Here is a 55,169-nt window from a genome sequence, read left to right as displayed (position 1 = left end):
GCTGTGGAAACGGGATTGCCCGCTCCCACAGGGGATTTGTGTCGGGATTCAAGGTGTATCTGGCTGATTCGCCGGATGCGCCTTGATGAATGCTGGATGTGTCGCCGCCAGCGCCGCCACACGACGGATGCGCGGATAAGCTTCAAGTGCAATATTGAAGCGCTCGGCCGCATACAGTTGCGGGATCAGGTAGACGTCGGCCAGACCTGCCTCAGGACCGAAGCAGTAACCCTCGTCACCGATCAACTGCTCCACGGTCGCCAGCCCCTGGCTGATCCAGTGCCCGATCCACTCCATCACCTGCGGTTCATCGTGGCCCAACTGGCGCAGCCTGTTGAGCACGCTGACATTGTGCAGCGGATGCACATCGCAACCGATCACCGCCGCCACACCACGCTCACGGGCGCGGGCCGCGAGGTCTTTCGACAGCAGCGGCGCCTGTGGATAACGCTCTTCCAGGTACTCGATGATCGCCGGTGACTGGATCAGCAGTTCACCTTCCTCGGTGCGTAAGGCCGGCACGCGGCCCTGCGGGTTGATCGCCAGATACGCCGGCTGGCGGTGCTCGCCACCCGGCGGCGCGATCAGGTTGACCGGCAGCGCCTGGTAATCCAGGCCTTTGAGCGCCAATGCAATGCGCACCCGATAGGACGAGGTCGAACGGTAATAGGTGTAGAGCTGCATGACCCGTTCCCCTTAGCGTGCCGGCAACACTTTGCCACGGCATTCGCCGAAACCGATGGACGCAAAACCTTCACGGCTGCAACGGCCACGCAGGATGATTTCATCGCCGTCTTCAAGGAATTTGCGCACTTCGCCCGATGCCAGTTCGATCGGCTTTTTACCGCCCTCGGTGATTTCCAGCAGGCTGCCGAACTGACCGTTTTCCGGCCCGGACAGGGTGCCCGATCCGAACAGGTCGCCGGCCTGCAACTGGCAGCCGTTGACGCTGTGGTGCGCGACCATTTGCGCCACGGTCCAGTACATGTGTTTGGTGTTGCTGAGGGTCAGGCGATGGGCTGGCAGGTTCTGCTCGCGCATGGCTTCGGTCAGCAGCAGCACCTCCAGTTCGATGTCGAAGCCGCCAGCCGCCTGATCACGCTTGTCGAACAGGTACGGCAGCGGCTGTGGATCGCCTTCCGGGCGCGCGGGCTGGGCACGTCGGAACGGCTCCAGCGCTTCGGCGGTGACGACCCACGGCGAGATGCTGGTGATGAAGCTCTTCGACAGGAACGGCCCCAGCGGCTGGTATTCCCAGGCCTGGATATCCCGTGCCGACCAGTCGTTGAGCAAGCAGAAACCAGCAATGTGATCGGCGGCGTCACCAATGGCGATGGCGTCGCCCATCTCGTTGCCCTGGCCGATCCAGATGCCCAGTTCCAGTTCGTAGTCCAGGCGTGCGCACGGACCGAAAGTCGGTTCGCTCTGACCGGCCGGCAAGGTCTGGCCTTTCGGGCGACGGACGTCAGTGCCGGAGGGGCGAATGGTCGAGGCGCGGCCGTGGTATCCGATCGGTACGTACTTGTAGTTCGGCAGCAACGGGTTGTCCGGGCGGAACAGTTTGCCGACGTTCTGCGCGTGTTCGATACCGACGTAGAAGTCGGTGTAGTCGTTGATTTTCGCCGGCAGGTGCATCACGCAATCCGCCGCCAGCGGCAGGAGTTTTGCGCCCTGGGCTTCGATCTTGCCACGCAGGCTGCTGCCTTCTTCGAGCAACTCGATCAAACGCTGACGCAAGGCCACGCGGGCTTCACGACCGAGTTCGAAGAACGCATTCAACTGACCGCCAAGCGTGGCTTCGACGGCGGCTTTTGCTGCGCCATCGAACAGGCCGGCAGCGAGTGCGGCCTCCAGATCGACAATATGCTCACCGATGGCCACGCCACTGCGCGGCGCCGAACCGTTCACGCTGAACACGCCCAGCGGCAGGTTTTGCAGCGGGAAATCCGTATGACCGTTGGCGGAAGCAACCCAACTGCGGGGGAAGGAAGTCTGCGTCATGGGTTATCTCCGTGTCGGGTCGAAAGTGGCGGGCAGTGTGGCCCAGCAGGCATCGTAGTTGGTTTGCAGTTGCGGGCAATCGAGGGCGAACCGGCTCGGGCGCAGCACCTGGCTGGTCTCGAACATAAAGGCCATGGTGTTGTCGATTTTCACCGGTTTGAGGTCAGCATTGATGGCTTTGGTACAGGTTTCGCCATCCGGGCCGTGGGCGCTCATGCAGCTGTGCAAGGACGCACCGCCAGGCACGAAGCCTTCAGCCTTGGCGTCGTACTCGCCTTTGATCAGGCCCATGAATTCGTTCATCAGATTGCGGTGGAACCACGGTGGACGGAAGGTGTTTTCGGCCACCATCCAGCGTGGTGGAAAGATCACGAAGTCGAGATTGGCCAGGCCGTGGACGCTGGTCGGCGAGGTCAACACGGTGAAAATCGACGGGTCCGGATGATCGAAGCTGACGGTGCCGATGGTGTTGAACCGCCGCAGGTCATATTTGTACGGCACGTTATTGCCGTGCCAGGCGACCACGTTCAGCGGCGAATGATCGAGCTCGCAGCCCCACAGCTGACCGAGGAATTTCTGCACCAGCGTGGTGGGCTGCTTGAGGTTTTCGTAATGGGCCACCGGGGTCAGGAAGTCCCGCGGGTTGGCCAGGCCATTGCTGCCGATCGGCCCCAGATCCGGCAGGCGAAGCGGCGCACCATGGTTCTCGGCGATGTAGCCGCGGGCTTGCGGGTCAAGCAATTCGATGCGGAATTTCAAGCCGCGCGGCAGCACGGCGATTTCCAGCGGCTCCAGTTCCAGCACGCCCAGTTCAGTGGCGATGCGCAGACGGCCCTGCTCCGGCACCAGCAGCCATTCGCCGTCGGCGTTGAAGAACACACGCTCCATGGAGCGGTTGGCGCGGTAGCTGTAGATGCTGATCCCGGCCGGGTTTTCGGCGCCGGAGTTGGCGGCCATGCTCACCAGCCCGTCAATGAAGTCGGTCGGTTCAGCGGGAATATCCAGTGGGTTCCAGCGCAGTCGATTGGGGGTCACTTCACCCAGTGGACCACCGGCCAGTTGCCGCTCGAGTTTGACGAATGCCGGGTGATTGGCCGATGGCTGGATGCGGTACATCCATGTACGCCGGGCCTCGCTGCGGACCATGGTGAACGCGGTGCCGGAGAACAGCTCGGTATAGAGGCCGTACGGGGCTTTTTGCGGAGCATTCTGGCCGACCGGCAGCGCACCGGGCAGTGCCTCACTGCTGAATTCGTTGCCGAAGCCTGACTGGTAAACCAGCGCTGGCGCCGTTGAATCGAGGTTCATGGAGCCTCCTGAACAGGGAGTGGGCAGTGGCCTGTCACTCCGTTGCAGAGGTCTGGGCACGCCGGGGTTATTTTTATCGTAATTCAATTACGCATAACGTAATTTGATTGGTATTGACCGTCAAGCTATAAAGACGCCCATTCGTCCCGGGATCACACCGCCTCCATGGAAAAGCCAGACAGCAACGGTAAACAGAAAGTCCGCTCGGCCGAGGTGGGTACCGACATCCTCAAGGCCCTGGCCGAGTTATCGCCCTCGACTTCACTCTCGCGCCTGGCCGAACACGTGCACATGCCGGCGAGCAAGGTTCACCGCTATTTGCAGGCACTGATCGCCAGCGGTTTTGCCGAACAGAACACTGCCACCAACCATTACGGCCTGGGCCGCGAAGCCTTGCGCGTCGGGTTGGCCGCACTCAACAGTATGGACGTGCTGAAAGTCGCCACCCTGCCCTTGGCCGAGTTGCGCGACGACTTGAACGAGACCTGCTTCCTGGCGGTGTGGGGCAACCAGGGTGCAACCGTGGTGCACATCGAACCGGCGGTACGTGCGGTGACGGTTGTGACGCAATTGGGCTCGGTGCTGCCGTTGCTCAGTTCATCGACGGGCCTGGTGTTTGGCGCCTACCTGCCCAAGCGCGAAACCGTGGACTTGCGCGAGCAGGAATTGCAGGGGCAATCAGCCCACGCGCTGGCGGATGACCAAACCTATGCGGCCATGTGCGAGCAGATCCGCACACGTGGCCTGCATCATGTGCATGGCTTGTTGATGCCCGGCGTGGACGCCTTGTCGGCGCCGGTGTTCAACGCGATGGGGAAAGTGGTGGCCGTGCTGACGGTGGTGGGCCCGACGTCGCTGTTTCATGCCGACGAGAACGGCCCGGCGGCGCAGCGATTACTCGCAGCGTCGCGGGCCGTCAGTTGGCGCATGGGATACGAGAGTCCCGTCCAATCAGATCAGGAAATCCGGAACGATTTCGATCACTAAATCGCGGATATCCGTCGCCGTGAGCTGTGGATGAAGATGACGCTCTTCGGCACTGTAGGCGACCGAATAAACGCCCATCCCCTCGCCGGAATAGAACGGAATCTCATCGTCCTGCAAATGAGCGTATAGATCTTCAACCAGGCTTCTTGATTGAATGATTTTTTGCACCCCGAGTTCAACGATAAAACTGGTCACGTACACGCTATCAATATCCACTTCGGGTATTTGATATTTCAATGCCGCGTGCACCGTCTCAACGTCCAATGGCTTGATCGACCGTTTTGAAAGATTGATCGAGGGAGCACTGGTCAGCGCATTGACTATGTCGATGACGATGCGCTCAAAGCCTGGCATATCCAGAGCCTTGACCCTGTCTTTGGCTTCAAAGGAAAACCGCCGACTGAAAATTTCATTTAGGGCCTGTACATAATTAGGCACCTGTTCACTTTCGACCCAACCCAGTGTTTCTTCGAATAGTGTTTTGGAAGAGATGACATTTTTGCTGATCAGATCATCCAATGTATTCAAATAGGTATTGAACGAGTTAACCCCGAGCTTTTGCAGCCGCTCATCCAACAACACCTCTACCGCGAAACCTGCGCGAATTTTCTTCAACGCCATCATCTTGTGGGGAGAAAAGAAACTGTCACTCATAAATACTTCCGGTGTCGTTATCAGGCACATGCATCCTGCATGGCCAGCTGTTTCACATCAGCACGCGTCGAAACCTGACGGTACTGAGGAAAACAAAATCAATAAATGATGTTCATACCAACTGACGCTGGCATAACCTCTTTCATCCGTTTACGGAGTCACCCAGAAAAACCCGGGCGATGTCCACGCCCATTCTGTTGACCTCATCAAAGTCCAGGCCCTTGAAACGATAGGCCGGGTCGAATGTGTAAGGCTCGGTAAACAGCCCCAGCGTCTCCCCTTCAAAGTGGGGAATCTCGCGGTCCTGCAGCTGTAGAAAGAACGCCCACACCAGTGTTTGGGAATAAGTGACCTGCGGATCTTCAAACTTATGAATGCCGTTCACATGCACTTTATCGACATCGATACCACGCCCACTGAGCCTTGCATGCAACATGGCACGCACTCGCTCAATATTCAGGTCTTCCATGATTTATCTTCCTTGCTTGCCAACTAATTAATATCAGGTTTGTTATTGCCGGAAAGCATACTAATCAAATCCGCACATCACGCACGCAGTAGAATGTTTCGCCATCTTGCTAGTTATACTCCGACAAACTAACCCACAACCACTTCACCCTGACGATATAAGCCCCAACTTCTTCGCGATGGCCACCGCTTGGGTACGACGTTCGACGCCCAACTTGCTATGAATTCGTCGCGCGTGGGTTTTTACTGTATGCAGCGAGATAAACAACTGCTCGGCGATCTGCTGATTCGAATTACCCTGAGCAATCAGGCTGAGCACTTCCAGTTCGCGCGCGCTCAATGGATTGTCGTCCAGGGTCGAAGGCGTCATAGGTTCGTCTTCGCCCAATCGACTGAGCAATGTCGGCTGGCGCAGGCGCAGTTCGCACAAGGCTTGTTGCAAATGGCAGCGTTTCACCAGCTCCAGCCCGGCCTGCAAGGCCGACTTGGCCAGTGCAGTCTCGCCCATCAGATCGGCCACTTCGCAGATCGCCAATTGCAGCTCCGCTTCAAGCGCCAGCCTCCCGTGACGTTGCGCTTGATCGAGCAACGCCTTGAGCCGCTCCAGCGGCTGCTTCGCCTGATGCAGATACGTCTCGGCCAGCACCAACAGGTATTCGATCCGCGCGATCAGTTCCACTGTGGCCGGAGGCGCGTGACGGGCCTGAGGCCCACGGTAGTGCCGCAATACGCGGGTCAACGCTTCACAAGCCAATGGCGCGCGACCTTGCTGCAACCAGAAGTGACTGCTGATTTGCAGCAACACACTGCGATAAACCGTGTCGGGAATCTGCCGCTGCTGCATCAGGCGTTCGGCATCGCGCAGCCGGTCAAAGGCCTGTGCGTAATCGCGCTGATTGGCTGCCACCTGTGCCAGCCCGAGAAAACCATACAGCGCGCGTTTGTCCTGACTGTGCAGGCAGTCTTGCAGACCGGACTGGAAGAGCTCGGAAGCCAGGCCGTCCTGCCCCTGGCAGAGCGCCAGTCGTCCGCGTCGCAAGGCAATTCGTCCCAGCAGCGGTGTCGGACGATCAGCCTGCCGGTCCAACAATTCATGGATATCCGCCAGCAGGCTTTCGGCACGTTGTGGAGCGCCGCGTTGCTCCAGCCACTGGGCGTGATCGAGTTCGAGCAAGCCTTCAAAGAGCAGCGAACCTTGCGACCGCGCCAGACACAGCGCCTCACGGTTGAAGGCCTGCGCTGCATCGAGGTCGGCGCAGAGCAGTGCTTGCTGAGTCAGCCCGGACAGGCATAACAATCGCGCGGCCCAGGCATCAGCGCCCAGCTCGGCCAGCGCTTCGATAAAGTGCGTGCGCGCCGCTTCCATCCGCCCCTGCAAATGCAGCAACCAGCCTTGCTGCGCCTGCCAGCGCGCCAGCAGTTGCCGTTGCAGGGCAGCCGTGGGCTGGGGGGTGAACCGGACCAGTTGCTCAATACACGCGGCCGCCTGATCGAAACGTCCGGCAAACAACAACGCTGCGGTGATCAAACCCACCAATTGCGGCGTTCCGAAGGTCAACTCTTCGCCCTGGCGCTCATGCAGATCGAGCAGCAAACGCACATTCTCTCGGCGGAACAAGTGCTCAAAGCTGAAGTGCTGCAACAGACTGACCGCGACCTCGAACTCTTCGGCCAGCAACGCCTGCTCGAACGCGCCCTGCCAGTCCTGCTCGGCGGTGAACCACTGACAGGCACGCCGATGCCAGGAACGCCCCGCCGACCCCTGCTCGTCACGCATGGCCCGGGCGAGTGGCACGAACACTCGCAGCCAGTCGGGCGAATCCTCCCAGGGTTCGATAAAACACCCCATGTCTTGCAAGGCGTGCAGCCACTGCGCGCCCTCACCGGCGCCAAACAGATGCTCGCACAGACCGGCATTGAATCGCGGCAGGTGCGCCAGTACTTGCCAGGCTTCAAGCAGTTCCGGCGGCAGGGTGTTGAACAGTTCATGTTGCAAGTAGTCGAGCAGCGTCGCCGATCGCCCCTGCTTGTCCTGCCCGGCCATCCACTGACAACCATCGAGCAAGGCAATGCGCGTGCCGGCGCACCAGCCACCGCTGCGCTGGATGATCTTCCTGGCCGTAATCGCTGCCTGCTCTGGCGCGACATGGACGAGCAACTGTTCGATGTCCGACTCGTTGAACGCCAGCGCGCGCGCCTCGCACTCGTACAACTCATCATCGAGCAACAACCGTGGCCAGTTGCATGACGGACGCCGACGCGAGCCCAACCACCAGTTCAACAGCGGATTTCTGACTGCCAGCAAACGGTCCAGCAAGCGGTCGAGTTCAGGATTGGGCACGCGACAATAATCATCGAGAAACACCCAGGTCGGCGTCTGCAACCGGGCCAGCGACTCCAGCAAAACGAGCTCATCCGCCGCTGCGAATCCCAGTGCCTGAGTCAGGCGCTGCTGAAAATCGACGACACTCAAACACGTCCCCGACAACGGCAACCAATACACCCGACAGTGCTCCGGTGCACGCAGCAGGCACTCGGTAAGCAGTGCACTCTTGCCGCTGCCGGCCGGTGCGCAGAGCAGTTTGACCCGCGCCGACGAGGCCAGCAGCGGTTCGGTCAACCGCTCGCGAGAGAGGTGGTGAGAAGACAAACGAGGCAGGGGTCCAGGACGGTCCAGACTCAGGGTCATGGCAGTCATAGTAGAAGCGCCTTTTTATAATTGTGGCGCCACCCTAGACCTCTCCCGAACGCTTGTTGAAGAAGTATTCAGCAGACTGATTTACACCCATAAAAAAGGTGACCGCGAGGTCACCTTTTTGTGCAAGAGCCTGTAGGAAGACTACTTCACACCTGTACTCCGCAAGGCTGCAGGCGTGTAGTCCCCAGCTTTTGCCGCGATGTTGAATTCGAAGCTGCGCTTCTCTTCATTCTTCATCCCCAGTGCGATGTAACGGCCGGCGATGAGGTCATACAGCGCCTCGACAGTGTAGGCCGGAACCTGATGATCGTAGTAGAACTGGGCATGCCCTTCCGCCACGCGCCAGAGCTGGCCGCGACCGTCGTAGTGATCAGCCAGGGCGACTTGCCAGGTGTCTTCGTCAATGTACATGTGACGCTTGGCGTAGACATGCCGCTCGTTAGGCTTGACCGTGGCGACGACCTCCCACACCCGGTGCAACTCATAACGGGTCAGGTCCTGATTGATGTGCCCGGCCTTGATCACATCGGTGTACTTGAGGTCAGGCGAATCGAGCTTGTAGCTGTTGTACGGGATGTACATTTCTTTCTTGCCGATCAGCTTCCAGTCATAGCGATCCGGCGCTCCGGAAAACATGTCGAAGTTGTCGGTGGTGCGTAACCCGTCCGATGAGGTGCCGACGCCGTCATACGCCACTTGCGGTGCACGCCGCACGCGACGCTGGCCGGCGTTGTAGATCCAGGCCTTGCGCGGTTCCTGGACCTGATCGAGGGTCTCGTGAACCAGCAACACATTGCCCGCCAGCCGCGCCGGTGCGGTCACCTCCTGTTTGAAATAGTTGAGCACGTTCTCCTCGCTGCCCGGTTTGTAATCCCCCAGCAGGGACGGTACGGCCACCTCGTCCTTGAAGCGGATGACGGTGAAATCACCATTCGATTGCGGCGTTGCCTGGGTAATGGTGCGGCGCAGATTACCGCCGTGATAACGGGTGATGTGGTTCCAGATCACCTCGACACCGTTCTTGGGAATCGGGAACGCGTAGTAGCGATTGCCAGTGAAATTGGCCAGACCGTTACCGTCGTTGATCGGGGTAACATTCAGCGCGCTGCGCTTGGCCGACTCACAGATTTCCGGTGGCAGGGCCGCCGTGCGGTGAGTCGGATACACCGGGATTCTGTAGGTCTCGGGATAGCGTTTGAACATCGCTATTTGCCCATCGGAAAGCTTGTCCTTGTACTTGTCGACCGTCGCCGCCGTGATCACGAACAGTGGCTTTTCATTGGCGAATGGATCGGCCAGGAATCCCTTGCTGTCCACCGCCCCGGCGTTTTTCGGAATTCCGCCGGTCCACGCCGGAATCGAGCCGTCGGCATTGCCGGCCTTCTCCGCGCCCAACGGCGTAAGGCTGGTACCCAGTTTGTTGGCCTCCTCCGGCGTTACCGCCGCCATCACGTTGGCGGCCAGCAGACCGAGGGCCAGGGCACCGCATTGCAGAATCATCTTGCGCATGGAAATCATCCTTCTCAGCCAGATCAGAAGTTCACGCCAAAGCTCAACGCCACGAAGTCGCGGTCCTCGAGGGTGTTGTAGTCCCCCCCGAAGAAGTCGGTGTAATTGAGGCTTGCGGTGTAGGTATTGCGGTAGTCCGCGTCGACGCCGAGGCTGATGGCCTTGGCACCTTCGTTGAACAGCCCGTTGGGGCCATACCCGCTGACGTCGTGGGACCACGACAGGTTGGGTTTGATGTTGATGCCGGCGATGAGGTTGTTGTAATCGAGGATGGCCCGGGCTCGATAACCCCAGGAGGTCGAGGTCACGAAGCCATCGGTGTCGCCGCCGAAACCATACTGCCCGTATACCGAGTCACGTCCATAGCGCAGCTTGCTGCGGGCCTCCAGGCCACCGACGTGAACCACCGCCGCCTCGCCTACCAGGGTCAGGCGATCAGCGCCCATCACCTGATCGACGAAGTGCGTCAGGGTGCTCTGGACCTGGGTTATTTCCTTGCGCCGATAGCCCTTGTTGTCGGCGCCTGGACGGGACGCAATGGGCGATGCCGCGCCACCGGCAATCGGGTTGAGCATGGCCAGTGTCAGGTCGTTGGTGTTGACCTGCACCGGCGCGTTGGGCCGATAACTGATCTCGCCGGTCCATGCGGTACCGGTGGACAAGGTGGTAGAGAAACTCGCGCCGTACAGGCGAATGTCTTCCGGGTAATCGAGGTAATACTGACCGCGCCCGAGCATCACACTTTGCGCGAGACCCGAGCCACTGCCGGGCGCGATCCGGTTGGCCGTGGCCACGATCCCCGGAATGCTCGCCAGCGTGCTGGCACCCGCGGTGACGGTGCCCACCGTCGGCGTGCGGCTGTGGTAGTTCATGAAGTACAGACCGTACTCGGTGTCGTCGCCGAGCCAGCGCAACGCCGTCCCCCATTGTCCGGAATCGCGGGCATCACGGTCACCGCCACGGGGCACGATCACGCCCTCCTTGCTGACTTCAAACCCTTGGCCAAACGCTGCGGCAATCGGCTGCAACGGGGCGATGGCCGGGCTGGCGACGGTGTAGTTCTTGTTGCAACCGTCCGCCGCCACGTCGACGCCGAAGAAGGTCCCGCAGTTGTCGAGAACGGTCTGGTCCCATTCCAGTTGGTAGAAGCCTTCCACGGTCAACTTGTCCGTCAGGCCCTGGGAAGCAAACAACATGTTCACCGGAATCAAGCCTTCCTTGATCTCGGCACCCGGGCGCCGGAACGCGGAAACATCCACCGGGTTGATGCTGTTGATCGAGTTACCGATGAATGTACTTTCGCCCCAACTGACCACCTGCTTTCCCGCACGCACCGTGCCCGGCAGATCGGCGATGGAGTAGTTGTGATAGACGAAGGCATCGAGGATCTGCCCGCCGGAAGACTTGGCGCCCTCCTTGCGGCCATGATCGCTGATGGGCTTGAACTCGCGGTCTTCGTCCTTCAGTTCGAAGTCGTACCAATACTTGCCACGGACAAACACACCGGTGTCGCCGTACTTGAGCTCAAGGTCATGGATGCCTTTAAAGATCTTCGAGAATGTCTCGCCTTTCTTGAAATTCAGCCGCCCGTCATCGCCGGTCGAGGACTGGCCCGAACCGCCGTTGACCAAGCCCACCAGCGAGTTGTCGGCATCACGCATGCCCCAGCTCGCGCCCACCGACAGCGACGAGTCGAACGTCCCCTCGATCTCGCCGACGTTGAATGAAATGGCCTGTGCCTGGGCACAGCAACCCAAGGCCACCGCAGCGGCCAGCGCCTGCGGCGTGAAGATGGCGCGCATTGTTGTTTTTGTCATGCGTCTTCCCCGGTGAGTGACAGAAGGCCTCACCCTACTGCCGCCCACCGGGGACGATAAGCGCACCAAGGAGGTATTCGTGGTGTACCTCTAAAGGATGAGTGGCCGCCGGGAACGGGGGTTTACACGGGGGTATGGATGGGCTGGATGGGAGGCCATCAGCTGTGCGCATGTTGTGGCGAAATGGACGTCAAAGAGGTCATCAGGACTGTTACGAATGTCGCAATACAGCATGTCTCGAATCGCTATTTTTCCTTTACTGGCCAACACTTATTCTAGCCTGGCTTTCACGGGAACCCGCCCGGAAGCACGAAGCAGCGGCACGTGATTTACCGTGCCGACTGGCGACAGATTTCAGATGAGATTGAGGCTCTCGACTCATCGCCCCGTGCACACCGACGTTGATTTGTAGCTCCTGGATCCAACGTCTTCTTTGGCCGCTGCGTTTGCAGCGGCCTTTTTTTATGGGTCGAATTTTGCCGCTATTTGGGCCGCTCTCACGGGAACAATTACCACGCAACAATCCGCGCTTGAGACAGCAACGTCCCTGGCAATCAGAACTGCTTTGCGATCCGCAACAATTGCTGTGCTCACAGCCCCTGCAACCGCCATCGGAATAGCGTCAGGCGCAGACATTCTCGCCGGAGTTGCGGCGCTGCGTTACCACGCGCTGCGAGATAACAAGCACCAAGTCCTCGAGATCACACATCTGATTCCAGGCGGATGAGTTTCATCGAGACTGGCATGCGCTTTATCTCAAAGGCATCGGCGCCTGGTTCGATGAGGTCACCCGGGACGACTTTCTACAGCAATACAATGCCAGCGCCATTCCGGCCCGCAGCGAGTTGTTAACGCTATTCAAGTCTTACGGATATGACATTTCAGGTGCTTCGACCGAGCAAGGTTTTAAGCTGCTGGTCCGGGCATTTCAGATGCATTTTCGCCCGGAGCGTTACGACGGGGTCATGGATGCGCAAACGGCCGCAACCCTGGCGGCGCTGGTGTCCAAGTACTTTCCTCGATAGGCCACGAATACAGTCGGCAAGGTCATTCAATATGACCTTGCCTGCCGCATTACAACGAATACTTCTGCAAATTCCCCATCATTTCCTTCAGCGCTTCAATGTTGTCCTTCGGATGCGCTGCGCCTTCGAAATCACAAATCTGCTGCCAGTGCGCCGCCACATCTTCCGGCGAGAAACCCACCCGAGGGTCGAACCCGGCGCCCAGGCTGCGCTCCCAGCGCACCTTGCCCATCCAGCCGCCGCCGACTTCGAACAGGCCAGAAGTTTCCTGGCAGTTTTCGCTGGCCAGGTACACCACCAGCGGGCTGACCAGTTCCGGCTTGAGTTGCTCGAACACTTGCGGCGGGATCAGGCCTTCGGTCATGCGCGTGCCGCCGGTGGGGGCGATGGCGTTGACCAGGATGTTGTTCTTGCGGCCTTCGATGGCCAGGGTGCGGGTCAGGCCGTAGAGCCCGAGCTTGGCCATGCCGTAGTTGGATTGACCGAAGTTGCCGTAGATGCCCGAGGTGGACGCAGTGAAGATCACCCGGCCGTAGTTTTGCTCGCGCATGTGCGGCCAGGCGGCGCGGGTGACTTTGTAGGCGCCTTCGACGTGGACGCGGTAAACCAGGTCCCAGTCGGCGTCTTCCATTTTGTGGAAGGTCTTGTCGCGCAGGATGCCGGCGTTGTTGACCACCACATCGACACGACCGAAGACGTCGAGTGCATGTTGAACGAGCTTGTCGCCATCGGTGACCGAGTCGTGGTTGGCCACGGCAGTGCCACCGGCGTCGCGGATTTGCGCGACCACACGGTCTGCGGCCGACGCATTGGCGCCCTCACCCTGAGTCGAACCACCAAGGTCGTTGACCAGCACCTTGGCGCCCTGCTGGGCGAACAACAGCGCATGCGCCCGACCCAGGCCGCCCCCCGCACCGGTGATGATCACGACTTTATCTTCGAAGCGCACAAACTCATTCATGGTGGGGACTCCAACAGGCCAGGGACATTGCCTTGGAGTTTCAGGCACGGCGCTGCGGGTCACAATGAACAGGGGGGAGGCTGAATGGTGCGCGATAAGGCTGGGGGATGATTGATGATGCAGAAGGCGAGCACAGCACTTGTCGCGAGGGGGGGGTACCCCCTCGCCCCATAGTGTTCAGCGTTCAGCGGAACTCAGGAACACGCCACCTTGAGCGGCGGCAGCATCTGCTGATCGCGAAACGCCAGGTAGTGCTTGAGTACCTGGCACGGTGCCTCGATCTGTGGGTAGTGACCGATGCCGCTCAACAGCACCGCATCCGGGTTGGGGATCAGCTCCCGATAACGCGCGACCATGTGCGCGCCGGAGATCGGATCGACCTCGCCATCGATCACGCGCAAAGGCACCTCACCGCGCTGCATGGCGGCGACCCAACGATCGCGTTGTACTCGCCGTTCAGGGATGTAGCCGATCAACTTGTGCATGACCCGTGGCCCGTTATTGCTTTCGATCAGGCTCCAGAAATCATCCATTTCGCTCTCGGTGGGAAGCGTCTGAGGGCCAAAGATCTGATGAAAACTCTTCACCAACCCATCGCGACTGAACGCGCGGCCAATCATCCAGCCCAATGGGCTGAGCAGTAGTTTTTGCATCAATACGGGACGATGGGTTTCAGGAAACAGCCCGCCATTGAGGAACACGCAACTGGCAATTTGAATCTGCGAATCGTAATGCCGGGCCAGCAGTTCCTGGGCCACGCTGTCGCCGTAATCATGCGCCAGCAGGTGCACAGGCTGCTCGACTCCCAGTTGAGCCAGCAGCGCCTGTTGCAGATCAGCCTGCTCCAGCAAGCTGTATTCGTGATTCACCGGTTTGGCCGAGTCACCGAAGCCCAGCATATCGCAGGCAATCACCCGATAGCGCTGAGCCAGCGGCTGCCACAGGTAATGCCAATCCCAACTGGCACTCGGGAAGCCATGGATGAGCAGCAGCGGCTCACCCTGCCCCGCCGTCCAGTAACGAATGGTCTGGCCACGGAAGTCGAATGTCTGGCTGCGCTTGCGCCAGATACACAGAGGAATCTCAGCGAGTGCCATTAGAGTTTATAACCCGTGTCTTGTTTATCGAGTTTGCGCAGTAGCGCTGGCCAGGCCAACGCACCGCCCATGCCTTCAGCACTTTTGGTGACTCCGGCGATCATTGCCTTGGCACCCGCCAGAATCTGCGGTTCGATGGCGATCAGTTCCGCGCCACCGCCCTGCGCCATGACCTGGATGTCACAGGCGCGCTGGAAGGTAAACATCATCAGGAACGTGTCGGCGATGGTGCCGCCGCAGGTCAGCAAACCGTGGTTGTGCAGCATCAGGAAATTGTTTTCCCCGAGATCGGCTTGCAGTCGCGCCTTCTCTTCGTGATTCAGCGCAACGCCTTCGTAGGCGTGATACGCCAGGCTGGAAAGGACGAACAACGACTGTTGGCTGATCGGCAAAATGCCTTGTTTCTGCGCCGAGACCGCAACACCCGAGGCGGTGTGGGTGTGCAGCACGCAGACGACATCATGGCGAACCTCGTGAACCGCGCTGTGGATGGTGTAACCGGCCGGATTGATCTCGTAGGGGCTGTCCATCAGCTTGTTGCCGGCCTGATCGACCTTGACCAGGCTCGAGGCAGTCATTTCGTGAAACATCATCCCGAACGGGTTGATCAGGAAGTCTTCGGTACCAGGCACCTTGGCCGAGATGTGGGTGAAAATCAGATCGTCCCAGCCGTGCAGGGCAACCAGGCGATAACAGGCCGCCAGGTCGACCCGGGTCTGCCACTCGGCGGCACTGACCTGGTCTTTGACGCTGTCGAGGGATTGAACGGGGGCTACGCTCACGACAAGGAACCTCTGGTTTTTATTATGGAGTGTTTCCAATGACTATCGAGTCTAGACACCCTCCAGGGTTCGCGTAGTTGCATTGGCAGCCAGCTTGATGGCCGAGCGAGTCAGTCGTTCAGTGAAGCGCGATACACGTCAAAGTACCGCCGCCAGAGAGGGCGAGCCGGGCACTGCCTGCAGCCCCGGCAGCACCCTGAGAATTGACGTTTACAAACGTTGAGCGGCGCTCGATCAGCCCCGCAGAGCGCCAGCCAGCTCTGCCAGCCAGGGCTCGGCATCCGTTTCCGGAGTGACGCTTTCACTGGCGTCCAGGCGCAGCATCGGCAGCACTTCGCGAATACCCAGCTCACCGAACAACTCACGCATTAATTCGCCGCCGCCGCAGAACGTATCGCCGTAGCTCGCATCGCCCAAACCAATCACCGCGCCCGGCAAACCACGCCAGGCTGCGGGCAATTGATCGCGGATCGCGAAGTACAGTGGTTGCAGGTTATCCGGCAATTCACCCATGCCGGTGGTCGAGGTCACCGCCAGGAAGGCTTGCGGGCCAAAGGCCTGAACATCGGCCAGACTTGCACGCGGGTTGTGCCAGGTTTCGAAACCGGCGGCTTGCAAAAGGCTGGCGGCGTGACGGGCAACCTCTTCGGCCGTGCCGTACACCGAGCCGGAAATGATGGCGACTTTCATCAATCTGATCCTGAAGCTGAGTCAAAGACCGGGATCTTAACAGCACAGTCTTTATTGTTCTTTTAGAATCCCCCCGACAACCAACATGGAGGGGTCCACCATGATCAACTCGAAACTGCTGCAATTGGCGATCAACGCCTCCAACGACGGCGTCGTGATTGCCGAAAAAGAAGGCGAGCAGGACAATATTCTGATTTACGTCAACCCGGCATTCGAGCGCCTCACCGGTTACTCCAGCGAAGAAATCCTTTACCAGGATTGTCGCTTCCTGCAATCCGGAGACCGGGATCAGCCAGCTTTGTCGAAGATTCGTGATGCATTGAAGAGCGAAGGATCCTGTCGGGAAATCCTGCGCAACTACCGCAAGGACGGCACACCGTTCTGGAATGAGCTGTCCATTTCGACGGTGCAAAATCCGAGTGACGGGCTGGTTTATTTTATCGGTGTACAGAAAGACGTGACGCTGCAAGTCAAGGCACAGCAGCGGATTGCGCAGCTTGAAGCGCAATTGGCCGAAGTCCAGGCTGAGCTTGCGGCGCTAAAAGCGACGAACGGTTAAAACAAATCCGCGAATCAATTGTCATTAACTACAATCACCGAACACTTTGTAACTATTTCTTTCGAGCCTGCCATGCATCGCGACGCGCTCCTCACTCAGGATGAGCTGGATTTCATCCAGACCATGCAACACAACCCGCAGCTCAATGTGCGTGATGCGACGTCGAGCCTGCTCGTAAACGGCGGTTCGCAAATCCGTGACTTACTCACGCGCCTGGCAGCGCATGAGCAAGTCACCATCCAGGCCAACTTCGAAAATCAGCAAATGACTTTCCCCCTGCACTTGGTGGAAGACGAGTTTCATGCGCTGCATCTGCGCCTGGGTGTTCCCAGTATTTATGAAGACGGTCCATTGGTGCGGCCATGGCGACTGGTGCTCGAAGAGCCGGTAGCACTGGAAAATGCCCAAGGCCAACCCGGCACGATGTGGGTGCATGAAGTCTCGTTCAAAGGGGTTTTGCTCGAGGTTCGCAACAAGACCAAGGCACCGAAGCATTTCGCTTTGTGGTTCAGCCCTTCAGGCTATGAGCGAATCGCGCTGCGCGGCACCTTCGAGAAGGAAACCGAGCAAGGCTTCTACGCCTATCAATTGAGCCAGAGCGACACGGATGAAACCGAACGCCTGCGCCAGTACATCCTGCAGCAACATCGATTGACCCACCCTAGCCTGCATCTCTGAATTCAAGTATCCAGATTGCCCGCCAGGAACTGTTTCAGACGCTGGCGCATCACCACGCCCTCGCTTCCCAGACAACCAATCGACGATCCGGCAAGGCTTTCCTGCGCCAGGTCGGACGCATCACCGGCCAGCAGCAACGGACAATCTAGGCTCATCGCCAGGCGATTCAGGCGCCGTGGAAGTTCGGGGGCCGGTACGTGATTGGAAAAAAGCACCAATGCCTGGGGCTTGATCCTTTCGCACACCAGGGTCAACTCATCAAATGGCTGCCCGATGGCTAACACGCGCACGCCGGCTTGTTCGCTGCTCAGGAACAAGGCTGCAATCAATAATTCAAGTTCCCGGCATTGGCCCGACAGGGCGCTGACGATGACTCGCCCTGGGTGCTTGTCACGGATCAACAGCAACCGTTGCGTGACCCGTGATCGCAGGAAACTATCCAGGAACAACCACTCGCTGACCCGGCCGAACGAATCCTGGCGTTGCAGCAACTGCTTCCAGAGCGGGAGCAGGATGTCCTGAAACACCACCGGCTGGCTGTAGCTGGAAAAGATCTGTCCGTATATCTGCTCCAGCAGCACATCGTCAAAAGCACTGACGGCGGCCTGAAGCTGCTGATGCCATTGCGCATAGTCAGCTTGCACGAGGTCGTTGGGGATCAGGTGCGACAACGCCTGAAGCGGCGCTGCCTTGGCCAGTATCTTGCCGATCTTGCTGACCGCGACACCGCGTTCGATCCAGCCGAGGATGCTGCGGACACGCTCGATATCGGCCATCGAGTACAGGCGGTGCCCACTTTCGGTGCGCGTTGGCACGATCAGACCATAGCGTCGCTCCCACGCACGCAGCGTGACCGGATTGACGCCGGTCAGGCGAGATACTTCGCGAATGGGAAAGAGCTCTTCCTGCTCAAGAGATACAGCCTGCGGTACGCCTGAAGCACCATCAGTAAGTACGGGCATCTGGGCCTCAACGTCCATGCGTGGTTCGAGCCGCATTTTAACTCCCCTGCCCCGTGATCATTCAAGCCATGCGTGATCGAAAAACACCAAATATGAAAACGGGTAGAATGCGGAATAATCCTTGCTTGTCAGGACACGCAGTCCACCACCCCGGCACTGCGTTCAGCGAAGTTCCTACCCGGATCGATGCAAAAGCCTTACGGAGATACACAATGTCTACCTCACCCGTCACGCTGATGGTTGCACGTCGCGTTGCCGATGGGCGTTATCAGGATCTGATCGCCTGGTTACGCGAAGGCGAACAACTGGCCACCGACTTCCCCGGTTATCTCGGCTCCGGCGTGCTCGCTCCGCCGCCCGACGATAATGAATTCCAGATTATTTTCCGCTTCGCCGATGAGCAGACTCTGCACGCCTGGGAACACTCCGCCTCGCGTACGGCGTGGCTGGCGCGCGGTAGCGACTTGTTCGCCCATCCGATGGAACATCGGGTCAGTGGCATCGAAGGCTGGTTTGGCGCCGCAGGCCAACGCCCACCACGCTGGAAACAGGCGGTGGCGATCTGGCTGGCGTTCTTTCCGGTGTCGCTGCTGTTCAACTTTGTTCTTGGACCGTTGCTGAGTGAAATGAGCCTGCTGCCTCGCATATTTGTCAGCACGCTGTGCCTGACCCCCTTGATGGTCTACTTCTTCATTCCATTGTCGACCCGGTTGTTGGCGGGCTGGCTCAATAGCAAGCCTGTGCGCCGGTTGTCCGCCGAGCCAAGCCCTCAAAGCCGCTGATCTCCCGGTGTAGGAGCGAGCCAGCTCGCGATGAACCTGAGAACGCTGCGGGGTATCAGGCTCTCAGCGTTATCGTTCACGACCATCGCGAGCTGGCTCGCTCCTACCGGGGGCATAGGTGAACGCTGCAATGCGCTGGTATAGTTTTGCTCTTACCGCGACGCGAGCCGTTCATGACCTCTTCCGCAGCCCCAATCCTCATCACCGGCGCCGGCCAGCGTGTCGGCCTGCATTGCGCGCAGCGATTGCTCGAAGATGGCCATCGCGTGATTTTCAGCTACCGCAGCGAACGCCCCGGCGTGCAAACCCTGCGCGATCTGGGGGCGACGGCGCTGTTTGCCGATTTCGCCAGCGAGGGCGGAATACTTGCCTTCATCCGCGAGCTGAAAACCCATACCGAGAGCCTGCGGGCGATCGTGCATAACGCCTCCGAATGGCTGGCCGAAACCCCGGGGACCGAAGCCGAAGCCTTCACCCGCATGTTCAGCGTGCACATGCTGGCGCCCTACCTGATCAATCTGCATTGCGCCGACTTGCTCCAACGCTCGAGCCCCGCCGACATCGTGCACATCAGCGATGACGTGACCCGCAAGGGCAGCAGCAGGCACATTGGCTACTGCGCCAGCAAAGCCGGGCTCGACAGCCTGACGCTGTCCTTCGCCGCGAAATACGCGCCAGGCATCAAGGTCAACGGGATCGCCCCGGCCCTGCTAATGTTCAACCCTGATGATGATGCGGCCTACCGCGCCAAGGCGTTGGCCAAATCCGCACTGGGCATCGAACCCGGCAGCGAAGTGATCTACCAGAGCCTGCGCTATTTGCTCGACAACCCTTATGTCACCGGCACGACCCTGACCGTCAACGGCGGAAGGCACCTCAAATAAGTGTCCCGCGAGGATTTTCCATGACGTTATCCCTGCCTCAGAACGCTCTGTCTCAGAGCTACCGCGAGATCCTGATCGGTCTCGGTGAAGACCCCGACCGCGAAGGCCTGCTCGACACCCCGGTGCGCGCGGCCAAGGCCATGCGCTACCTCTGCCATGGTTACGACCAGAGTGTCGAAGAAATCGTCAACGGTGCGTTGTTCGCTTCCGACAACGATGAAATGGTCATCGTCGACAACATCGAGCTGTACTCGCTTTGCGAACATCACCTGCTGCCCTTCATTGGCAAGGCGCATGTGGCTTATATTCCCACGGGCAAGGTGCTGGGCCTGTCGAAGATCGCACGGTTGGTGGACATGTTCGCCCGACGCCTGCAGATCCAGGAAAACCTCACCCGGCAAATCGCCGACGCGGTGCAGCAAGTAACCGGCGCGGCGGGCGTGGCGGTGGTCATCGAAGCCCGGCACATGTGCATGATGATGCGCGGCGTCGAGAAACAGAATTCGACCATGAACACCTCGGTGATGCTCGGCGCCTTTCGCGAGTCGAGCAACACCCGCCAGGAGTTCCTGCAATTGATTGGACGGAGCAAGTAGTAATGCCACAACTTCAACCAGGCATGGCACGCATCCGGGTCAAGGACCTGTGCCTGCGCACCTTCATCGGCATCAACGAGGATGAAATCCTCAACAAACAGGATGTGTTGATCAACCTGACCATCCTCTACGCGGCCCAGGAAGCGGTGCGTGACAATGACATCGATCACGCGCTGAACTACCGGACCATTACCAAGGCCATCATCGCCCACGTCGAAGGCAATCGCTTCGCCCTGCTTGAACGCCTGACCCAGGAGATTCTCGATCTGGTCATGGCCAACGAGTCGGTGCTGTATGCCGAGGTCGAAGTGGACAAGCCCCACGCCCTGCGATTCGCCGAGTCGGTGTCGATCACCCTGGCGGCGAGCCGGACTACTGTGTAGCAGCGGCTAGCTACAAGCTTCAAGCGGCAAGCTGTAAACTTCGCCGCATCGCAAATCCAACTTGCAGCTCGACGCTTGCCGCTTGCAGCTGTCTCAGAGAGACCCCATGAACGATCAACAACGCCTGGAACTCGAAGCCGCCGCCTTTCGCCGGCTGGTGGCCCACCTGGACAGCCGCAAGGATGTGCAGAACATCGACCTGATGAACCTCTCGGGTTTTTGCCGTAACTGCCTGTCCAAGTGGTACAAGGCGGCTGCCGACGAACGCCAGATCGAGGTCAGCCTCGACGAAGCCCGCGAAGTGGTTTACGGCATGCCGTACGCCGACTGGAAAGCCCAATTTCAGCAAGAAGCCAGCGCCGAACAACAAGCGGCGTTCGCCAAAGGAAAACCCAATGAGTGATTTGAACACCCTGCGCACCAGCCTCAACAGCGGCGAACACGCCTTCGCCGATACCCTGGCCTTCATCGCCGCCGCTTACGCCTACCAGCCACAGGCGTTCAACAACGGTGGCGTGGAAAACGCCGCCGGACAGAACGAAGGTTCGTGCAAGACGCTGGGCCTGGCACTGCTGGAAGGTTTGAGCGATGAAGAAGCCCTGCTGGCGTTCGGCGAACACTACCGTTCCGTGTTGGCCACACCTGAAGACAGCGATCACGGCAATATCCGTGCGTTGATGGCCCATGGTCTGGCCGGGGTGAAGTTTGATCAGCAGCCCCTGACCCGCCGCTGATTTAAATTGTAGGAGTAGCCGGTCGACGCTCGACTGCTCGCGATGGACGACAGGGCACCGCGGGGTGTCAGGTTGCCAGTGTTATCGTTGACCACCATCGCGAGCGGGCTCGCTCCTACAAGTCAGCGTTCAAGGCGCGTAAAGCACATCCCGACTTTTCAGATTGACCCGGCCACTTTATTTCGTTTGCCCGCCAGTGCTGCTCACGGCTTAGATAAAAGGAAGTCTTCCTTCTTCCGAGCCGGTCATCCATGAGCAGCGAAAGCATCAGTCAGTCGATCAACATCGTTCACCCTGTCACGCTCAGCCACGGTAAAAACGCCGAGGTCTGGGACACCGATGGCAAACGCTACATCGACTTCGTCGGCGGCATCGGCGTACTCAATCTCGGCCATTGCCATCCGCGCATCGTCGAAGCCATTCGCGAACAGGCCACCCGCCTGACCCACTACGCGTTCAACGCGGCGCAACATGAACCCTACATCGCCTTGATGGATGGTCTCAGCGCGTTTATCCCGGTGGACTACCCCGTCAGTGGCATGCTCACCAACAGCGGCGCCGAGGCGGCGGAAAACGCCCTGAAGATCGTGCGCGGCGCCACCGGCCGCAGCGCCGTGATCGCCTTCGATGGAGGCTTCCACGGTCGTACGCTGGCCACCCTCAACCTCAACGGCAAAGTCTCGCCCTACAAACAGAAAGTCGGTGTGTTGCCAGGGCCGGTGTACCACCTGCCCTTCCCGAGCAAGGACAACGGCGTCACCTGCGCCGAGGCCCTGAAGGCGATGGAGCGGCTGTTCAGCGTCGAGATCGATGTCGAAGACGTGGCGTGTTTCATTGTCGAACCCGTGCAGGGCGAAGGCGGTTTTCTGGCGATGGACGTTGAGTTTGCCCAGGCATTGCGGCGTTTCTGCGACGAGAAAGGCATTGTGCTGATCGCCGATGAAATCCAGTCCGGTTTCGGCCGTACCGGCCAACGATTTGCCTTCTCGCGACTGGGCATCGAACCCGATTTGATCCTGCTGGGCAAAAGCATCGCGGGTGGCGTGCCGCTGGGTGCGGTGGTCGGGCGTAAATCGCTGCTCGACAACTTGCCCAAGGGCGGGCTGGGTGGCACCTACTCCGGCAATCCCATCGCCTGTGCCGCCGCGCTGGCGACGCTGGATGAAATGACCGATGCCAACCTGAAAGCCTGGGGCTCACAACAGGAAGAAGCGATCGTCAGCCGCTATGAAGCGTGGTGTGCGAGCAAGCTATCGCCGTATCTAGGTCGACTGACCGGCGTCGGCGCCATGCGTGGCATCGAAATGATCAAACCTGATGGCACACCGGCAGCCGCGCAACTGACGCAACTGCTGGCCTTGGCGCGGGACGCCGGGTTGTTGCTGATGCCCAGCGGCAAATCACGCCATATCATTCGGCTGCTGGCACCGTTGACCACCGAGGCCGCGGTGCTGGAGGAAGGGTTGGATATTCTCGAAGCGTGCCTGAAGAAACTGGTCTGAACACATTCCCCCCGTAGGAAGGAGCCTGCTCGCGATGGACGACAGGGCACCGCGAGGTGTCAGGTTGCCAGCATCATGGTTGACCACCCTCGCGAGCGCGCTCGCTCCTACAGTAATGAGATTGTTTCGACGCAATAAAAAAACCGGCCGAAGCCGGTTTTTTTCCGATCGCAGAATCAAGCGTTCTGCAGATTATCCAGGTAGCGCTCGGCATCGAGTGCCGCCATGCAACCGGCGCCGGCCGAGGTGATGGCCTGACGGTATACGTGGTCAGCCACGTCACCGGCCGCGAAGATACCTTCGATGTTGGTCGCCGTGGCATTGCCATCACGGCCGCCCTGCACAACCAGGTAGCCATCTTTCAACGTCAGCTGACCTTCGAACAGCGAAGTGTTCGGGGTGTGGCCGATGGCGATGAACACGCCGTCGACTTTCACTTCGTCAAAGCTGCCGTCGTTGTTCTTCAGACGCGCGCCAGTCACGCCCATGTTGTCTCCCAGGACTTCGTCCAGGGTGGCGTTCAGTTTCAGGATGATCTTGCCTTCGGCCACGCGGGCGTTGAGCTTGTCGATCAGGATTTTCTCGGCGCGGAAGGTTTCGCGACGGTGAATCAAGGTCACGGTGCTGGCGATGTTGGCCAGGTACAGCGCCTCTTCCACCGCCGTGTTACCGCCGCCCACTACAGCCACTGGCTTGTTGCGGTAGAAGAAACCGTCGCAGGTCGCGCAGGCCGAAACGCCTTTGCCCATGAACGTTTCTTCCGACGGCAGGCCCAGGTAGCGTGCGCTGGCACCGGTGGCGATGATCAGCGCATCGCAGGTGTAGGTCGCGCTGTCGCCGGTCAGGGTGTAAGGCTTGGCAGCGAAGTCCACGGCATTGATGTGATCGAAAACGATCTCGGTTTCAAAGCGCTCGGCGTGCTCTTTCATGCGTTCCATCAGCGCCGGGCCGGTCAGGCCGTGGACATCGCCCGGCCAGTTGTCGACTTCGGTGGTGGTGGTCAGTTGACCGCCAGCCTGCATGCCGGTGATCAGCAGTGGCTTGAGGTTGGCACGGGCGGCATAGACCGCGGCACTGTAACCGGCAGGGCCGGAACCGAGAATAATCACTCGCGAATGACGGACTTCAGACATGACCTGCTCCTGTTGACCGGCCCGGAACACCTGGCGCGGATCGCCGGTTTGCCGGCGGGAATAAAAAAGGACCATTGAAAGCACTTGGGGAAGGCTTGAACTCGACAGTCCTGTAAAAAGAATGGGTGCAGCGTATCGAGGGGGCGAAGATTAAGGAAATACGGTTTAACAATCCAGCTCATAGGTGGTCTCTATCCCGGAAGCGTGATTATCAGGACGCCTTTGTTACAGTTAATGTCGATGCCGCTACCGCGCTTTCACCCGTCAGGCAAAGCCGGTAAGGTCGGCGCGTTTTCCCTCTGCTCGGAGCACGTTATGCCCGCCCCTGTTCTGTCCGGCCCGCAATACCTGCGCGAAGGCCTGAAACTGGTTCTCAGCCCCAGCCTGCGCCTTTTTGTATTGCTTCCACTTGTCATCAATCTGGTGCTGTTCGTCGGACTGATCTATCTGGCTGGTCACCAGTTCAGCCTATGGGTCGACACACTGATGCCTTCCCTGCCCGACTGGCTGAGCTTCCTCAGTTATGTCCTGTGGCCACTGTTCGTCGTGCTGGTGGTGTTGATGGTGTTCTTCACCTTCACCATGCTCGCCAACGTCATCGCCGCGCCGTTCAATGGCTTCCTGGCGGAAAAAGTCGAAGTGGTGGTGCGCGGCACCGACGACTTCCCGACCTTCAGCTGGGGCGAACTGATCGCCATGATCCCCCGCACCCTGGGCCGGGAAATGCGCAAGCTCGGTTACTTCCTGCCCCGGGCAATCGGCCTGTTCATTCTTTCGTTCATCCCGGTGGTGAACATCATCGCCGCGCCGTTGTGGCTGCTGTTCGGGGTCTGGATGATGGCGATCCAGTACATCGACTACCCGGCGGACAACCACAAGCTGGGCTGGAACGAGATGCTCGCCTGGCTGCGGCAGAAACGCTGGCAGAGCATGAGTTTCGGCGGCATTGTTTATCTGGCGCTGCTGATTCCGGTGGTCAACATCCTGATGATGCCGGCCGCGGTGGCCGGGGCTACCTTGTTCTGGGTGCGTGAGCGCGGGCTTGACGCACTGGAAAAAAGCGCCTCCTGACTGGAAGCCAACCCCAACTTAATTCTTACCTGTTACTTCTGACAGTATTGCGCTGCCTTTAATGCGCCTAATCTTCGGGGGCACTCCTATCGAGAAACTGCATCTCGTTCGGGTCGTGTGCCCCCCTTTATTAGGATCGGAAGAATGAATACGGATATTCAACACAACACTTTCTCTGAAACCAACCAACGCTTCCCATGGATCGACATGAGTCCGACGGTGCTGCATGCCGCGCCTCAAGTCGGCCTCGTGTATTCCATCAACTCGAGCACACGAATTCTCATCAACGATGAGTGTCTTCGTACTTTGGCGACCCGCCTGGCTTATGGTTTGACCGGTGCAGCCCAGCTGCAAACACCACCGCAAATTCTGCTGGAGTCGCAGGCCGGCGCTCAGGCGAGAGCAAGTGATATCGAATTAAGACTGTCTACTCCAGACACGGGTGACGTGGCGATCCCCGTCCATGGTGCAGATGAAACCTACCGAATCGATGTCACCCAGCCCATTCGCGTTACGGCACAGAATCCGGGCGCCATGGCCCGGGCGCTGACTACCCTGCACAAAGCGGCTCGCGTCTCCACGGTTCTTGATCCGGCAGTGATTATCGATGCACCTGCCTATGCCGAACGTTCGGTGATGATTGATATGGGCCGTCGGCAGTTCGGTCCTGAGTGGATCATCTGCCTGTTACAGGAGATGGCCTGGAATCAACTCAATACCCTGCATTTGCATCTCACTGACAATGAGGGTGTCAGAGTCATTTTCCCGTCCCACCCGGATATTTCCAGCGATGACGCGTGGAGCGCAGCGGATCTGAAACGTGTGCTGGATACCGCCGCCGACTATCACATCGAGGTCATTCCCGAACTGGACATGCCTGGTCACATGGACTGGATTCTGCGCGACAAGCCGCAGTGGCAACTAAAACTCAATAACGGGTCAGTGGTATCAAAAGCCATCGACTTCAGCATTGCGCCAGCCCGCAACTTCCTCAAGTCACTGTTCACCGACCTGATGGAAATGTTTCCACAAAGTCGCTACATCCACTTAGGAGCTGACGAGTACTTTCTGCAGCCAATCACACCGGACAATACACCTCAATTAGCTCAGTACGTACGTGACGAAACGGGCAATTTGGAGGCTGACTCCGAAGATGCCGTCAGATACTTCATCAACAGCCTGGCTGAGCTTGTTCAAGAAAAGGGCAAAATCGCACGCATCTGGAATGACAGCGCGGTGAAAAGGAGGCAAGTCATTGCGTTGAAAAAGCAGGTGCAAATCGAGTGCTGGAGCATCTGGGGCAGCCGGCGAGGCGAACTGAATGCGCAAGAATTGGTCGATGCCGGCTACACCGTCCTCAACGCCCATGGCGACTTTTATTTCATCATCAACAAAGCATGGGACAACCTCTTCCACGCCAAACACTCGCCTCACGGGATCTACGATGTTTGGCGGGCAAACCATTTCATGGATAACGCCGGAGCGTCTTTCACCGAAATTCCTTCGCGCCATCCAGCAATGGCCGGAGCGGGCGTTCAGCTATGGATCGAAGTACCGACCTTCAGTTCACCCGAAGAAATGTGGACGCAATTCAGGTCATGGCTACTGCCATTGGGGCAGCGCACCTGGGATTCACCGAACGCCGCAAACAGATTCAAGGAACTGCCGCTGATCGCCCTGGCTGTCGCAAATCCTCCCCCTGTGCCCTGGCAGTAATCCCGCGCTTTATTCCGGTAAAGATTCTTTGCTGAATGTGTGCACGGCGCAGTCACAAATCCATCATCCCGACGTCACACTGACGACATGACCCCAGCCGACACTGAGGTCATGACGACAGCTCTGCATATCACCCTGATCACCGAAACCTTCCCTCCCGAAATCAACGGCGTGGCCAATACCCTTGGTCGCTTGTGCGACGGTTTGCGCGCGCGCGGGCATCAGGTGGAGTTGATTCGGCCGCGCCAAGGCTGCGATCAGCAACTGAGCAGCGACGATGAGTTGATGCTGTGCCGGGGCTGGCCGCTGCCGGGCTATCCCGGTTTGCAATGGGGTCAGTCGTCAATGCACAAGCTGTTGCGCCGCTGGAAGCGCCATCGCCCGGATGTGCTGTACATCGCCACCGAAGGCCCATTGGGGTTATCGGCACTGCGAGCGGCACGGCGCCTGGGGATATCGGTGGTCAGCGGCTTTCACACCAATTTCCAGCAGTACTCCCACCAATATGGGCTCGGCTTGTTGACGCGGCTGCTGACCCACTACCTGCGCTGGTTCCACAATCGTTCGACCATGACCCTGGTGCCCAGCGTCAGTCAGCGAATGGAGCTGGAACGGCGTCACTTCGAGCGCCTGGCGTTGCTTTCCCGAGGGGTCGACAGTCAATTGTTTCACCCCTCCAAACGCTTGAACGCCCTGCGTGAGCAATGGGGATTGGCCGAAGAAGACATCGCGGTCATTCATGTCGGTCGCCTGGCCCAGGAAAAAAACCTGGGATTGCTCAAGCGCACCTTCGACACCCTCAAGGCCAGTTATCCACAGCGCACCCTGAAGCTAATCGTGGTCGGCGATGGTCCGCAGCGCCAGGAACTGCAAAACGAATTGCCCGAGGCGATTTTCTGCGGTACTCAGCGCGGTGAAGCCCTGGCCTGTCACTATGCGTCGGGGGATGTATTTCTGTTTCCGAGCCTGACCGAAACCTTTGGCAATGTAGTGCTTGAGGCGCTGGCCTCGGGGCTGGGGGTCGTGGCCTACGATCAGGCAGCGGCAGCCCAGCACATTCGCCATGGCTACAACGGCGTACTGGCGATGCCGGGGGATGAAGAAGCGTTCTGCGATGCGGCGGCGTGGCTACTGGAAGAGCGGGAAACCTTGCGCTGCGTTCGACTCAATGCACGCCAGCATGCCAGTCGCCAGGGCTGGGCGTCGATTATCGAGCAGTTCGAGGGGCAGTTGCGGGGGGCTTGCGTGGGGGAACAGGTGGTGTCGAACGCGTCGATAGTCCCTTGAACACTTACTGACTTTGAGGCCCCCATCGCGAGCAAGCCCGCGATGGGACCGGTACAGACGCCTTTAACTCAACGTCATCAATGCTTCGCGACTGAACGGCAGGATGTCCTGCTCACGACCTTCGCGCACCTTCTGCGCCCAGTCCGGATCGACCAACAGCGCACGACCCACCGCGACCAGGTCGAACTCGTCGTTGTTCAAACGCTCCAGCAGTTTTTCAAGACTGGCCGGTTGCGCGACCTTGTCGGTGTTGACCATGAACTGCAGGAACTCGCCATCCAGACCGACGCTACCGACGGTGATGGTTGGCTTGCCGGTGAGTTTGCGGGTCCAGCCCGCCAGGTTCAGTTCGGAGCCGTCGAACTCCGGCTCCCAGAAACGGCGTGTCGAGCAGTGGAAAATATCCACGCCGGCGTCGGACAACGGCTGGAGAAATTCGCCCAGGGCTTGCGGGGTTTGTACCAGACGGGCGGTGTAATCCTGCTGCTTCCACTGCGAGAAACGGAAGATGATCGGGAAACCTTCACCAACCGCCGCACGCACCGCCTGGATCAATTCGATGGCGAAGCGCGAACGGTTGGCCAGGTTGCCGCCATATTCGTCGGTGCGCTGATTGCTGCCTTCCCAGAAGAACTGGTCGATGAGGTAGCCATGGGCGCCGTGGATTTCCACACCGTCCATGCCGATGCTCTGGGCATCCTTGGCGGCCTGGGCGAACGCGGCGATCACGTCCTGAATATCTTGTTTGGTCATGCCATGAACCACGACCTGACCGTCCTTCACTTTTTCCGACGGGCCATAACCCGGCACGCTGGCGTCCGGCTCGGTGCCGATACGACGCACGCTGCCCACATGCCACAGTTGCGGAACGATCTTGCCGCCTTCGGCGTGGACGGCGTCGACGACTTTCTTCCAGCCTGCCAGGGCGGCTTCGCCGTAGAAGTGCGGGACGTTCGGGTAGCCATTGGATGCCTTGTGCCCGACGGTGGTGCCTTCAGTGATGATGAGGCCAACGCCAGCGGCAGCACGACGACGGTAGTACTCGATCACTTTGGAATTGGGTACACCGCCCGGGGAAAACGAACGGGTCATCGGCGCCATGACGACGCGGGTCGGCAGTTCGAGGTTGCCAAGGTGGAACGGTTTGAACAGGGCTTGGACGGGCATGGGGACGCTCCACGAAGGATTACTTTATGACGGCGATAATATGGATATCCGCACGCGCTGGATAGCACTATTGATTTCGGTGATTAAGGAGAAAAAGGTTACGAATAACCCTGTAGGAGCGAGCTTGCTCCGGGCGGCGTTCCGACGATGGACCTGAGAACGCTGCGGGGGGTCAGGTTTCCCGCGTTTTCGTTCACGACTATCGCGAGCCGGCTCGCTCCTACAGGTGGGGAGATCAGCTCAGGGCTTTTTCAATCGCCTGAATGACGCTCGGATCGTCCGGCGCCGTACGTGGCGAGAACCGCGCCAGTACACGCCCGTCTTTTCCCAGGAGGAACTTTTCGAAGTTCCAGGTGATGTCACCCGGGAATTCCGCGCCCTCGCCCGCCAACAGTTTGTACAGCTGATGACGTTCATGCCCGTTGACTTCCAGTTTGCTGGACAACGGAAAAGTCACGCCATAGTTGAGGCTGCAAAACTCCTGGATTTCCTGCTCGGTGCCTGGCTCCTGTCCGGCAAACTGGTTGCACGGCAAGCCCAACACGCTGAAGCCTTTGGCCTTGTATTGCTGGTAGAGATTCTCCAGCGCCGCGTACTGTGGGGTCAGGCCACATTTGGAAGCAACGTTGACCACCAGCACCACGTGCCCCTTGAACGGCGCCAAAGGTAGCGCCTGACCATCAAGGGCTGTCAAATTAAGGTCGTGAAAAGCACTCATGACGAACTCCAGATTCCCGTGTTCTTCTCGAAACAGCCACTTATCGGTGTCGCCTGGGACAGCCGCAGACTAAAAAGGCGCCCTCGGGGCGCCTCTCCAGTAATCGAAAGCTTAGCGCAGAAAATCAGTGGTGATGGCCACCTTCGCCATGGACGTGACCATGAGCGATTTCTTCCTGGCTGGCATCACGGATATTGATGATCTTGACCTGGAAATTCAGGCGCTGACCGGCCAACGGGTGGTTGCCGTCGACAGTCACGTCGTCGCCGTCCAGATCGCGGATGGTCACGATCTGCATCTGGCCGTCCGGAGCGGAAGCGTGGAACTGCATGCCCACTTCCAGCTCATCAACGCCTTCGAACATGCTGCGGCTCAGTGTGCTGACCAGTTCGGCAGCGTACTCGCCATAGGCATCTTCAGGTTCAACGGCTACGGTCAGCTCGTCGCCGACTGCTTTGCCTTCCAGTGCCTTTTCCAGGCCCGGAATGATGTTACCTGCGCCTTGCAGGTAGACCAGCGGCGCGCCGCCGGCTGAGCTGTCGATGACCTCACCAGCGTCGTTGGTCAGGGTATAGTCGATGGAGACAGCCTTATTGGCGGCAATCAGCATGGGGCGAGACCTTTTGCATAAGAATAATGAAAGACCCAGTTTAGCGAAGCAATCGTCCGAAAGCGAACACAACCCGGACAGACGGATTGCGACGATCACCGGCTTTCATCAAGACGAGGACGGGCACTGGGTGGCCGAGCTTTCCTGCGGCCACACGCAGCACCTGCGACACCAGCCGCCCTGGCAGTCCCGCGCCTGGGTCACGGACCCTGCACAGCGCCTTGAAAAAATAGGCCAGCCCTTCGATTGCGGTTGGTGCGCACAAGGCTCGGTTAGCGATAACCTTGGCGACTGAATTTCGGTAGATCGTCAGATATAGATGATCACCACTGCCATGCACCTCCAGAGAATCCGCATGCAAACTTTTTTTATCGCACCCACCGATTTTGGTGTGGGTCTGACCTCCATCAGCCTCGGGCTGGTCCGTACACTTGAGCGTGCCGGCCTCAAGGTCGGCTTTTTCAAACCGATCGCTCAGCCGCATCCGGGTGACACGGGGCCTGAGCGCTCCACCGAACTGATCGCCCGCACCCACGGCCTGAAACCTCCACAGCCACTGGGCCTGGCCCATGTCGAGCGCATGCTCGGCGACGGTCAGCTGGACGAGTTGCTCGAAGAAATCATCACGCTTTATCAGCAGGCGGCCATCGGCAAGGACGTGCTGATCGTCGAAGGCATGGTCCCGACCCGTAGCGCCAGCTATGCCGCACGGGTCAATCTGCACCTGGCCAAAAGCCTCGACGCCGAGGTGATCCTGGTGTCGGCGCCGGAAAACGAAGTGCTGACCGAACTGTCCGGTCGCGTCGAGTTACAGGCGCAATTGTTTGGCGGCCCGAAAGACCCGAAAGTCCTCGGCGTGATCCTCAACAAGGTCAAGACCGACGAAAGCATGGAGGCCTTCGCCGCACGCCTTAAGGAGCATTCGCCGCTGTTGCGCAGTGGTGACTTCCGCCTGCTGGGCTGCATTCCGTTTCAGCCGGAACTCAACGCCCCGCGCACCCGCGACGTCGCCGACCTGATGGGCGCACAAGTGCTCAACGCCGGCGACTACGAAACCCGGCGCATGTCCAAAATCATCATCTGCGCGCGCACCATGCGTAACACCGTAGAGCTGCTCAAACCGGGCGTGCTCGTGGTGACCCCCGGCGACCGCGACGACATCATTCTCGCCGTGAGCCTCGCCGCCATGAACGGCGTACCCCTGGCCGGCCTGTTGCTGACCAGCGACACCCTGCCCGATCCACGGATCATGGACCTTTGCCGTGGCGCGTTGCAGGCGGGCCTGCCGGTGTTGTCAGTGAGCACCGGCTCCTATGACACCGCCAACCAGTTGAACGGCCTGAACAAGGAAATCCCGATCGACGACCGCGAGCGCGCGGAAATCATCACCGATTTCGTCGCCAGCCATCTGGATGCCAACTGGCTGCACCAGCGTTGTGGCACGCCACGGGAAATGCGCCTGTCGCCGGCCGTATTCCGCTATCAACTGATTCAGCGTGCGCAGAACGCCAACAAGCGCATCGTCCTGCCCGAAGGCAGCGAGCCGCTGACCGTGCAGGCCGCGGCGATCTGTCAGGCCCGCGGCATTGCCCGTTGCGTGTTGCTGGCCAAACCGGCAGACGTTGAAGCCGTTGCGCGCGCCCAGGGCATCGAGCTGCCACCGGGGCTGGAAATCCTCGACCCGGACCTGATTCGCGAGCGCTACGTCGAACCGATGGTTGCCCTGCGCAAAAGCAAAAGCCTCAACGCGCCCATGGCCGAGCAACAACTGGAAGACACCGTGGTGATCGGCACCATGATGCTGGCGCTGGATGAGGTCGACGGCCTCGTGTCGGGCGTCATCCACTCCACCGCCAACACCATTCGCCCGGCCCTGCAGCTGATTAAAACGGCGCCGGGCTGCACGTTGGTCTCGTCGGTGTTCTTCATGCTGTTTCCGGAAGAGGTACTGGTCTATGGCGACTGCGTGATGAACCCGCACCCGAGCGCCAGCGAACTGGCCGAGATCGCCCTGCAAAGCGCCGATTCGGCGGCAGCGTTCGGCATCACGCCACGCGTGGCGATGATCAGTTACTCCAGCGGTGAATCGGCCAGCGGCGAAGAAGTCGAGAAGGTTCGCGAGGCTACGCTGCTCGCCCATGAGCAACAGAACTCGCTGTTGATCGACGGCCCGTTGCAATACGATGCCGCCGCCAACGAAACCGTAGCCCGGCAACTGGCACCGAACAGTCAGGTGGCCGGTCGCGCCACGGTGTTCGTGTTCCCCGACCTGAATACCGGCAACACCACTCACAAAGCCGTACAGCGCAGCGCCGACTGCGTCAGCCTCGGCCCGATGCTGCAAGGCCTGCGCAAACCGGTGAATGACTTGCCGCGCGGTGCGCAAGTCGACGACATCGTCTACACCATCGCGTTGACCGCGATCCAGGCAGCCAACCGACCTATGGACGTTTAAATGCTGGTTTTTCTACCTGCCGCCGTGCGCGGTGTCATTGCTTCGTTGCTATTGGCACTCAATACAATCCTGCTGTGCTCATTCCTGTTCTGCGTGGCGCTGATCAAGGCACTGCCGTTCTCCTTGACCCAGCGCATCGCCGGATGGTTGATGAGCCATACCCACGAAGCGTGGATCAGTATCAATAAAGGCTGGATGAACCTGGTCCGTCGCACCCGTTGGCACATCAGCGGCCTGCAAGGCCTGGACTACCAGCATTCGTACTTGATCACCAGCAATCACCAGAGCTGGGTCGACATCCTGGTGCTGCAATACGTGCTCAACCGCCGCATCCAGCCACTGAAGTTCTTTCTCAAGCAAGAACTGATCTGGGTCCCGGTGATCGGCCTGGCGTGGTGGGCGCTGGGCTTCCCGTTCATGAAGCGCTACTCCAAGGCCTACCTGGAGAAGCATCCGGAAAAGAAAGGTAAAGACCTGGAAACCACCCGCAAGACCTGCGCAAAGTTCCGCAATAATCCGGTGGGGATTTTCAACTTCGTCGAAGGCACGCGCTTCACCGAAGGCAAGCATGCCCAGCAGCAATCACCATTCAAATACCTGCTCAAACCCAAGGCCGGCGGCATTGCCTTTGTGCTGGATGCCATGGGTGAACAGCTGGAATCCATCGTCAACGTGACCATCCACTACCCCGCCGGGCGTCCCGGTTTTTGGGATTTGCTGTGCGGGAACATTGCGGATGTGGTGGTGCATTTTCAGGAACTGAAGATCCCGCCTCAGTTTATCGGCAAGAACTACGACCAGGACGGTGAGTATCGCCTGCAGTTTCAGGGCTGGATCAATCAGCTTTGGGAAGACAAGGATGCGTTGCTGGGGCGGATGCATCGGGAATATCCAGACAAACGCTCCCACATTTGATCGATTCAATCTGAAAAAAACCCGCCGATGATCACTCATCGGCGGGTTTTTCATTACCGGCTAATGCTCACTGCCTGCATGGCAAGAACTTGATATTCGGATAGGCTGGCCTCTATCAGTAATGAGCTGCACGCCCCAGTATGACGCGGACTTGAATCGACTCGCACTCAATCGCGCTTTTATCCAAAACCAAGGATTGTTTGCTTAAACACCACTAGCCTTGCAGTGCGGCCTGTTAAATATAACCATCACTACCGCTTGTACAGCACCCATATTCGTCACCGGTATCATCAGGGTTACCACCTATTTCAAGTGGCCCGATCGTTACTGTTGCGATATTTTCAGGCGGCGGTGGTGGAGGAACAAAAGGCGCAGGAGCATAAGATCCCCCTCCCCCGATATTTTCGTTGAATACAGCTATCGCAGAAGGCAAAAATTCGCCGGTTGCAGAAAACCAATTACAAGAAAGCATCTGATTACCGTACGCCACCCTCAGAGTTTCCTTGTGCACTATCCTCATATCGGGTGCACAGACGTAATCAAGGTAGTTATCCAAATCATTATCTCTAAAGAAGACTGCAGCACTCTTTAAAACCTCCTTGAAAATGCCTGAATCACTAATTGAGTACAAACCAGCGGCGCCCCCTACAACACTAGCGGTACCTATGATTATGAATGGTGCCTCGACTAAAACAGCAAAGACAGCAATCACACCTGCAACATTCCCGATAAGACTGATCACATCACCGTAACTAAATCCTTTGCCATCCCTGACATCCACTCCAATTTTCAGGAAAGTAATAGTACCGGCAACCATATTGGCTGGAATGCTCACAATCGGCACATAAGGTCCTGCCAGCTTGGTGCTTTGCAGGCACCCCCCCCAGAACGCCAATCGAAAATCACATTAAGGATTCAACACCTGACTAAGCTCGGAATCGTTCGAATCTCAAATCTTGCGCACCGAATAGCCCGACTTCTTTAACTGAAATACCTCAGATCGCTTAAACGCAAAGCTCCAGCGCTTTGTATTTTTCGAAACTAGACAAAACACCGCGATAAACACGTGCCAGCAGGGCCTGACAAAGGGCAGCTCTTCATAATTTGGCCAGTTGTATCTCCAGACAGCTCCCTTGAGCAAAAGGTTTATGGCGACTTCTTCGCTTTCCGTCAGAAAGCCATCAATCACATATATTCCATTATCAATGCGTTCGATTTTCATACGCTCTCCTTTTCGCTACAACCCTGTTCCAAATTCCATTCCGAACAATTACCAACAGCAAGTAAGACAATATAATTGACCAGCCAACCAATACAAAATAACATCCAATGTTATTTGATCTTATCCAAAGCAATATATCTTTACGACTGATCAACAAATTGGTATCAACATCATAGACCCACCAAACAAACCGTTTAGTCCGATCTGAATCCACAGCAACCCATAATTTTTGTCCCTTCCTCAAATTCAGGTGCTGAATGTCACTCGCAGAAGCTTCAATAATGTAGTTATAGGCATCCTCATCCAGCCCGACCCTCAAATATAAAGATGACGTAGCTCTTGACTGCGAAACATCTCTATACAAATAAGCATTTTCCATAACCAGCCGTTCCGGCAAGGGAGGAATCTCCTGTATTCCCCCATACATAAAAATAGAAGCAACAACCAGACCAACAAACAAAAATAGTAAAAGAACAACCTCACCGACCCCGGCAATATATTCAGGAGGGATATATAAATTTTTTGCACGCACACCCACCTCCAGAACGCCTATCAAAAACAACATTTAACACTCACACCTGAAAGGGATTGGCACCGCTCGAAACTCAGATTTTTATCGCCGATAAATCCAACTCTTTAAACCTTAATATTTCAGAGCGCTCAAAATTCAAAAAACCTGCACTTTGTATTTTCTTTTCGCCCCCCCAAAAAAACCGAAACAGATATCAACCTCATACCTGCTAACAACAGTATCTTCCTATGCAAACAAATGTAACTTACCGATTTCCGATATCCCTGTAGTCCATTTCCAAAGCACCAATAACGCTGGCCATTCACGCGTTTTTCCGAGCACAAAAAAAGCCCGCAGACAGTTACCTGTCTGCGGGCTTTTTCTTGCAGCTTGAAGCTAGAAGCTTGCCGCTGCTTTGAGCTTAGATCGCGCCACGCTTGCGCAGCAGATCCAGCACTTGCTTGACGCTTTCTTCCAGCGACAGCGATTGGGTGTCGATCACCAGATCGGCATCCAGCGGTACGTCGTACGGGAAGGACTCGCCAGGGATGTTATCGCCGGCCGCCGCGTACAGGCCTTGTGGATCGCGTTCGGCACAGACCGCTGGCGAAGCCTGGACGTAAACCGTCAGCAGACGCTCTTTGCCGATCAGTTCCTTGGCCTGTTCACGACCTTCGGAGCTCGGCGCAACGAACGCCGCCAGGGTCAGCAAACCGGCTTCGTTGAACTGACGCGCCACGTGCGCGGCACGACGCCAGTTCTCGGTACGCCCGGCGCGATCCTGTGGCAGCCCCTTGTTCAGGTCGTGACGCAGGTTCTGGCCATCGAGCACATACACCGCACGGCCCATGTCGAACAGCTTGCGCTCCACGGCATAAGCCAGGGTGCTCTTGCCTGCGCCCGACAAGCCGCTGAACAACACGGTGGCCGGTTGCTGGCCGAAGCGCTGGGCGCGTTCTTCGGTGGCGACGTGGGCCAGTTTGCCGTGGTGCGTGGCGCTGCCGTGTACCAGAGGCTGGGCGACGATCATGCCGGCGCCCACGGTGCCGTTGGTCAGGCGGTCGATGATGATGAACGCGCCGGTGGTGCGGTTGCTTTCGTAGCCGTCGAGGGCAATCGGCGCATCGAGCGCAATTTTGACCTTACCGATTTCGTTCAGCTGCAATGCGCTGGCCGGGCCTTCTTCGAGGGTGTTCACGTCGACCTTGTTGACGATGCTGGCGATGGAGCCCGGCACGTAACTGGTGGCGCGCTTGATGTCGTATTTCTTGCCCGGCAGCATCGGCTCTTCAGCCATCCACACCAGCATTGCTTCGAAGCTGTCGGTGACGGGCGGCACGTTGTCGGCGTGGACCAACAGGTCGCCGCGGGAGATGTCGATTTCGTCTTCCATGGTCAGCGTCACCGCTTGACCGGGACCGGCATGCTCCAGCTCGCCTTCGAAAGTGACGATCGATTTCACGCGGCTGCTCTTGCCCGACGGCAGGACCACGACTTCGTCGCCTTTCTTGACGATGCCGCTGGCCAGGGTGCCGGCGAAACCACGGAAGTTCAGGTTCGGACGGTTGACGTATTGCACCGGGAAACGCAGGTCGGTGAAGTTGCGGTCGCCCGCCACTTCCACGGTCTCGAGAATTTCCATCAGCGACTGGCCGGTGTACCACGGCGAGCGCTCGGATTTGTTCACCACGTTGTCGCCCTTGAGGGCAGACATCGGCACGAAGTGCATGCTCGTAGGCTTCATCTTCAAGCCTTCGGCGAACTTCAGGTAGTCGGCCTTGATCGACTCGAACACGCCCTGATCGAAGTCCTTGAGGTCCATCTTGTTGATGGCGACGACGATGTGCTTGATGCCCAACAGCGAGGCAATGAAGCTGTGGCGACGGGTCTGGGTCTGCACGCCGTAACGGGCGTCGACCAGGATGATCGCCAGGTCACAGGTGGATGCACCGGTGGCCATGTTGCGGGTGTACTGCTCATGGCCTGGGGTGTCGGCGATGATGAACTTGCGCTTGGCGGTGGAGAAATAGCGGTACGCGACATCGATGGTGATGCCTTGTTCACGCTCGGCCTGCAGGCCGTCGACCAGCAACGCCAGGTCGATGTCTTCGCCGGTGGTGCCGACTTTTTTCGAGTCGCGGGTAATGGCTTCCAGGTGATCTTCGTAGATCATCTTGGAGTCGTGCAGCAGACGCCCGATCAAGGTGCTCTTGCCGTCGTCGACGTTACCGCAGGTCAGGAAGCGCAGCAGCTCTTTACGTTCGTGCTGGCCCAGGTAGGCGAGGATGTCCTCGCTGATCAAATCAGATTGATGCGACATGACAGCCCCTTAGAAATAACCTTGACGTTTCTTGTCTTCCATCGAGCCGGCGCCATCGTGGTCGATGACACGGCCCTGGCGCTCGGAAGTTCGCGTCAGGAGCATTTCCTGAATGATGTCCGTGAGGCTTTCGGCCTCGGACTCCACCGCGCCCGTCAACGGGTAGCAGCCAAGGGTACGGAAACGCACTTTCTTTTTGACGATGCGCGCTTTGTCTTCATCGCTCAGGTGTTCGAGGATGCGCTCGTCGTCGATCATGATCAGCGTGCCGTTCTTCTCGATGACTTCACGCTCGGCGGCGAAGTACAGCGGGACGATCGGGATGCCTTCAAGGTAGATGTACTGCCAGATGTCCAGTTCGGTCCAGTTCGACAATGGGAACACACGAATGGATTCGCCCTTGTTGACCTTTCCGTTGTAGACGTTCCAGAGTTCCGGGCGCTGGTTTTTCGGATCCCAGCGGTGCTTGCTGTCGCGGAACGAGTACACGCGCTCCTTGGCGCGGGATTTCTCTTCATCGCGACGGGCACCACCGAAAGCGGCGTCGAAACCATATTTATCCAACGCCTGTTTCAGGCCTTCGGTCTTCATGATGTCGGTGTGCTTGGCACTGCCGTGGGTAAACGGGTTGATGCCTTGCGCCACGCCGTCCGGGTTCACATGGGTGATCAGGTCCAGGCCCAGCTCGGCGACCATCTTGTCGCGGAACTTGTACATCTCCTGGAATTTCCACCGGGTGTCGACATGCATCACCGGAAACGGCAGCTTGCCAGGGAAAAACGCCTTGCGTGCCAGGTGCAGCATCACGGCGGAGTCTTTACCGATGGAGTACAGCATCACCGGGTTATCGAACTCGGCGGCCACCTCGCGGATGATGTGGATGCTTTCCGCCTCCAGCTGTTTCAGATGCGTCAGTTTGTCGACCATGGCTACTCACGAAAGCTTTCTTATGAACGGCCAGCGGGCCGTGTTCGAGCGGGGAATCCTAGCACAGCGCCCACTTCTAATCAGGACGCCAACTAGAACGAAAGAGCATATGAATATGCCCCCTCGTTTGGGCAGAACGCACCGCCCCCCCCTGTAGGAGCGAGCCTGCTCGCGATGGTCGTCAACGATAACGCTGGGGGCCTGACACCCCGCGGCGCTCTCGGGTTCATCGCGAGCAGGCTCGCTCCTACAGGGATTGCGTTTTGTCAGATGGGGTTCGGGCAATCGATGAAGATGTGCTCTAGCGCAAATCTGCGCGCCAGATAGTCACCCAGTGCCTGAACGCCATAACGCTCGGTGGCGTGGTGGCCGGCGGCGATGAAGCTGATGTCGTTTTCCCGCGCGCTGTGGAACGTCTGTTCCGAGGCCTCGCCGCTCAGGTACAGATCGACACCCGCAAGAATGGCCTGATCGATATAGCCCTGACCGCCCCCCGTGCACCAACCGACCCGACGAATCATCTCGCTGCCCTCGACCAGCAATGGCTCGCGACCCATGACTTCCTGGACCCGGCGGGCAAAATCCCGAGGCATCATCGGCTCACTCAACGAACCGACCAGACCGACAATCTTCAGGTTGTCCGGGTCCAGCGGGCCCTCGACGGTGATGTCGAGTTGCCGAGCCAACTGTACGTTGTTGCCGACGTCCGGATGCAGATCCAGCGGCAGGTGATAGGACAGCAGGCTGATATCGTGCTTGAGCAAGGTCTTCAGGCGACGCTGCTTCATGCCGGTGATGCACGGGTTTTCGCCCTTCCAGAAATAGCCATGGTGCACCAGCACCAGGTCGGCGTTGGCTTCCACGGCGGCATCGAGCAACGCCTGGCTGGCGGTGACACCACTGACAATGCGCATCACTTGCGGCCGGCCTTCGACCTGCAGGCCGTTGGGGCAGTAATCGGCAATTTTCGAACTGCTGAGGTAACGGTCGGCTTCTTCGACCAGGGTGCTCAAGGCGACGGCCATGAAAGACTCCTAAATATCCCGTTCAGAGGCACGCGCGGCCTCGTATAATGCGCGACATTATGGGCGGTCCGATACCGCCTGCAACCCTCTCAGGACGTGCTTAATGCTCAAGGCGCTGCGTTTTTCCGGCTGGCCGCTACTGGCCGGCGTGCTTGTCGCTCTGTTGATAATCCAGCGTTACCCGCAGTGGGTCGGGCTGCCAAGCCTCGACGTCAATCTGCAGCAAGCCCCGCAGACCACCAGCATGCAGCAAGGTCCGGTGTCCTATGCTGACGCAGTGACCACGGCCGCGCCATCCGTGGTGAACCTGTACACCACCAAAGTCATCAACAAACCCAGCCACCCGTTGTTCGAAGATCCGCAGTTCCGCCGTTTCTTCGGCGACAACTCGCCCAAGCAGAAACGCATGGAGTCGAGCCTCGGTTCGGGCGTGATCATGAGCCCGGAAGGCTACATCCTGACCAACAACCACGTGACCAGCGGTGCCGACCAGATAGTGGTCGCGCTCAAGGACGGGCGCGAAACCCTGGCCCGGGTGATCGGCAGCGACCCGGAGACCGACCTCGCGGTGCTGAAGATCGATTTGAAGAACTTGCCGGCGATCACTGTCGGCCGTTCCGACAACATCCGTATTGGCGATGTGGCCCTGGCCATCGGCAACCCGTTTGGTGTCGGCCAGACCGTGACCATGGGCATCATCAGTGCGACCGGGCGTAACCAGTTGGGCCTGAACAACTACGAAGACTTCATCCAGACCGACGCCGCGATCAACCCTGGCAACTCAGGCGGAGCGCTGATCGACGCCAACGGCAACCTGACCGGCATCAACACGGCGATTTTTTCCAAGTCCGGTGGCTCCCAGGGCATCGGCTTCGCGATCCCGATCAAACTGGCAATGGAAGTGATGAAGTCGATCATCGAGCACGGCCAGGTGATTCGCGGCTGGCTGGGTATTGAAGTGCAGCCATTGACCCAGGAGCTGGCGGAGTCCTTCGGTCTTTCTGGACGCCCGGGCATCGTCGTCGCCGGGATTTTCCGCGACGGCCCGGCGCAGAAGGCTGGCCTGCAATTGGGCGATGTAATCCTCAGCATCGACGGCGAACCGGCCGGTGATGGCCGTCGCTCGATGAATCAGGTCGCGCGGATCAAACCGACTGACAAGGTCACTGTTCAAGTGATGCGCAACGGCAAGGAACTCAAGCTCACCGCGGAAATCGGCTTGCGTCCACCGCCGGCTCCGGTGAAGGAAAAAGAAGAAAACTAAACCTGGCCCGAGCATTTCGGGCCATTGGCAGACATTCTCATTAGATATGTTATATTGTTTCAATTCTGGTAATTGGAACAACATAACATGTCGTCTCGAACAAAGGCCTCCGTGGCAAGTCTTGCCCTCGGGCTGCTGGGGAATCCGGTCTTAGCCGAAGAACCGCAAACCCTCGAACTGGACGCAATCAGCGTCACTTCAGATTACGAATCCGCCACCGGCCCAGTCGATGGCTACCGCGCCACCCGCTCTTCCAGCGCAACCAAAACCGACGCCGCCATTCGCGACATCCCGCAATCGATCAGCGTGATTCCCGTCAGTGTGCTCGACGACTTGGGCAGCATCAGCGTCGAGCGTGCACTGGACTTCGCGGGCGGCGTGTCTAAACAGAACAACTTCGGCGGCCTGACGCTCTACGAATACAGCGTGCGCGGCTTCACCACCTCGGAATTCTACAAGGACGGATTCAGCGCCAATCGCGGCTACCCGAGCACGCCGGACGTGGTGAGTATCGAACGCATCGAAGTGCTCAAAGGCCCTGCTGCCAGTCTTTACGGTCGAGGCGATCCGGGCGGTACGGTGAATATCGTCACCAAAAAGCCCCGGCCCGAAGCCTTCGCCACCCTGCACACCAGCGCTGGCAGTTGGGATCGCTACCGCACCGCGCTGGACGTCAACACCCCATTGGATGAGTACGGCAACGTGCTGTCGCGGGTAAACCTGGCCATCGAGGACGGCCAGAGCTTTCGCGATCACGTTGACCGTGAGCGGGTGTTCGTCGCGCCCTCCTTCAGTTGGCAACTCAATCCCGACACGACGCTGCTGGTGGAAAGCGAGTTCGTGCGCCACCGCTCCACGTTCGACCGCGGCATCGTCGCGCCGAACAACGCGTGGAGCGGCGTTTCTCGTTCGACCTTCCTCGGCGAACCCAACGATGGCGACATCGACAACCACAACAACCTGCTGCAAGCCGCGCTCGAACATCACCTGAATGACGCCTGGAAACTGCGCCTGGCCAGTCACTACAAGCAAGGCAAACTCTGGGGCTTTGCCTCGGAAGCGCGCGCCTTGAATGCCGATGGCCACACCGTCAACCGTCGCTACCGCGAGCGTGACAACGATTGGCACGACAGCATTACCCAACTCGAACTGCGCGGATTATTCGACACGGGCCCGTGGCAGCACGAACTACTGATCGGCAGTGAATACGAGAACTACCGCAAGAACGAGCGCGTGACGACCATCGCCGGCAGCCCCTACGCCATCGACATTTTCCAACCGGTCTATGGCCAGCCGAAACCGGGCGGTGCACGTTCCGGCACTGACTTCTTCGAACACGTCGAAAGCCGAGCCCTGAACCTGCAGGATCAGATCCTCTTCACTGACACGTTGCGAGGCATGCTCGGTGCGCGTCTCGAACGGTTCGAGCAAAGCATCGACGATCACACGCGCAACTCCACCAGCCGCCAGCACCACGACGCCCTTACGCAACGGGCCGGACTGCTGTATCAGCTGACACCCGAAATCGGCCTGTTCGCCAACGCCTCCACTTCGTTCAAACCGAACAATGGCCTGGACGCCGCCGGCAGATCCTTTGATCCGGAAGAAGGTGTTGGCCATGAAATCGGGATCAAGAGCGAGCTGTTCGACGACCGTTTGAGCAGCACCCTCGCCGCCTTCCATATCGAAAAGAAAAACGTCCTCGCCCTCGACCCGGGCACCGACACCAGCCGCGCCATGGGCAAGGCCCGCAGCCAGGGATTCGATCTGCAAGTCGCCGGGCAAGTCACCGATGCCGTACGGGTGATCGGCGCGTTCGCCTACATCGATGCTGAAGTCACCGAAGGCGACAAGGTCATTCCAACCGGGAGCCGCATTCTCGGCGTCGCCAAACACAGCGGCAGTCTGCTGGGGGTTTATGCGTTTCAGGACGGTCGCTTGCGCGGTTCAGATCTCGGTGCGGCCTTCACCTATGTCGGTGACCGCTCGGGCGAAGCCGGTAGCGACTTCGAATTGCCGGCTTATCACACGGTCGACCTGCTGGCCCATTACAAGGCCAGCGACAACGTCACTGTGGGCCTGAACCTCAACAACATTTTCGACGAGAAATACTTCGAGCGTTCCTACAGCAACTACTGGGTCAACCCCGGCGAGCCGCGCAACTTCACCGTCAGCCTGACACTCACTCTATAAAAGGACGTCCCCATGCCCTCTCTCAAATCCCTGGCCCTGCTCGGTCTATTGTTCACCCATGAGGTCTCGGCCCATGGTCTCTGGACCGAACAACGTCGCGGCAACATTGAAGTGATTTACGGCCACGGCGCCGAGGACAATGCCTTCAAGGCGCAGAAAATCAGCGGCGCCTGGGCGTATGACATCAGCGGGAAAATGATTCCGGTGACCGTCCAGCGCCTGCCTGATCACGCGCGCCTGCAACCGCTGAAAGCGCCCGCGGTGATCGCCGTGGCACTGGACAATGGCATGTGGTCGCAGACCGCCGACAAGAAATGGGTCAACGAGGGGCGCAGCAAAGTACCGGGCGCGATCGAGTCGACACAGACGTTCAAGTACAGCCTGGCGATTTATCAGCCGGCCGCCAGGTTGCCCAGGCTTGATCAGCTGAAGTTGCTGATTTTGCCGGAGGTCGATCCGCTGACCGTGGGGCCGGGCAATTCGCTGCCGGTGCGTGTGCTACTGGATGGCAAACCGGCGGCCGGGGTGAAGTTGGTGGGTGACTACCGCAATGCGCCGAACACCTTGAGCACCGAAACCGACGCGCACGGCCGGGCGCAAGTGCTGGTGCGCAATGAAGGGCTGAATGTGATTTCGGCTCAGGTGGAAGTGCCGGTGAAGGACAGCGCTGACGTGAGCAGTCGTGGTTTGTTCAGTTCGCTGACATTCCTGGGCGAACCGCATCACGAGTAAGTCAAAACAACACTAAACACTGTGGGAGCGAGCTCGCTCCCACAGGATCGGGGATGGTTTACAGATCGCCTAAACCGTCGATCAATGCCTGGTTCTGCTCAGGCGTACCGATGGAAATCCGCAGGAACTGCGCAATCCGCTCCTGCTTGAAGTGCCGGACGATCACGCCTTGCTCACGCAACTTCGCCGCCAGCCCCGCCGCATCGTGCTGCGGGTGACGGGCGAAAATGAAGTTCGCTGCCGACGGCAATACTTCGAAACCCTTGGCCTGCAGCTGTGCAATCAACTGCTCGCGACTCTCGATGACCAGCCGGCACGTCTTGTCGAAGTACTCACGATCTTCAAACGCGGCCGCCGCACCGACATTCGCCATCCGATCCAGCGGATAGGAGTTGAAGCTGTTCTTGATCCGCTCCAGCGCCTCGATGAGGTCAGGATGACCCACCGCCAAACCTACCCGCAGACCCGCCAGGGATCGGGACTTGGACAGCGTCTGAGTCACCAGCAGGTTCGGATAACGGTCCACCAGACTGATCGCGGTTTCTCCGCCGAAGTCGATGTAAGCCTCATCCACCACGACCACCGAATCCGGGCTGGCCTTGAGGATTTGCTCGATGGCGTCGAGGGCCAGCAGGCAACCGGTCGGCGCATTCGGGTTGGGGAAAATGATCCCGCCATTCGGCTTGGCGTAGTCCGCCGGGTCGATCCGGAAGTGCTCGTCCAGCGGCACCGCATCAAAACGGATGCCATACAGACCACAGTAGACCGGATAGAAGCTGTAACTGATATCCGGGAACAGCAGCGGCTGATCGTGCTGCAACAGGCCGTGGAAAATGTGCGCCAGGACTTCATCGGACCCGTTGCCGAGGAACACCTGATTGCTCTGCACGCCGTAATACCCGGCGACCGCATTCTTGAGCAGATCGCTGTTCGGATCCGGGTACAACCGCAGGTTGTCGTTCAGCTCGGCCTGCATGGCGGCCAGTGCTTTGGGCGATGGGCCATACGGGTTTTCGTTGGTGTTGAGCTTCACCAGTTTTGCCAGTTTCGGCTGCTCGCCCGGTACGTAAGGCACCAGATTCTTGACGAACGGGCTCCAGAATTTACTCATGCTCAGTTTCCCTTTTGTTCGTCAACGATACGGTATTCGGCACTGCGGGCGTGGGCGGTCAGCGACTCGCCACGGGCCAGCACGGAAGCGGTTTTGCCCAGCTCGGACGCCCCCTGCTCGGAGCAGAAGATGATCGACGAGCGCTTCTGGAAGTCGTAAACACCCAGCGGCGAGGAGAACCGCGCGGTGCCGGAAGTCGGCAACACGTGGTTGGGGCCCGCGCAATAGTCGCCCAAGGCTTCGGAGGTGTGACGGCCCATGAAGATCGCACCGGCGTGGCGGATCTGCGGCAGCCAGGCTTGCGGATCGGCTACCGACAACTCCAGGTGCTCCGGCGCGATGCGGTTGGCCACTTCGATGGCCTGGGCCATATCGCGAACCTGGATCAGCGCACCACGACCATTGATCGAGGTTTCGATGATTTGCGCGCGCTCCATGGTCGGCATCAGCCTGGCGATGCTGGCGGCCACTTTGTCGAGGAAATCGGCGTCGGGGCTGACCAGGATCGCCTGGGCGTCTTCATCGTGTTCGGCCTGGGAGAACAGGTCCATGGCGATCCAGTCCGGATCGGTCTGACCGTCGCACACCACGAGGATCTCGGACGGGCCGGCGATCATGTCGATACCGACCTGACCAAACACGTGGCGCTTGGCGGTGGCGACATAGATGTTGCCCGGCCCCACCACTTTGTCGACCTTCGGCACGCTTTCGGTGCCGTAGGCCAGCGCGGCGACAGCTTGTGCACCGCCAATGGTGAACACGCGGTCGACGCCGGAGATGCAGGCGGCGGCCAGCACCAGCTCATTGATCTCGCCACGGGGAGTCGGCACCACCATGACCACTTCGGTCACACCGGCCACCTTGGCTGGAATGGCGTTCATCAATACTGACGACGGGTACGACGCCTTGCCGCCCGGCACATACAGGCCGGCGCGGTCCAGCGGCGTGACCTTCTGGCCCAGCACCGTGCCGTCGGCCTCGGTGTAAGTCCAGGAGTCCTGTTTCTGCTTTTCGTGGTAGCTACGCACGCGGGCCGCAGCTTTTTCCAGGGCTTCGCGCTGCGCTACCGTGATGCGCGTGAGCGCCAGTTCCAGGCGTTCGCGCGGCAGGATCAGGTCGGCCATTGACGCGACATCGAGCCCGTCGAATTGACGGGTGAATTCCACCAGCGCGGCATCGCCACGCTCGCGCACGGCCTTGATGATGTCCAGCACCCGCTGATTGACCGAGTCGTCAGACACACTTTCCCAGCTCAGCAGATGATCCAGATGATGTGCGAAATCCGGGTCAGCAGCGTTGAGTCGGCGAATTGCAGTCGGTGCGGTCATAGCGAGAGCCTCATAGGATTGGCAAAAACTCAGGCGCCCTAACTTAGCAGTCGTTTCCGCTTGGGCACCTGAGAATTCTGGCTATGAGGCGGATAGACGGGCGCGACTCAAGGTCGCGCAGGTGAATCAGCCGCGGTGTCGAGACTCCACTGCCTTGCGCAGGGTGTCGATCAACGCCTGAATACGGGCGTGTTGCATTTTCATCGAAGCTTTGTTGACGATCAGCCGGGAGCTGATGGCAGCAATGAAGTCCTGTGGCTCCAGACCGTTGGCCCGCAGCGTGTTACCCGTGTCGACCACGTCGATGATCTTGTCGGCCAGGCCGATCAGCGGCGCCAGCTCCATCGAACCGTAAAGCTTGATGATGTCGACCTGGCGGCCCTGTTCGGCGTAGTAACGCTTGGCAACGTTGACGAATTTAGTGGCGATACGCAGACGGCCCTTGGGCTCGACTGCGCCGACCTTGCCGGCCGTCATCAGTTTGCACTGGGCAATTTGCAGGTCCAGTGGCTCGTACAGGCCCTGGCCGCCGTATTCCATCAGCACGTCTTTACCGGCGACACCCAGGTCGGCGGCGCCATGCTCGACGTAGGTCGGCACATCGGTGGCACGCACGATCAGCAGGCGTACATCTTCCTGGGTCGTGGGGATGATCAGCTTGCGACTCTTGTCCGGATTCTCGGTCGGCACGATGCCTGCTTCAGCCAGAAGCGGCAAGGTGTCATCAAGGATGCGGCCCTTGGACAGTGCGATGGTCAACATGGGAAACGTCAGTCCTTATCAAGGTACTCATGCCCGGTCGCAAACGGCGCCGGACACACGTCGAGCCGGAATCCGGCTCGACTTCAACAATTCAACGGGCATGTCCTTATGCCCATGCAGCAGGAACTAGCCCGGTACGCGGCGAATCTTGGCGCCGAGCATCTGCAGTTTCTCTTCGATGCACTCGTAACCACGGTCGATGTGGTAAATGCGATCGATCAGGGTATCGCCTTCGGCGATCAGCGCCGAGATGACCAGGCTGGCCGAAGCACGCAGGTCGGTCGCCATGACTGGCGCGCCCTTGAGCTTTTCGGTGCCGGTCACGATGGCGGTGTTGCCTTCGACCTGGATCTTGGCGCCCATGCGGTGCAGTTCGTAAACGTGCATGAAGCGGTTTTCGAAGATCGTCTCGATCACGGCGCCCGTGCCTTCGGCAATGGCGTTGAGGGAAATGAACTGCGCTTGCATGTCAGTCGGGAACGCCGGATACGGTGCAGTGCGCACGTTGACGGCTTTCGGCCGCTTGCCGTGCATGTTCAGTTCGATCCAGTCTTCGCCGCAGGTGATTTCCGCCCCCGCTTCCCGGAGTTTTTCCAGAACGGCTTCGAGGATGGTTGGATCGGTGTCCTTGACCTTCACGCGACCGCCAGTCACCGCAGCGGCGACCAGATAGGTGCCGGTTTCGATACGGTCGGGCATCACTTTGTAAGTGGTGGTGTGCAGACGCTCGACGCCATCAATGGTGATGGTGTCGGTGCCAGCACCGGAAACCTTGGCGCCCATGGCGTTCAGGAAGTTCGCCAGGTCGACGACCTCAGGCTCGCGTGCGGCGTTGGCCAGTACACTGCGGCCCTTGGCCAGAGCGGCGGCCATCATGATGTTCTCGGTACCGGTCACACTGACGGTGTCGAAGAAGAAGTGCGCGCCACGCAGGCCGCCTTCCGGCGCCTTGGCCTTGATGTAGCCGCCTTCGACGTCGATGACCGCGCCCATGGCCTCGAGGCCACGGATGTGCAGGTCAACCGGACGCGAACCGATGGCGCAACCGCCAGGCAGTGCGACTTCGGCTTCACCGAAACGGGCAACCATCGGGCCCAGTACCAGGATCGACGCACGCATGGTTTTCACCAGCTCGTACGGAGCGATCAGGGTCTTGATGGTGCGCGGGTCGATTTCGACGGCCAGTTTCTCGTCGATGACAGGCTCGATGCCCATGCGACCGAACAGCTCGATCATGGTGGTGATGTCGTGCAGGTGCGGCAGGTTCGCCACAGTCACAGGGCCATCGCACAGCAGCGTCGCAGCCAGGATCGGCAGGGCAGAGTTCTTTGCCCCGGAGATGCGGATCTCGCCGTCAAGACGAGCTCCGCCAGTAATAATCAATTTATCCATAAGAATCTCGACGCCCTTGGGCTCAGGTGCGCTCGGCCCAGGCCGCGCTGCTGAAAAATTTCATAGTGACCGCGTGGATGCTGCCATCGGTGATCCACGGGTTCAAATGGGCATAGATCTGCTGCTGACGCTTGACCGGGCTCAATGCCGCCAGTTCATCGCTAATCACGTTCAGCTGGAAATTGCAGCCTTCGCCCTCAACTTCTACCTGAGTTCCTGGCAGCTTTCCTTCAAGGAAGCTCTTCACTTCGGTGGCCTGCATGCTCAACCTCAATCGGCGCCCTGTGCGCGCGGGTCGGACATCATACAAAAAAGCCCCGCGCCTGCGAACCCCGCGAAGCAGGACTCTGACGGGGGGCTACTTTATCGATGCGGGTTAGGGATGCGCCAACAGCTCGGTCAGCTCACTGACCTGAGCAATTTCGCGCATGTCTTCGGGCATCCCGCGGATGCTCAGCGCCTTGCCGGCCGCCTGGGCATCTCGCATGAAGCACAGCAGCAAGGACAGGCCAACACTGCTGGACTTCTCCACCGCCGAACAATCGATCACCAGGGCCGCAGCCTTGCTGGACTTGATCAGCGCCTGCCCCTGCTCCCGCAGGCCTGGGCCGGTGCGGTAATCCAGCACGCCACTGAGCAACAGTTCGCCGGTTTCGTTCATGCGAACGGCAGAATCACTCATTGGGCTGGCTTCTGGTCGGTTTTTTCGGTAGCGGCCTTGGCTTTGGCAACTTCCCCTGCCCAATTGTCGATGGTCGCCTGCAGGTTGTTGCCATTGCGCGACATTGCATCGGCGAACTGATCGCGGAACAGCTTGCCGATGTTGATGCCGTTGATGATGACGTTGCGCAGCTTCCACTCGCCATTGATCTTCTCGAGTGTGTACTGCACTGGATAGATCGCGCCATTGCTGCCCTTGACCGTCATGCCGACGCTGGTGCGGTCGCCCGACTCATCCTTGGCAGGGTCAACGACGATGCCCTGGTTGTTGTACTCAAGCAGCGCATTGCCATAGAACTGGAACAAACCTTTCTTGAAGTTTTCTTCAAAGGTCTTCATTTGCTCAGGGGTGGCTTTACGCGAGTACTTGACCGTCATGATGCTCTTGGAAATACCTTCGGCATCCACCACGGGGCCGACGATGGTGTTCAGCGCCGCATAAAAGTCATTCGGGTCCTTCTTGTATTTCTCTTTGTTGGCCGCCAGGTCGGCGAGCAACCGATTGGTCGTGTCCTGTACCAGATCGTGCGCGGAAGGCGCCGCCACGGCATTAGCTACCAACGGCAGGGCCGCGAGCAATACCAACAGGCCACGTCGCAAGATTGAGATCATTTAACAGCTCCTCATTTGGCGTCTTTGCTAACGGTATTGAGCAGGAATTTACCGATCAGGTCTTCCAGCACCAGCGACGACTGGGTGTCGTGGATGGTTCCGCCATCCTTGAGCAAGGCTTCTTCCCCGCCCACGCTGATACCGATGTACTTCTCGCCCAACAGGCCAGCCGTCAGGATAGATGCAGTGGAGTCGGCGGGCAGGTTATCTACGCGTTTTTCCACCTGCATGGTCACCCGACCGGTGAAACTGTCACGATCCAGATCGATTGCGGTGACCTTGCCGATGGTGACACCCGCCATGGTCACTTTGGCTCTGACCGTCAAACCGGCGATATTGTCAAAGTATGCATAAAGTTTATAGGTGTCGGTGCTCGGGCTCGGCGAGAGGCCACTGACCCGCAGCGCCAGCAGCAACAAAGCCAGGATGCCAGCCAGCAAGAAAAGGCCGACACCGATTTCCAGGGTGCGGTTTTGCATCAGAAATCTCCAAACATCAAAGCGGTCAGAATAAAGTCCAGGCCCAGCACTGCCAGGGAGGCATACACCACGGTCTTGGTAGTGGCACGACTGATCCCCTCGGAAGTGGGCTCGCAGTCATAGCCTTGGAATACGGCGATCCAGGTCACGACAAAGGCGAAGACGATGCTTTTGATGATGCCGTTGAGCACATCATCCGTGAACGTCACGCTGTTCTGCATGTTCGACCAGTAGGAGCCGTCATAGACACCCAGCCAGTCAACCGCTACCCACGAACCGCCCCAAATGCCCACCACGCTGAAAATCATGGCCAGCACCGGCAGGGAAATGAAGCCGGCCCAGAGGCGCGGGGCAATAATGTACTTGAGCGGGTCGACCCCGATCATTTCCAGGCTGGACAGCTGTTCGGTGGACTTCATGTTGCCGATTTCCGCCGTCAGCGCCGAACCGGCACGCCCGGCAAACAGCAACGCAGTGACCACGGGCCCCAGTTCGCGCAGCAGCGTCAGCGCCACCATCTGCCCGACCGCCTGCTCCGAACCGTAGCTGGACAGAATGTTGAACCCTTGCAGCGCCAGTACCATGCCGATGAACACACCGGAGACCACGATGATCACCAGGGACATCACGCCCACCGAGTGCAGCTGTTTGACCAGCAAGCCAAAACCGCCGCCAATACCGCCACGCCCGAGAAGCGCGTGAAACAGAAATATGGCCGAACGACCGAACACCGACAGCACATCGATGCCGGCCTGGCCGAACCGGCGCACTCGCTCTATAAGTGAAATCTTGCGCATCAACGCTTCCCCAGAAGATCTGCGCGGTAGTCCGTCGCTGGAAAGTGATAGGGGACCGGACCGTCCGGATCGCCTGTCATGAATTGACGGATACGCGGCTCGTCCGAGTTCATCAGCTCGTCAGGCGTGCCCTGCCCCAACACCTGCCCGTCGCCGACCACATAGATGTAGTCGGCGATGCTCGCGGTTTCGGCCAGGTCGTGGGAGACCACGATGCTGGTGATGCCCAATGCATCGTTGAGCAAGCGGATCAGGCGCACCAGTACGCCCATGGCGATAGGGTCCTGACCGACAAAGGGCTCGTCGTACATGAGAATTTGCGGATCGAGCGCAATCGCCCTCGCCAGCGCGACGCGGCGCTTCATGCCGCCTGACAGCTCGTCGGGCATCAGATCAAGGGCGCCGCGCAAACCCACGGCCTGCAATTTGAGCAGGACGATATCGCGGATCATTTCTTCCGGCAGTTGGGTGTGAACACGCAGCGGAAAGGCGACGTTCTCGAAGACATCGAGGTCGGTAAAGAGTGCGCCGCTCTGAAACAGCACGCCCATGTGCTTGCGGGCGTCGAACAGATCGCTGCGCGACAGTTCTGGCAGGTTCTGACCGTTGACCCAGACTTCGCCTTTGGTAGGCCGCAATTGTGCGCCCATCAACCGCAACAGCGTGGTCTTGCCACACCCGGAAGGCCCCATGATGCCGGTGACCTTGCCGCGGGGAATACGGATATCGACGTTATTGAAAATGCTGCGCGCACCGCGCTTGAAGGTCAGTCCCTTCAGCTCGACCGCGTAGGCGTTATCGGCACTCATCTAAACTCCTTGCGATGCAGCCTCTCACTCGGACGCCTGGCTTCCTGACAAAAGCACATCCGCCGAGCGGGCCGAACTGGCGGCGAACTATATCACTGCAATGGCCACGCGCCCAAGGCCAATGCCGAGCCATATTCAGCAACAAGACAGGCAAAAACGCTCATTTAGAGGGATTGAGCAGCATGGAGAGACAATGCTCGACAAACTTGCGTGAGGGTTTCGATCATAACCGCTATAATCGCCGCCTTTTCATCAGGCTATACGATTCAGACATGAGCCAATCCAGCGACCTGATTCAATCAGCACAACGCACCATCCGCCTCGAGGTAGAAGCCGTACAAAGCTTGCTGCCGCATATCGACGCAGATTTCGTACGCGCCTGCGAGATGATTCTGGCCAGCAAAGGCCGCGTAGTCGTGGTCGGCATGGGCAAGTCGGGGCACATCGGCAACAAGATCGCCGCCACCCTGGCCAGCACCGGCACCACCGCATTTTTCGTGCATCCGGCCGAAGCCAGCCACGGCGACATGGGAATGATCACCCGCGACGACATCATCCTGGCGCTGTCGAACTCCGGCTCGACCAATGAAATCGTCACCCTGCTGCCACTGATCAAGCGTCTGGGCATCCAGCTGATCAGCATGACCGGCAACCCGAACTCGCCGCTGGCCAAGGCCGCCGAGGTCAACCTGAACGTTCACGTCGAGCACGAAGCTTGCCCGCTGAATCTGGCCCCCACTTCCTCTACTACGGCGGCGCTGGTCATGGGCGACGCCCTGGCCGTCGCACTGCTGGAAGCGCGCGGCTTTACCGCCGAAGACTTCGCCTTTTCCCATCCCGGTGGAGCATTGGGCCGACGCCTGCTGCTGAAGGTGGAAAATGTCATGCACGCCGGGCAAGAGTTGCCACAGGTTCAGCGCGGCACCTTGCTCAAGGATGCGCTGATGGAAATGACCCGCAAGGGCCTTGGCATGACAGTCATCCTCGAGGCCGACGGCAAGCTGGCCGGGATCTTCACCGACGGCGACTTGCGCCGCACCCTGGACCGCAGCGTCGACATCCATAGCGCCACGATAGATCAGGTCATGACCGTGCACGGCAAGACCGCCCGCGCCGAGATGCTCGCCGCCGAGGCCCTGAAAATCATGGAAGATCATAAAATCAACGCATTGGTCGTGGTCGACAGCGAAGACCGCCCGGTCGGCGCCTTGAACATGCACGATTTGCTGCGTGCAGGAGTAATGTAATGAGCGCGGACCTGCTGCAACGCGGCCAACACATCAAACTGGCAGTATTCGATGTCGATGGCGTCCTGACCGACGGGCGCCTGTACTTTCTCGAAGACGGCAGCGAATTCAAGACCTTCAATACCCTCGACGGCCAGGGCATCAAGATGCTGATGGCGGCCGGCGTCCAGACCGCGATCATCAGCGGCCGCAAAACCCCGGTGGTTGAGCGACGGGCGAAAAACCTTGGCATCCCGCATCTGTACCAGGGGCGCGAAGACAAACTGGTGGTGCTCGACGAGCTTCTCGGCCAACTCAACCTAAGCTATGAGCAGGTCGCTTATCTAGGCGACGACCTGCCGGACCTGCCGGTCATTCGCCGCGTCGGCCTGGGCATGGCGGTGGCCAATGCCGCAAGCTTTGTGCGTGAACACGCTCACGGAGTAACCCTGGCCCGCGGTGGCGAGGGTGCCGCCCGCGAATTCTGCGAATTGATCCTGCGCGCCCAGGGCCGTCTCGATGCGGCCAACGCCGCGTACCTGTGAGCCAAACCATGCTGAACAAAAAAATTCGCAACATTCTGGTGTTCGGTTGCATTGCGGCGATTTTCGCCGCGGTCGGCTATTGGAACATCAGCCCGGAACGCTTCCTCGACAAACCGATCGCGCATGTCGACGAAAGCGAAATCGATTATTACGCTACCAACGCCCACAGCGTGCAGTTCCTGCCTGATGGCAGGCTTCAATACGAAATGACTTCCGACAAAGTCGAGCACCTCAAAGCAAGCGAAGTCACGCTGCTGACCAACCCTGACCTGAACATGTTCCGCGGCACCGAGTTCCCGTGGCACGTCCAGAGCGAAAAAGGTGAGGTCAACCCGGACGGCACGCAGGTTGAATTGATCGATTCGGTACGCATCACGCGCTTTGATGAAAAAAACCGCAGAACCCTGATCACCACCACTCGAATGACGGTGTTCCCGCAGCAACAATATGCGCAGACCGAGCAACCCGTTAGAATCGACGGCGCTGGCGGCGTATCGACCGGTACCGGAATGAAAGCGTATTTGAAAGAAAGCAGGATACACCTGCTATCGAACGTAAGAGGACAGTATGAGGCTCGTTAAAACCCTCCCTATTTTGCTCAGTCTGGGCGCAGCACTGGGAAGCGTGAGCGCCTGGGCTCTGCCGAACGATCAAGAGCAGCCTATCCGCATTCAAGCCGACGACGCCCAACTGGACGACAAGAATGGCGTTGCCACCTACAAAGGTGACGTGATCATTACCCAGGGCTCGATGAAGGTCACCGGCAACACCGTGACCATCACCCGCACGCCGACCGGCGATATCGATGTAGTGACCTCTGTAGGCAACCTGGCCTACTTCGAACAACTGCAAACCCAGGGCGACACCAAGCCTGTCCAGGGCTGGGGAGTGACCATCCAGTACCACGCCGCGCAAAACCGCGTCGTACTGATCGATCGCGCCAAAGTCATCGACAAGGACAACAACACCACCCAGGGCGAAAAAATCGTCTACGACACCGTCAAGAAGCTTGCGAGCGCTGGCCGTGCGACAGGTAACAAGGTCA

Annotated in this window: 56 protein-coding genes and 1 pseudogene (1 of these 57 cut by a window edge); 24 read left to right on the top strand and 33 right to left on the bottom strand. The window is 58.9% G+C overall.

Features of this window, described 5'->3' with window-relative positions; genetic code table 11:
- Positions 1–48: 48 nt before the first annotated feature.
- The 3 genes from maiA to hmgA are packed head-to-tail and all read right to left on the bottom strand — an operon-like array spanning position 49 to position 3,309.
- Positions 49–684: a maleylacetoacetate isomerase gene (maiA, locus tag ACX3YD_RS20750; RefSeq protein WP_458960879.1), complete on the bottom strand. Its 636-nt coding sequence runs from the start codon at positions 682–684 to the stop codon at positions 49–51.
- Positions 685–696: 12 nt separating this feature from the next.
- Positions 697–2,001, bottom strand: coding sequence for a fumarylacetoacetase (gene fahA, locus ACX3YD_RS20745; protein ID WP_103405239.1), 1,305 nt, complete (start codon positions 1,999–2,001; stop codon positions 697–699).
- 3 nt (positions 2,002–2,004) lie between these two features.
- Positions 2,005–3,309: a homogentisate 1,2-dioxygenase gene (hmgA, locus tag ACX3YD_RS20740; protein WP_458960878.1), complete on the bottom strand. Its 1,305-nt coding sequence runs from the start codon at positions 3,307–3,309 to the stop codon at positions 2,005–2,007.
- 165 nt (positions 3,310–3,474) lie between these two features.
- On the opposite strand from hmgA, the gene ACX3YD_RS20735 reads away from it, so the two are divergent.
- The gene (locus ACX3YD_RS20735) at positions 3,475–4,296 is read left to right on the top strand and encodes an IclR family transcriptional regulator (RefSeq protein WP_458960877.1); all 822 of its coding nucleotides are present in this window, start codon (positions 3,475–3,477) and stop codon (positions 4,294–4,296) included.
- Here the strand turns inward: ACX3YD_RS20735 and ACX3YD_RS20730 are convergent.
- The 5 genes from ACX3YD_RS20730 to ACX3YD_RS20710 all read right to left on the bottom strand — a co-directional run bounded on the left by ACX3YD_RS20730 (position 4,261) and on the right by ACX3YD_RS20710 (position 11,442).
- On the bottom strand, positions 4,261–4,950 hold the full coding sequence (locus ACX3YD_RS20730) for a hypothetical protein (protein ID WP_458960876.1): 690 nt from the start codon (positions 4,948–4,950) through the stop codon (positions 4,261–4,263). The two genes, ACX3YD_RS20735 and ACX3YD_RS20730, sit on opposite strands and share 36 nt — an antisense overlap.
- Positions 4,951–5,092: 142 nt before the next feature.
- Complete coding sequence (locus tag ACX3YD_RS20725; RefSeq protein WP_458960875.1) at positions 5,093–5,419, bottom strand: hypothetical protein; 327 nt, start codon at positions 5,417–5,419, stop codon at positions 5,093–5,095.
- 144 nt (positions 5,420–5,563) lie between these two features.
- Positions 5,564–8,116, bottom strand: a complete 2,553-nt coding sequence (locus ACX3YD_RS20720) for a LuxR C-terminal-related transcriptional regulator (protein ID WP_458960874.1) — start codon at positions 8,114–8,116, stop codon at positions 5,564–5,566.
- Positions 8,117–8,257: 141 nt separating this feature from the next.
- Positions 8,258–9,625, bottom strand: a complete 1,368-nt coding sequence (locus ACX3YD_RS20715; RefSeq protein ID WP_458960873.1) for a DUF1329 domain-containing protein — start codon at positions 9,623–9,625, stop codon at positions 8,258–8,260.
- A 23-nt stretch (positions 9,626–9,648) separates the two neighbouring features.
- Positions 9,649–11,442, bottom strand: coding sequence for a DUF1302 domain-containing protein (locus tag ACX3YD_RS20710; RefSeq protein ID WP_458960872.1), 1,794 nt, complete (start codon positions 11,440–11,442; stop codon positions 9,649–9,651).
- Positions 11,443–12,182: 740 nt separating this feature from the next.
- Between ACX3YD_RS20710 and ACX3YD_RS20705 the strand changes: the two are divergent.
- Positions 12,183–12,467 (top strand): annotated as a pseudogene (locus ACX3YD_RS20705) (N-acetylmuramoyl-L-alanine amidase); the annotation flags it as partial.
- Positions 12,468–12,516: 49 nt separating this feature from the next.
- Here ACX3YD_RS20705 and ACX3YD_RS20700 read toward each other — a convergent pair.
- The 4 genes from ACX3YD_RS20700 to ACX3YD_RS20685 form a co-directional block, all read right to left on the bottom strand.
- Positions 12,517–13,428 (bottom strand): SDR family oxidoreductase, encoded by a 912-nt coding sequence (locus ACX3YD_RS20700; RefSeq protein ID WP_103405232.1) that lies wholly within the window; start codon positions 13,426–13,428, stop codon positions 12,517–12,519.
- Positions 13,429–13,622: 194 nt separating this feature from the next.
- A complete protein-coding gene (locus ACX3YD_RS20695) occupies positions 13,623–14,525 on the bottom strand; it encodes an alpha/beta fold hydrolase (RefSeq protein ID WP_047537831.1) in 903 nt (300 codons plus the stop codon).
- Positions 14,525–15,307 (bottom strand): class II aldolase/adducin family protein, encoded by a 783-nt coding sequence (locus ACX3YD_RS20690; RefSeq protein WP_103405231.1) that lies wholly within the window; start codon positions 15,305–15,307, stop codon positions 14,525–14,527. Before ACX3YD_RS20690 ends, ACX3YD_RS20695 begins: the two co-directional genes overlap by 1 nt.
- Positions 15,308–15,541: 234 nt before the next feature.
- Positions 15,542–15,997, bottom strand: a complete 456-nt coding sequence (locus ACX3YD_RS20685; RefSeq protein WP_047537826.1) for a flavodoxin — start codon at positions 15,995–15,997, stop codon at positions 15,542–15,544.
- Positions 15,998–16,097: 100 nt separating this feature from the next.
- Between ACX3YD_RS20685 and ACX3YD_RS20680 the strand changes: the two genes are divergently transcribed.
- Both ACX3YD_RS20680 and ACX3YD_RS20675 read left to right on the top strand, forming a co-directional pair.
- The gene (locus tag ACX3YD_RS20680) at positions 16,098–16,556 is read left to right on the top strand and encodes a PAS domain-containing protein (protein ID WP_103405230.1); all 459 of its coding nucleotides are present in this window, start codon (positions 16,098–16,100) and stop codon (positions 16,554–16,556) included.
- Between the two features lie 72 nt (positions 16,557–16,628).
- Entirely contained in the window at positions 16,629–17,234 is a 606-nt protein-coding gene (locus ACX3YD_RS20675) for a hypothetical protein (RefSeq protein ID WP_103405229.1), read from the top strand.
- 2 nt (positions 17,235–17,236) lie between these two features.
- Here ACX3YD_RS20675 and ACX3YD_RS20670 read toward each other — a convergent pair whose 3' ends face one another.
- Positions 17,237–18,196 (bottom strand): MerR family transcriptional regulator, encoded by a 960-nt coding sequence (locus ACX3YD_RS20670; RefSeq protein ID WP_458962067.1) that lies wholly within the window; start codon positions 18,194–18,196, stop codon positions 17,237–17,239.
- A 212-nt stretch (positions 18,197–18,408) separates the two neighbouring features.
- Here ACX3YD_RS20670 and ACX3YD_RS20665 point away from each other — a divergent pair, with 212 nt between their 5' ends.
- The 7 genes from ACX3YD_RS20665 to ACX3YD_RS20635 all read left to right on the top strand — a co-directional run bounded on the left by ACX3YD_RS20665 (position 18,409) and on the right by ACX3YD_RS20635 (position 23,077).
- A complete protein-coding gene (locus tag ACX3YD_RS20665) occupies positions 18,409–18,978 on the top strand; it encodes an antibiotic biosynthesis monooxygenase (protein ID WP_047537817.1) in 570 nt (189 codons plus the stop codon).
- Between the two features lie 173 nt (positions 18,979–19,151).
- Positions 19,152–19,862 carry a dihydromonapterin reductase gene (folM, locus tag ACX3YD_RS20660; protein WP_458960871.1) on the top strand — a complete coding sequence of 237 codons (711 nt, stop codon included), beginning with the start codon at positions 19,152–19,154 and terminating at the stop codon, positions 19,860–19,862.
- Positions 19,863–19,882: 20 nt separating this feature from the next.
- Positions 19,883–20,458 carry a GTP cyclohydrolase I FolE gene (gene folE / locus ACX3YD_RS20655; protein ID WP_047537811.1) on the top strand — a complete coding sequence of 192 codons (576 nt, stop codon included), beginning with the start codon at positions 19,883–19,885 and terminating at the stop codon, positions 20,456–20,458.
- Between the two features lie 2 nt (positions 20,459–20,460).
- A complete protein-coding gene (folX, locus tag ACX3YD_RS20650; RefSeq protein WP_103405227.1) occupies positions 20,461–20,841 on the top strand; it encodes a dihydroneopterin triphosphate 2'-epimerase in 381 nt (126 codons plus the stop codon).
- A 106-nt stretch (positions 20,842–20,947) separates the two neighbouring features.
- Complete coding sequence (locus ACX3YD_RS20645) at positions 20,948–21,244, top strand: DUF1244 domain-containing protein (RefSeq protein WP_047537806.1); 297 nt, start codon at positions 20,948–20,950, stop codon at positions 21,242–21,244.
- Entirely contained in the window at positions 21,237–21,575 is a 339-nt protein-coding gene (locus tag ACX3YD_RS20640; RefSeq protein WP_458960870.1) for a HopJ type III effector protein, read from the top strand. Before ACX3YD_RS20645 ends, ACX3YD_RS20640 begins: the two co-directional genes overlap by 8 nt.
- 251 nt (positions 21,576–21,826) lie before the next feature.
- The gene (locus ACX3YD_RS20635) at positions 21,827–23,077 is read left to right on the top strand and encodes a 2-aminoadipate transaminase (protein WP_458960869.1); all 1,251 of its coding nucleotides are present in this window, start codon (positions 21,827–21,829) and stop codon (positions 23,075–23,077) included.
- Between the two features lie 176 nt (positions 23,078–23,253).
- Here ACX3YD_RS20635 and trxB read toward each other — a convergent pair whose 3' ends face one another.
- Complete coding sequence (gene trxB / locus ACX3YD_RS20630) at positions 23,254–24,210, bottom strand: thioredoxin-disulfide reductase (RefSeq protein WP_047539318.1); 957 nt, start codon at positions 24,208–24,210, stop codon at positions 23,254–23,256.
- A 315-nt stretch (positions 24,211–24,525) separates the two neighbouring features.
- On the opposite strand from trxB, the gene cysZ reads away from it, so the two are divergent.
- The 3 genes from cysZ to ACX3YD_RS20615 all read left to right on the top strand — a co-directional run bounded on the left by cysZ (position 24,526) and on the right by ACX3YD_RS20615 (position 28,284).
- Complete coding sequence (gene cysZ / locus ACX3YD_RS20625; RefSeq protein ID WP_458960868.1) at positions 24,526–25,281, top strand: sulfate transporter CysZ; 756 nt, start codon at positions 24,526–24,528, stop codon at positions 25,279–25,281.
- Between the two features lie 144 nt (positions 25,282–25,425).
- Entirely contained in the window at positions 25,426–26,997 is a 1,572-nt protein-coding gene (locus tag ACX3YD_RS20620; RefSeq protein ID WP_458960867.1) for a family 20 glycosylhydrolase, read from the top strand.
- Between the two features lie 87 nt (positions 26,998–27,084).
- Positions 27,085–28,284 carry a glycosyltransferase family 4 protein gene (locus tag ACX3YD_RS20615; protein ID WP_458960866.1) on the top strand — a complete coding sequence of 400 codons (1,200 nt, stop codon included), beginning with the start codon at positions 27,085–27,087 and terminating at the stop codon, positions 28,282–28,284.
- Between the two features lie 63 nt (positions 28,285–28,347).
- On the opposite strand, the gene ACX3YD_RS20610 is transcribed toward ACX3YD_RS20615, so the two are convergent.
- The 3 genes from ACX3YD_RS20610 to ACX3YD_RS20600 form a co-directional block, all read right to left on the bottom strand.
- Positions 28,348–29,451 (bottom strand): NADH:flavin oxidoreductase, encoded by a 1,104-nt coding sequence (locus ACX3YD_RS20610; protein WP_103405220.1) that lies wholly within the window; start codon positions 29,449–29,451, stop codon positions 28,348–28,350.
- A 235-nt stretch (positions 29,452–29,686) separates the two neighbouring features.
- Positions 29,687–30,169 (bottom strand): glutathione peroxidase, encoded by a 483-nt coding sequence (locus ACX3YD_RS20605; RefSeq protein ID WP_458960865.1) that lies wholly within the window; start codon positions 30,167–30,169, stop codon positions 29,687–29,689.
- A gap of 124 nt (positions 30,170–30,293) precedes the next feature.
- Positions 30,294–30,779, bottom strand: a complete 486-nt coding sequence (locus ACX3YD_RS20600) for an FKBP-type peptidyl-prolyl cis-trans isomerase (RefSeq protein WP_008054392.1) — start codon at positions 30,777–30,779, stop codon at positions 30,294–30,296.
- On the opposite strand from ACX3YD_RS20600, the gene ACX3YD_RS20595 reads away from it, so the two are divergent.
- Genes ACX3YD_RS20595 through ACX3YD_RS20585 form a run of 3 tightly spaced genes read left to right on the top strand, consistent with a single transcriptional unit; the run spans position 30,748 to position 34,149 of the window.
- The gene (locus tag ACX3YD_RS20595) at positions 30,748–31,074 is read left to right on the top strand and encodes a DUF3565 domain-containing protein (protein ID WP_458960864.1); all 327 of its coding nucleotides are present in this window, start codon (positions 30,748–30,750) and stop codon (positions 31,072–31,074) included. The two genes, ACX3YD_RS20600 and ACX3YD_RS20595, sit on opposite strands and share 32 nt — an antisense overlap.
- Before the next feature lie 60 nt (positions 31,075–31,134).
- Positions 31,135–33,234: a phosphate acetyltransferase gene (gene pta / locus ACX3YD_RS20590; protein WP_047537783.1), complete on the top strand. Its 2,100-nt coding sequence runs from the start codon at positions 31,135–31,137 to the stop codon at positions 33,232–33,234.
- The gene (locus ACX3YD_RS20585) at positions 33,235–34,149 is read left to right on the top strand and encodes an acyltransferase (protein ID WP_458960863.1); all 915 of its coding nucleotides are present in this window, start codon (positions 33,235–33,237) and stop codon (positions 34,147–34,149) included.
- 235 nt (positions 34,150–34,384) lie between these two features.
- On the opposite strand, the gene ACX3YD_RS20580 is transcribed toward ACX3YD_RS20585, so the two are convergent.
- From ACX3YD_RS20580 to ACX3YD_RS20555, 6 genes are all read right to left on the bottom strand, one after another.
- Positions 34,385–34,993 carry a hypothetical protein gene (locus ACX3YD_RS20580; RefSeq protein WP_458960862.1) on the bottom strand — a complete coding sequence of 203 codons (609 nt, stop codon included), beginning with the start codon at positions 34,991–34,993 and terminating at the stop codon, positions 34,385–34,387.
- A gap of 105 nt (positions 34,994–35,098) precedes the next feature.
- Complete coding sequence (locus ACX3YD_RS20575; RefSeq protein ID WP_458960861.1) at positions 35,099–35,371, bottom strand: hypothetical protein; 273 nt, start codon at positions 35,369–35,371, stop codon at positions 35,099–35,101.
- Complete coding sequence (locus ACX3YD_RS20570; protein WP_458960860.1) at positions 35,352–35,936, bottom strand: hypothetical protein; 585 nt, start codon at positions 35,934–35,936, stop codon at positions 35,352–35,354. The genes ACX3YD_RS20575 and ACX3YD_RS20570 overlap by 20 nt, the downstream gene beginning before the upstream one ends.
- Before the next feature lie 367 nt (positions 35,937–36,303).
- On the bottom strand, positions 36,304–38,202 hold the full coding sequence (gene cysN, locus ACX3YD_RS20565; protein WP_090467177.1) for a sulfate adenylyltransferase subunit CysN: 1,899 nt from the start codon (positions 38,200–38,202) through the stop codon (positions 36,304–36,306).
- Positions 38,203–38,211: 9 nt separating this feature from the next.
- Positions 38,212–39,129 (bottom strand): sulfate adenylyltransferase subunit CysD, encoded by a 918-nt coding sequence (gene cysD / locus ACX3YD_RS20560; protein WP_034147080.1) that lies wholly within the window; start codon positions 39,127–39,129, stop codon positions 38,212–38,214.
- 266 nt (positions 39,130–39,395) lie between these two features.
- Positions 39,396–40,154 (bottom strand): Nif3-like dinuclear metal center hexameric protein, encoded by a 759-nt coding sequence (locus tag ACX3YD_RS20555; RefSeq protein WP_047537773.1) that lies wholly within the window; start codon positions 40,152–40,154, stop codon positions 39,396–39,398.
- Between the two features lie 103 nt (positions 40,155–40,257).
- On the opposite strand from ACX3YD_RS20555, the gene algW reads away from it, so the two are divergent.
- From algW to ACX3YD_RS20540, 3 genes are all read left to right on the top strand, one after another.
- Positions 40,258–41,418 (top strand): Do family serine endopeptidase AlgW, encoded by a 1,161-nt coding sequence (algW, locus tag ACX3YD_RS20550; protein WP_103403980.1) that lies wholly within the window; start codon positions 40,258–40,260, stop codon positions 41,416–41,418.
- Positions 41,419–41,505: 87 nt separating this feature from the next.
- A complete protein-coding gene (locus ACX3YD_RS20545) occupies positions 41,506–43,611 on the top strand; it encodes a TonB-dependent siderophore receptor (protein ID WP_458960859.1) in 2,106 nt (701 codons plus the stop codon).
- Positions 43,612–43,623: 12 nt separating this feature from the next.
- Complete coding sequence (locus ACX3YD_RS20540; RefSeq protein WP_103403982.1) at positions 43,624–44,343, top strand: DUF4198 domain-containing protein; 720 nt, start codon at positions 43,624–43,626, stop codon at positions 44,341–44,343.
- Positions 44,344–44,401: 58 nt separating this feature from the next.
- Here the strand turns inward: ACX3YD_RS20540 and hisC are convergent, their stop codons facing one another.
- The 10 genes from hisC to ACX3YD_RS20490 form a co-directional block, all read right to left on the bottom strand.
- A complete protein-coding gene (gene hisC / locus ACX3YD_RS20535) occupies positions 44,402–45,454 on the bottom strand; it encodes a histidinol-phosphate transaminase (RefSeq protein ID WP_103403983.1) in 1,053 nt (350 codons plus the stop codon).
- A 2-nt stretch (positions 45,455–45,456) separates the two neighbouring features.
- Entirely contained in the window at positions 45,457–46,782 is a 1,326-nt protein-coding gene (gene hisD / locus ACX3YD_RS20530; RefSeq protein ID WP_047537758.1) for a histidinol dehydrogenase, read from the bottom strand.
- Positions 46,783–46,908: 126 nt separating this feature from the next.
- Complete coding sequence (gene hisG / locus ACX3YD_RS20525) at positions 46,909–47,544, bottom strand: ATP phosphoribosyltransferase (protein WP_008018703.1); 636 nt, start codon at positions 47,542–47,544, stop codon at positions 46,909–46,911.
- Positions 47,545–47,670: 126 nt separating this feature from the next.
- The gene (gene murA, locus ACX3YD_RS20520) at positions 47,671–48,936 is read right to left on the bottom strand and encodes a UDP-N-acetylglucosamine 1-carboxyvinyltransferase (protein WP_090467169.1); all 1,266 of its coding nucleotides are present in this window, start codon (positions 48,934–48,936) and stop codon (positions 47,671–47,673) included.
- Positions 48,937–48,958: 22 nt separating this feature from the next.
- Positions 48,959–49,198: a BolA family protein gene (locus ACX3YD_RS20515; protein ID WP_047537750.1), complete on the bottom strand. Its 240-nt coding sequence runs from the start codon at positions 49,196–49,198 to the stop codon at positions 48,959–48,961.
- Between the two features lie 114 nt (positions 49,199–49,312).
- Positions 49,313–49,618 (bottom strand): STAS domain-containing protein, encoded by a 306-nt coding sequence (locus ACX3YD_RS20510; protein ID WP_047537747.1) that lies wholly within the window; start codon positions 49,616–49,618, stop codon positions 49,313–49,315.
- Entirely contained in the window at positions 49,615–50,268 is a 654-nt protein-coding gene (locus tag ACX3YD_RS20505; RefSeq protein WP_047537745.1) for an MlaC/ttg2D family ABC transporter substrate-binding protein, read from the bottom strand. Before ACX3YD_RS20505 ends, ACX3YD_RS20510 begins: the two co-directional genes overlap by 4 nt.
- Positions 50,269–50,279: 11 nt before the next feature.
- The gene (mlaD, locus tag ACX3YD_RS20500) at positions 50,280–50,747 is read right to left on the bottom strand and encodes an outer membrane lipid asymmetry maintenance protein MlaD (protein ID WP_047537743.1); all 468 of its coding nucleotides are present in this window, start codon (positions 50,745–50,747) and stop codon (positions 50,280–50,282) included.
- Positions 50,747–51,544 carry a lipid asymmetry maintenance ABC transporter permease subunit MlaE gene (gene mlaE, locus ACX3YD_RS20495; protein WP_103403984.1) on the bottom strand — a complete coding sequence of 266 codons (798 nt, stop codon included), beginning with the start codon at positions 51,542–51,544 and terminating at the stop codon, positions 50,747–50,749. The genes mlaD and mlaE overlap by 1 nt, the downstream gene beginning before the upstream one ends.
- On the bottom strand, positions 51,544–52,353 hold the full coding sequence (locus ACX3YD_RS20490) for an ATP-binding cassette domain-containing protein (RefSeq protein ID WP_458960858.1): 810 nt from the start codon (positions 52,351–52,353) through the stop codon (positions 51,544–51,546). Before ACX3YD_RS20490 ends, mlaE begins: the two co-directional genes overlap by 1 nt.
- Positions 52,354–52,625: 272 nt before the next feature.
- On the opposite strand from ACX3YD_RS20490, the gene ACX3YD_RS20485 reads away from it, so the two are divergent.
- The 4 genes in view from ACX3YD_RS20485 to lptA are tightly spaced (at most 8 nt apart) and all read left to right on the top strand, a layout consistent with a single transcriptional unit that may run on beyond the window.
- On the top strand, positions 52,626–53,600 hold the full coding sequence (locus ACX3YD_RS20485; RefSeq protein ID WP_458960857.1) for a KpsF/GutQ family sugar-phosphate isomerase: 975 nt from the start codon (positions 52,626–52,628) through the stop codon (positions 53,598–53,600).
- Positions 53,600–54,124, top strand: a complete 525-nt coding sequence (locus tag ACX3YD_RS20480; RefSeq protein ID WP_103403986.1) for a KdsC family phosphatase — start codon at positions 53,600–53,602, stop codon at positions 54,122–54,124. Before ACX3YD_RS20485 ends, ACX3YD_RS20480 begins: the two co-directional genes overlap by 1 nt.
- Positions 54,125–54,132: 8 nt before the next feature.
- Complete coding sequence (gene lptC / locus ACX3YD_RS20475) at positions 54,133–54,705, top strand: LPS export ABC transporter periplasmic protein LptC (protein ID WP_047537727.1); 573 nt, start codon at positions 54,133–54,135, stop codon at positions 54,703–54,705.
- Positions 54,692–55,169: the 5' portion of a lipopolysaccharide transport periplasmic protein LptA gene (gene lptA, locus ACX3YD_RS20470; RefSeq protein ID WP_047537724.1), read on the top strand. 71 nt of this gene lie beyond the right edge of the window; only the first 478 of its 549 coding nucleotides appear in the window; it begins with the start codon at positions 54,692–54,694; the stop codon falls past the right edge of the window. The genes lptC and lptA overlap by 14 nt, the downstream gene beginning before the upstream one ends.

This window comes from Pseudomonas fluorescens group sp. PF-1 (genome assembly GCF_054481335.1).
This window is presented reverse-complemented; position numbering and strand designations above follow the sequence as displayed.

What these genes read in the sequence shown, in the direction of transcription:
- maiA (WP_458960879.1), bottom strand. Translation starts at nt 684, where the DNA reads ATGCAGCTCTACACCTATTACCGTTCGACCTCGTCCTATCGGGTGCGC.
- fahA (WP_103405239.1), bottom strand. Translation starts at nt 2,001, where the DNA reads ATGACGCAGACTTCCTTCCCCCGCAGTTGGGTTGCTTCCGCCAACGGT.
- hmgA (WP_458960878.1), bottom strand. Translation starts at nt 3,309, where the DNA reads ATGAACCTCGATTCAACGGCGCCAGCGCTGGTTTACCAGTCAGGCTTC.
- ACX3YD_RS20735 (WP_458960877.1), top strand. Translation starts at nt 3,475, where the DNA reads ATGGAAAAGCCAGACAGCAACGGTAAACAGAAAGTCCGCTCGGCCGAG.
- ACX3YD_RS20730 (WP_458960876.1), bottom strand. Translation starts at nt 4,950, where the DNA reads ATGAGTGACAGTTTCTTTTCTCCCCACAAGATGATGGCGTTGAAGAAA.
- ACX3YD_RS20725 (WP_458960875.1), bottom strand. Translation starts at nt 5,419, where the DNA reads ATGGAAGACCTGAATATTGAGCGAGTGCGTGCCATGTTGCATGCAAGG.
- ACX3YD_RS20720 (WP_458960874.1), bottom strand. Translation starts at nt 8,116, where the DNA reads ATGACTGCCATGACCCTGAGTCTGGACCGTCCTGGACCCCTGCCTCGT.
- ACX3YD_RS20715 (WP_458960873.1), bottom strand. Translation starts at nt 9,625, where the DNA reads ATGCGCAAGATGATTCTGCAATGCGGTGCCCTGGCCCTCGGTCTGCTG.
- ACX3YD_RS20710 (WP_458960872.1), bottom strand. Translation starts at nt 11,442, where the DNA reads ATGACAAAAACAACAATGCGCGCCATCTTCACGCCGCAGGCGCTGGCC.
- ACX3YD_RS20700 (WP_103405232.1), bottom strand. Translation starts at nt 13,428, where the DNA reads ATGAATGAGTTTGTGCGCTTCGAAGATAAAGTCGTGATCATCACCGGT.
- ACX3YD_RS20695 (WP_047537831.1), bottom strand. Translation starts at nt 14,525, where the DNA reads ATGGCACTCGCTGAGATTCCTCTGTGTATCTGGCGCAAGCGCAGCCAG.
- ACX3YD_RS20685 (WP_047537826.1), bottom strand. Translation starts at nt 15,997, where the DNA reads ATGAAAGTCGCCATCATTTCCGGCTCGGTGTACGGCACGGCCGAAGAG.
- ACX3YD_RS20680 (WP_103405230.1), top strand. Translation starts at nt 16,098, where the DNA reads ATGATCAACTCGAAACTGCTGCAATTGGCGATCAACGCCTCCAACGAC.
- ACX3YD_RS20675 (WP_103405229.1), top strand. Translation starts at nt 16,629, where the DNA reads ATGCATCGCGACGCGCTCCTCACTCAGGATGAGCTGGATTTCATCCAG.
- ACX3YD_RS20670 (WP_458962067.1), bottom strand. Translation starts at nt 18,196, where the DNA reads ATGCCCGTACTTACTGATGGTGCTTCAGGCGTACCGCAGGCTGTATCT.
- ACX3YD_RS20665 (WP_047537817.1), top strand. Translation starts at nt 18,409, where the DNA reads ATGTCTACCTCACCCGTCACGCTGATGGTTGCACGTCGCGTTGCCGAT.
- folM (WP_458960871.1), top strand. Translation starts at nt 19,152, where the DNA reads ATGACCTCTTCCGCAGCCCCAATCCTCATCACCGGCGCCGGCCAGCGT.
- folE (WP_047537811.1), top strand. Translation starts at nt 19,883, where the DNA reads ATGACGTTATCCCTGCCTCAGAACGCTCTGTCTCAGAGCTACCGCGAG.
- folX (WP_103405227.1), top strand. Translation starts at nt 20,461, where the DNA reads ATGCCACAACTTCAACCAGGCATGGCACGCATCCGGGTCAAGGACCTG.
- ACX3YD_RS20645 (WP_047537806.1), top strand. Translation starts at nt 20,948, where the DNA reads ATGAACGATCAACAACGCCTGGAACTCGAAGCCGCCGCCTTTCGCCGG.
- ACX3YD_RS20640 (WP_458960870.1), top strand. Translation starts at nt 21,237, where the DNA reads ATGAGTGATTTGAACACCCTGCGCACCAGCCTCAACAGCGGCGAACAC.
- ACX3YD_RS20635 (WP_458960869.1), top strand. Translation starts at nt 21,827, where the DNA reads ATGAGCAGCGAAAGCATCAGTCAGTCGATCAACATCGTTCACCCTGTC.
- trxB (WP_047539318.1), bottom strand. Translation starts at nt 24,210, where the DNA reads ATGTCTGAAGTCCGTCATTCGCGAGTGATTATTCTCGGTTCCGGCCCT.
- cysZ (WP_458960868.1), top strand. Translation starts at nt 24,526, where the DNA reads ATGCCCGCCCCTGTTCTGTCCGGCCCGCAATACCTGCGCGAAGGCCTG.
- ACX3YD_RS20620 (WP_458960867.1), top strand. Translation starts at nt 25,426, where the DNA reads ATGAATACGGATATTCAACACAACACTTTCTCTGAAACCAACCAACGC.
- ACX3YD_RS20615 (WP_458960866.1), top strand. Translation starts at nt 27,085, where the DNA reads ATGACCCCAGCCGACACTGAGGTCATGACGACAGCTCTGCATATCACC.
- ACX3YD_RS20610 (WP_103405220.1), bottom strand. Translation starts at nt 29,451, where the DNA reads ATGCCCGTCCAAGCCCTGTTCAAACCGTTCCACCTTGGCAACCTCGAA.
- ACX3YD_RS20605 (WP_458960865.1), bottom strand. Translation starts at nt 30,169, where the DNA reads ATGAGTGCTTTTCACGACCTTAATTTGACAGCCCTTGATGGTCAGGCG.
- ACX3YD_RS20595 (WP_458960864.1), top strand. Translation starts at nt 30,748, where the DNA reads ATGGAGACAGCCTTATTGGCGGCAATCAGCATGGGGCGAGACCTTTTG.
- ACX3YD_RS20600 (WP_008054392.1), bottom strand. Translation starts at nt 30,779, where the DNA reads ATGCTGATTGCCGCCAATAAGGCTGTCTCCATCGACTATACCCTGACC.
- pta (WP_047537783.1), top strand. Translation starts at nt 31,135, where the DNA reads ATGCAAACTTTTTTTATCGCACCCACCGATTTTGGTGTGGGTCTGACC.
- ACX3YD_RS20585 (WP_458960863.1), top strand. Translation starts at nt 33,235, where the DNA reads ATGCTGGTTTTTCTACCTGCCGCCGTGCGCGGTGTCATTGCTTCGTTG.
- ACX3YD_RS20575 (WP_458960861.1), bottom strand. Translation starts at nt 35,371, where the DNA reads ATGAAAATCGAACGCATTGATAATGGAATATATGTGATTGATGGCTTT.
- ACX3YD_RS20570 (WP_458960860.1), bottom strand. Translation starts at nt 35,936, where the DNA reads ATGTTGTTTTTGATAGGCGTTCTGGAGGTGGGTGTGCGTGCAAAAAAT.
- cysN (WP_090467177.1), bottom strand. Translation starts at nt 38,202, where the DNA reads ATGTCGCATCAATCTGATTTGATCAGCGAGGACATCCTCGCCTACCTG.
- cysD (WP_034147080.1), bottom strand. Translation starts at nt 39,129, where the DNA reads ATGGTCGACAAACTGACGCATCTGAAACAGCTGGAGGCGGAAAGCATC.
- ACX3YD_RS20555 (WP_047537773.1), bottom strand. Translation starts at nt 40,154, where the DNA reads ATGGCCGTCGCCTTGAGCACCCTGGTCGAAGAAGCCGACCGTTACCTC.
- algW (WP_103403980.1), top strand. Translation starts at nt 40,258, where the DNA reads ATGCTCAAGGCGCTGCGTTTTTCCGGCTGGCCGCTACTGGCCGGCGTG.
- ACX3YD_RS20545 (WP_458960859.1), top strand. Translation starts at nt 41,506, where the DNA reads ATGTCGTCTCGAACAAAGGCCTCCGTGGCAAGTCTTGCCCTCGGGCTG.
- ACX3YD_RS20540 (WP_103403982.1), top strand. Translation starts at nt 43,624, where the DNA reads ATGCCCTCTCTCAAATCCCTGGCCCTGCTCGGTCTATTGTTCACCCAT.
- hisC (WP_103403983.1), bottom strand. Translation starts at nt 45,454, where the DNA reads ATGAGTAAATTCTGGAGCCCGTTCGTCAAGAATCTGGTGCCTTACGTA.
- hisD (WP_047537758.1), bottom strand. Translation starts at nt 46,782, where the DNA reads ATGACCGCACCGACTGCAATTCGCCGACTCAACGCTGCTGACCCGGAT.
- hisG (WP_008018703.1), bottom strand. Translation starts at nt 47,544, where the DNA reads ATGTTGACCATCGCACTGTCCAAGGGCCGCATCCTTGATGACACCTTG.
- murA (WP_090467169.1), bottom strand. Translation starts at nt 48,936, where the DNA reads ATGGATAAATTGATTATTACTGGCGGAGCTCGTCTTGACGGCGAGATC.
- ACX3YD_RS20515 (WP_047537750.1), bottom strand. Translation starts at nt 49,198, where the DNA reads ATGCAGGCCACCGAAGTGAAGAGCTTCCTTGAAGGAAAGCTGCCAGGA.
- ACX3YD_RS20510 (WP_047537747.1), bottom strand. Translation starts at nt 49,618, where the DNA reads ATGAGTGATTCTGCCGTTCGCATGAACGAAACCGGCGAACTGTTGCTC.
- ACX3YD_RS20505 (WP_047537745.1), bottom strand. Translation starts at nt 50,268, where the DNA reads ATGATCTCAATCTTGCGACGTGGCCTGTTGGTATTGCTCGCGGCCCTG.
- mlaD (WP_047537743.1), bottom strand. Translation starts at nt 50,747, where the DNA reads ATGCAAAACCGCACCCTGGAAATCGGTGTCGGCCTTTTCTTGCTGGCT.
- mlaE (WP_103403984.1), bottom strand. Translation starts at nt 51,544, where the DNA reads ATGCGCAAGATTTCACTTATAGAGCGAGTGCGCCGGTTCGGCCAGGCC.
- ACX3YD_RS20490 (WP_458960858.1), bottom strand. Translation starts at nt 52,353, where the DNA reads ATGAGTGCCGATAACGCCTACGCGGTCGAGCTGAAGGGACTGACCTTC.
- ACX3YD_RS20485 (WP_458960857.1), top strand. Translation starts at nt 52,626, where the DNA reads ATGAGCCAATCCAGCGACCTGATTCAATCAGCACAACGCACCATCCGC.
- ACX3YD_RS20480 (WP_103403986.1), top strand. Translation starts at nt 53,600, where the DNA reads ATGAGCGCGGACCTGCTGCAACGCGGCCAACACATCAAACTGGCAGTA.
- lptC (WP_047537727.1), top strand. Translation starts at nt 54,133, where the DNA reads ATGCTGAACAAAAAAATTCGCAACATTCTGGTGTTCGGTTGCATTGCG.